The sequence below is a fragment of the Streptomyces sp. NPDC030838 genome (genome assembly GCF_055572035.1).
In genome coordinates this window covers 1-55,460 of the sequence record NZ_JBVIED010000001.1, presented here as the reverse complement: position 1 = coordinate 55,460, position 55,460 = coordinate 1, and the positions used below count along the sequence as shown (strand labels likewise).

At 72.5% G+C, this 55,460-nt stretch carries 55 protein-coding genes and 1 pseudogene (1 of these 56 running past the window's edge); 30 read left to right on the top strand and 26 right to left on the bottom strand.

The features are described from left to right. From rpsA to ACZ42A_RS00265, 4 genes are all read left to right on the top strand, one after another. On the top strand, positions 1–34 hold the end of the coding sequence (gene rpsA, locus ACZ42A_RS00280; protein ID WP_330340677.1) for a 30S ribosomal protein S1. The gene continues 1,457 nt to the left of window position 1, outside the view; the window shows 34 of its 1,491 coding nt (coding positions 1,458–1,491); its start codon lies off the left edge, out of view; it ends in the stop codon at positions 32–34. 224 nt (positions 35–258) lie between these two features. Continuing rightward, complete coding sequence (locus ACZ42A_RS00275) at positions 259–1,197, top strand: PAC2 family protein (RefSeq protein ID WP_468524863.1); 939 nt, start codon at positions 259–261, stop codon at positions 1,195–1,197. 78 nt (positions 1,198–1,275) lie between these two features. Continuing rightward, complete coding sequence (coaE, locus tag ACZ42A_RS00270; RefSeq protein ID WP_468524862.1) at positions 1,276–1,896, top strand: dephospho-CoA kinase; 621 nt, start codon at positions 1,276–1,278, stop codon at positions 1,894–1,896. 104 nt (positions 1,897–2,000) lie between these two features. Continuing rightward, positions 2,001–2,378 (top strand): tetratricopeptide repeat protein, encoded by a 378-nt coding sequence (locus tag ACZ42A_RS00265; protein WP_468524861.1) that lies wholly within the window; start codon positions 2,001–2,003, stop codon positions 2,376–2,378. Positions 2,379–2,390: 12 nt separating this feature from the next. On the opposite strand, the gene ACZ42A_RS00260 is transcribed toward ACZ42A_RS00265, so the two are convergent. Continuing rightward, on the bottom strand, positions 2,391–2,660 hold the full coding sequence (locus ACZ42A_RS00260) for a DUF6343 family protein (protein ID WP_468524860.1): 270 nt from the start codon (positions 2,658–2,660) through the stop codon (positions 2,391–2,393). A 174-nt stretch (positions 2,661–2,834) separates the two neighbouring features. On the opposite strand from ACZ42A_RS00260, the gene ACZ42A_RS00255 reads away from it, so the two are divergent. After that, positions 2,835–3,518, top strand: a complete 684-nt coding sequence (locus ACZ42A_RS00255) for a class I SAM-dependent methyltransferase (protein ID WP_468524859.1) — start codon at positions 2,835–2,837, stop codon at positions 3,516–3,518. A 108-nt stretch (positions 3,519–3,626) separates the two neighbouring features. Here ACZ42A_RS00255 and ACZ42A_RS00250 read toward each other — a convergent pair. After that, positions 3,627–4,094: pseudogene (locus ACZ42A_RS00250) on the bottom strand (RNA-binding S4 domain-containing protein); the annotation flags it as partial. Between the two features lie 450 nt (positions 4,095–4,544). On the opposite strand from ACZ42A_RS00250, the gene ACZ42A_RS00245 reads away from it, so the two are divergent. Next, a complete protein-coding gene (locus ACZ42A_RS00245) occupies positions 4,545–5,324 on the top strand; it encodes a uracil-DNA glycosylase (RefSeq protein ID WP_468524858.1) in 780 nt (259 codons plus the stop codon). 63 nt (positions 5,325–5,387) lie between these two features. Further along, a complete protein-coding gene (gene pip, locus ACZ42A_RS00240) occupies positions 5,388–6,350 on the top strand; it encodes a prolyl aminopeptidase (RefSeq protein ID WP_468524857.1) in 963 nt (320 codons plus the stop codon). 27 nt (positions 6,351–6,377) lie between these two features. Here the strand turns inward: pip and ACZ42A_RS00235 are convergent, their stop codons facing one another. Next, entirely contained in the window at positions 6,378–7,028 is a 651-nt protein-coding gene (locus tag ACZ42A_RS00235; protein ID WP_468524856.1) for a GntR family transcriptional regulator, read from the bottom strand. 176 nt (positions 7,029–7,204) lie between these two features. Between ACZ42A_RS00235 and ACZ42A_RS00230 the strand changes: the two genes are divergently transcribed. Together ACZ42A_RS00230 and ACZ42A_RS00225 are read left to right on the top strand one after the other, a co-directional pair. Further along, complete coding sequence (locus tag ACZ42A_RS00230; RefSeq protein ID WP_468524855.1) at positions 7,205–8,656, top strand: NCS1 family nucleobase:cation symporter-1; 1,452 nt, start codon at positions 7,205–7,207, stop codon at positions 8,654–8,656. Positions 8,657–8,661: 5 nt separating this feature from the next. Beyond that, entirely contained in the window at positions 8,662–9,384 is a 723-nt protein-coding gene (locus ACZ42A_RS00225; RefSeq protein ID WP_468524854.1) for an aspartate/glutamate racemase family protein, read from the top strand. On the opposite strand, the gene ACZ42A_RS00220 is transcribed toward ACZ42A_RS00225, so the two are convergent. The 4 genes from ACZ42A_RS00220 to ACZ42A_RS00205 form a co-directional block, all read right to left on the bottom strand. Then, positions 9,330–9,842: a GNAT family N-acetyltransferase gene (locus ACZ42A_RS00220; protein WP_468524853.1), complete on the bottom strand. Its 513-nt coding sequence runs from the start codon at positions 9,840–9,842 to the stop codon at positions 9,330–9,332. The two genes, ACZ42A_RS00225 and ACZ42A_RS00220, sit on opposite strands and share 55 nt — an antisense overlap. Then, positions 9,839–10,252 (bottom strand): RidA family protein, encoded by a 414-nt coding sequence (locus tag ACZ42A_RS00215; RefSeq protein WP_468524852.1) that lies wholly within the window; start codon positions 10,250–10,252, stop codon positions 9,839–9,841. The genes ACZ42A_RS00220 and ACZ42A_RS00215 overlap by 4 nt, the downstream gene beginning before the upstream one ends. A gap of 37 nt (positions 10,253–10,289) precedes the next feature. Then, a complete protein-coding gene (locus ACZ42A_RS00210; RefSeq protein ID WP_468524851.1) occupies positions 10,290–10,715 on the bottom strand; it encodes a hypothetical protein in 426 nt (141 codons plus the stop codon). A gap of 81 nt (positions 10,716–10,796) precedes the next feature. After that, positions 10,797–11,462 carry a hypothetical protein gene (locus tag ACZ42A_RS00205; RefSeq protein ID WP_468524850.1) on the bottom strand — a complete coding sequence of 222 codons (666 nt, stop codon included), beginning with the start codon at positions 11,460–11,462 and terminating at the stop codon, positions 10,797–10,799. 38 nt (positions 11,463–11,500) lie between these two features. Here ACZ42A_RS00205 and ACZ42A_RS00200 point away from each other — a divergent pair, with 38 nt between their 5' ends. From ACZ42A_RS00200 to ACZ42A_RS00190, 3 genes are all read left to right on the top strand, one after another. Continuing rightward, on the top strand, positions 11,501–13,411 hold the full coding sequence (locus tag ACZ42A_RS00200; protein WP_468524849.1) for a toll/interleukin-1 receptor domain-containing protein: 1,911 nt from the start codon (positions 11,501–11,503) through the stop codon (positions 13,409–13,411). 82 nt (positions 13,412–13,493) lie between these two features. Continuing rightward, entirely contained in the window at positions 13,494–14,282 is a 789-nt protein-coding gene (locus ACZ42A_RS00195; RefSeq protein ID WP_468524848.1) for a nucleotidyltransferase domain-containing protein, read from the top strand. A gap of 335 nt (positions 14,283–14,617) precedes the next feature. After that, a complete protein-coding gene (locus ACZ42A_RS00190) occupies positions 14,618–16,483 on the top strand; it encodes an FUSC family protein (RefSeq protein WP_468524847.1) in 1,866 nt (621 codons plus the stop codon). Between the two features lie 81 nt (positions 16,484–16,564). On the opposite strand, the gene ACZ42A_RS00185 is transcribed toward ACZ42A_RS00190, so the two are convergent. Further along, the gene (locus ACZ42A_RS00185) at positions 16,565–17,503 is read right to left on the bottom strand and encodes an endonuclease/exonuclease/phosphatase family protein (RefSeq protein WP_468524846.1); all 939 of its coding nucleotides are present in this window, start codon (positions 17,501–17,503) and stop codon (positions 16,565–16,567) included. 137 nt (positions 17,504–17,640) lie between these two features. Here ACZ42A_RS00185 and ACZ42A_RS00180 point away from each other — a divergent pair, with 137 nt between their 5' ends. From ACZ42A_RS00180 to ACZ42A_RS00170, 3 genes are all read left to right on the top strand, one after another. After that, positions 17,641–19,017, top strand: coding sequence for an amidohydrolase (locus ACZ42A_RS00180; protein ID WP_468524845.1), 1,377 nt, complete (start codon positions 17,641–17,643; stop codon positions 19,015–19,017). A 119-nt stretch (positions 19,018–19,136) separates the two neighbouring features. Then, entirely contained in the window at positions 19,137–19,826 is a 690-nt protein-coding gene (locus ACZ42A_RS00175) for a DUF899 domain-containing protein (protein WP_468524844.1), read from the top strand. 155 nt (positions 19,827–19,981) lie between these two features. Beyond that, entirely contained in the window at positions 19,982–20,161 is a 180-nt protein-coding gene (locus tag ACZ42A_RS00170; protein ID WP_468524843.1) for a hypothetical protein, read from the top strand. A gap of 80 nt (positions 20,162–20,241) precedes the next feature. Here the strand turns inward: ACZ42A_RS00170 and ACZ42A_RS00165 are convergent, their stop codons facing one another. Beyond that, the gene (locus ACZ42A_RS00165; protein WP_468524842.1) at positions 20,242–20,670 is read right to left on the bottom strand and encodes a hypothetical protein; all 429 of its coding nucleotides are present in this window, start codon (positions 20,668–20,670) and stop codon (positions 20,242–20,244) included. After that, on the bottom strand, positions 20,667–21,371 hold the full coding sequence (locus ACZ42A_RS00160) for an ATP-binding protein (RefSeq protein WP_468524841.1): 705 nt from the start codon (positions 21,369–21,371) through the stop codon (positions 20,667–20,669). Before ACZ42A_RS00160 ends, ACZ42A_RS00165 begins: the two co-directional genes overlap by 4 nt. Positions 21,372–21,639: 268 nt before the next feature. Here ACZ42A_RS00160 and ACZ42A_RS00155 point away from each other — a divergent pair, with 268 nt between their 5' ends. Together ACZ42A_RS00155 and ACZ42A_RS00150 are read left to right on the top strand one after the other, a co-directional pair. Beyond that, positions 21,640–22,500, top strand: a complete 861-nt coding sequence (locus ACZ42A_RS00155; protein ID WP_468524840.1) for a helix-turn-helix domain-containing protein — start codon at positions 21,640–21,642, stop codon at positions 22,498–22,500. After that, positions 22,501–22,776, top strand: coding sequence for a DUF397 domain-containing protein (locus ACZ42A_RS00150; RefSeq protein WP_468524839.1), 276 nt, complete (start codon positions 22,501–22,503; stop codon positions 22,774–22,776). A 114-nt stretch (positions 22,777–22,890) separates the two neighbouring features. Here ACZ42A_RS00150 and pdxR read toward each other — a convergent pair whose 3' ends face one another. Next, complete coding sequence (pdxR, locus tag ACZ42A_RS00145; RefSeq protein WP_468524838.1) at positions 22,891–24,327, bottom strand: MocR-like pyridoxine biosynthesis transcription factor PdxR; 1,437 nt, start codon at positions 24,325–24,327, stop codon at positions 22,891–22,893. A gap of 46 nt (positions 24,328–24,373) precedes the next feature. Between pdxR and ACZ42A_RS00140 the strand changes: the two genes are divergently transcribed. Continuing rightward, the gene (locus ACZ42A_RS00140; RefSeq protein ID WP_468524837.1) at positions 24,374–24,901 is read left to right on the top strand and encodes a carboxymuconolactone decarboxylase family protein; all 528 of its coding nucleotides are present in this window, start codon (positions 24,374–24,376) and stop codon (positions 24,899–24,901) included. Between the two features lie 324 nt (positions 24,902–25,225). Here ACZ42A_RS00140 and ACZ42A_RS00135 read toward each other — a convergent pair whose 3' ends face one another. From ACZ42A_RS00135 to ACZ42A_RS00125, 3 genes are all read right to left on the bottom strand, one after another. Continuing rightward, positions 25,226–26,713, bottom strand: coding sequence for a glutamate synthase subunit beta (locus ACZ42A_RS00135; RefSeq protein ID WP_468524836.1), 1,488 nt, complete (start codon positions 26,711–26,713; stop codon positions 25,226–25,228). Positions 26,714–26,898: 185 nt separating this feature from the next. After that, entirely contained in the window at positions 26,899–27,378 is a 480-nt protein-coding gene (locus ACZ42A_RS00130; RefSeq protein WP_468524835.1) for an anthrone oxygenase family protein, read from the bottom strand. A 248-nt stretch (positions 27,379–27,626) separates the two neighbouring features. Next, positions 27,627–28,328 (bottom strand): DUF2293 domain-containing protein, encoded by a 702-nt coding sequence (locus ACZ42A_RS00125; protein ID WP_468524834.1) that lies wholly within the window; start codon positions 28,326–28,328, stop codon positions 27,627–27,629. An 85-nt stretch (positions 28,329–28,413) separates the two neighbouring features. On the opposite strand from ACZ42A_RS00125, the gene ACZ42A_RS00120 reads away from it, so the two are divergent. Continuing rightward, positions 28,414–29,055 (top strand): nucleoside/nucleotide kinase family protein, encoded by a 642-nt coding sequence (locus ACZ42A_RS00120; protein ID WP_468524833.1) that lies wholly within the window; start codon positions 28,414–28,416, stop codon positions 29,053–29,055. Positions 29,056–29,223: 168 nt separating this feature from the next. Continuing rightward, the gene (locus ACZ42A_RS00115) at positions 29,224–29,643 is read left to right on the top strand and encodes a CBS domain-containing protein (protein ID WP_468524832.1); all 420 of its coding nucleotides are present in this window, start codon (positions 29,224–29,226) and stop codon (positions 29,641–29,643) included. A 44-nt stretch (positions 29,644–29,687) separates the two neighbouring features. Here the strand turns inward: ACZ42A_RS00115 and ACZ42A_RS00110 are convergent, their stop codons facing one another. Beyond that, entirely contained in the window at positions 29,688–30,815 is a 1,128-nt protein-coding gene (locus tag ACZ42A_RS00110) for a magnesium and cobalt transport protein CorA (RefSeq protein WP_468524831.1), read from the bottom strand. 194 nt (positions 30,816–31,009) lie between these two features. Between ACZ42A_RS00110 and ACZ42A_RS00105 the strand changes: the two genes are divergently transcribed. Beyond that, entirely contained in the window at positions 31,010–31,801 is a 792-nt protein-coding gene (locus ACZ42A_RS00105) for a methyltransferase domain-containing protein (protein ID WP_468524830.1), read from the top strand. A gap of 100 nt (positions 31,802–31,901) precedes the next feature. Here ACZ42A_RS00105 and ACZ42A_RS00100 read toward each other — a convergent pair whose 3' ends face one another. Together ACZ42A_RS00100 and ACZ42A_RS00095 are read right to left on the bottom strand one after the other, a co-directional pair. Continuing rightward, positions 31,902–32,831 carry a carbohydrate kinase family protein gene (locus ACZ42A_RS00100; protein ID WP_468524829.1) on the bottom strand — a complete coding sequence of 310 codons (930 nt, stop codon included), beginning with the start codon at positions 32,829–32,831 and terminating at the stop codon, positions 31,902–31,904. Beyond that, positions 32,828–33,736, bottom strand: a complete 909-nt coding sequence (locus ACZ42A_RS00095) for a pseudouridine-5'-phosphate glycosidase (protein ID WP_468524828.1) — start codon at positions 33,734–33,736, stop codon at positions 32,828–32,830. The genes ACZ42A_RS00100 and ACZ42A_RS00095 overlap by 4 nt, the downstream gene beginning before the upstream one ends. A gap of 99 nt (positions 33,737–33,835) precedes the next feature. Here ACZ42A_RS00095 and ACZ42A_RS00090 point away from each other — a divergent pair, with 99 nt between their 5' ends. Continuing rightward, on the top strand, positions 33,836–34,264 hold the full coding sequence (locus tag ACZ42A_RS00090; RefSeq protein ID WP_468524827.1) for a VOC family protein: 429 nt from the start codon (positions 33,836–33,838) through the stop codon (positions 34,262–34,264). A 35-nt stretch (positions 34,265–34,299) separates the two neighbouring features. Here ACZ42A_RS00090 and ACZ42A_RS00085 read toward each other — a convergent pair whose 3' ends face one another. Both ACZ42A_RS00085 and ACZ42A_RS00080 read right to left on the bottom strand, forming a co-directional pair. Next, the gene (locus tag ACZ42A_RS00085; RefSeq protein WP_468524826.1) at positions 34,300–34,863 is read right to left on the bottom strand and encodes a methylated-DNA--[protein]-cysteine S-methyltransferase; all 564 of its coding nucleotides are present in this window, start codon (positions 34,861–34,863) and stop codon (positions 34,300–34,302) included. 52 nt (positions 34,864–34,915) lie between these two features. Then, entirely contained in the window at positions 34,916–35,791 is an 876-nt protein-coding gene (locus tag ACZ42A_RS00080) for a glycerophosphodiester phosphodiesterase (protein ID WP_468524825.1), read from the bottom strand. Between the two features lie 278 nt (positions 35,792–36,069). Here ACZ42A_RS00080 and ACZ42A_RS00075 point away from each other — a divergent pair, with 278 nt between their 5' ends. The 6 genes from ACZ42A_RS00075 (at position 36,070) to ACZ42A_RS00050 (ending at position 44,689) form a co-directional block, all read left to right on the top strand. After that, positions 36,070–36,936: an MHYT domain-containing protein gene (locus ACZ42A_RS00075; RefSeq protein ID WP_468524824.1), complete on the top strand. Its 867-nt coding sequence runs from the start codon at positions 36,070–36,072 to the stop codon at positions 36,934–36,936. 95 nt (positions 36,937–37,031) lie between these two features. Further along, positions 37,032–39,185, top strand: a complete 2,154-nt coding sequence (gene uvrB, locus ACZ42A_RS00070) for an excinuclease ABC subunit UvrB (protein WP_468524823.1) — start codon at positions 37,032–37,034, stop codon at positions 39,183–39,185. Positions 39,186–39,412: 227 nt separating this feature from the next. Then, the gene (locus tag ACZ42A_RS00065; protein WP_086172259.1) at positions 39,413–39,991 is read left to right on the top strand and encodes a TerD family protein; all 579 of its coding nucleotides are present in this window, start codon (positions 39,413–39,415) and stop codon (positions 39,989–39,991) included. Positions 39,992–40,050: 59 nt separating this feature from the next. Further along, positions 40,051–42,063 (top strand): TerD family protein, encoded by a 2,013-nt coding sequence (locus ACZ42A_RS00060; RefSeq protein ID WP_468524822.1) that lies wholly within the window; start codon positions 40,051–40,053, stop codon positions 42,061–42,063. A gap of 273 nt (positions 42,064–42,336) precedes the next feature. Next, positions 42,337–43,329, top strand: a complete 993-nt coding sequence (locus tag ACZ42A_RS00055; RefSeq protein ID WP_468524821.1) for a TerC/Alx family metal homeostasis membrane protein — start codon at positions 42,337–42,339, stop codon at positions 43,327–43,329. Positions 43,330–43,588: 259 nt separating this feature from the next. Continuing rightward, a complete protein-coding gene (locus tag ACZ42A_RS00050) occupies positions 43,589–44,689 on the top strand; it encodes a calcium:cation antiporter (protein WP_468526097.1) in 1,101 nt (366 codons plus the stop codon). A 19-nt stretch (positions 44,690–44,708) separates the two neighbouring features. On the opposite strand, the gene ACZ42A_RS00045 is transcribed toward ACZ42A_RS00050, so the two are convergent. Both ACZ42A_RS00045 and ACZ42A_RS00040 read right to left on the bottom strand, forming a co-directional pair. Next, on the bottom strand, positions 44,709–45,986 hold the full coding sequence (locus tag ACZ42A_RS00045; RefSeq protein ID WP_468524820.1) for an MFS transporter: 1,278 nt from the start codon (positions 45,984–45,986) through the stop codon (positions 44,709–44,711). A 95-nt stretch (positions 45,987–46,081) separates the two neighbouring features. Then, positions 46,082–47,128 carry a S66 family peptidase gene (locus tag ACZ42A_RS00040; RefSeq protein WP_468524819.1) on the bottom strand — a complete coding sequence of 349 codons (1,047 nt, stop codon included), beginning with the start codon at positions 47,126–47,128 and terminating at the stop codon, positions 46,082–46,084. Between the two features lie 101 nt (positions 47,129–47,229). Here ACZ42A_RS00040 and aroQ point away from each other — a divergent pair, with 101 nt between their 5' ends. Then, the gene (gene aroQ, locus ACZ42A_RS00035) at positions 47,230–47,703 is read left to right on the top strand and encodes a type II 3-dehydroquinate dehydratase (RefSeq protein ID WP_468524818.1); all 474 of its coding nucleotides are present in this window, start codon (positions 47,230–47,232) and stop codon (positions 47,701–47,703) included. Positions 47,704–47,710: 7 nt separating this feature from the next. Here the strand turns inward: aroQ and ACZ42A_RS00030 are convergent, their stop codons facing one another. The 5 genes from ACZ42A_RS00030 to ACZ42A_RS00010 form a co-directional block, all read right to left on the bottom strand. Then, positions 47,711–48,490, bottom strand: coding sequence for an amino acid ABC transporter ATP-binding protein (locus ACZ42A_RS00030; protein WP_468524817.1), 780 nt, complete (start codon positions 48,488–48,490; stop codon positions 47,711–47,713). Continuing rightward, positions 48,487–49,371 carry an amino acid ABC transporter permease gene (locus ACZ42A_RS00025; RefSeq protein ID WP_468524816.1) on the bottom strand — a complete coding sequence of 295 codons (885 nt, stop codon included), beginning with the start codon at positions 49,369–49,371 and terminating at the stop codon, positions 48,487–48,489. The genes ACZ42A_RS00030 and ACZ42A_RS00025 overlap by 4 nt, the downstream gene beginning before the upstream one ends. Beyond that, on the bottom strand, positions 49,368–50,252 hold the full coding sequence (locus ACZ42A_RS00020; protein ID WP_468524815.1) for an ABC transporter substrate-binding protein: 885 nt from the start codon (positions 50,250–50,252) through the stop codon (positions 49,368–49,370). The genes ACZ42A_RS00025 and ACZ42A_RS00020 overlap by 4 nt, the downstream gene beginning before the upstream one ends. A 370-nt stretch (positions 50,253–50,622) precedes the next feature. Further along, the gene (locus ACZ42A_RS00015; RefSeq protein ID WP_468524814.1) at positions 50,623–51,279 is read right to left on the bottom strand and encodes an MBL fold metallo-hydrolase; all 657 of its coding nucleotides are present in this window, start codon (positions 51,277–51,279) and stop codon (positions 50,623–50,625) included. Positions 51,280–51,352: 73 nt separating this feature from the next. After that, positions 51,353–52,039, bottom strand: coding sequence for a maleylpyruvate isomerase family mycothiol-dependent enzyme (locus tag ACZ42A_RS00010; RefSeq protein ID WP_468524813.1), 687 nt, complete (start codon positions 52,037–52,039; stop codon positions 51,353–51,355). A 223-nt stretch (positions 52,040–52,262) separates the two neighbouring features. Between ACZ42A_RS00010 and uvrA the strand changes: the two genes are divergently transcribed. Further along, the gene (gene uvrA / locus ACZ42A_RS00005; RefSeq protein WP_468524812.1) at positions 52,263–55,289 is read left to right on the top strand and encodes an excinuclease ABC subunit UvrA; all 3,027 of its coding nucleotides are present in this window, start codon (positions 52,263–52,265) and stop codon (positions 55,287–55,289) included. Positions 55,290–55,460: the final 171 nt, after the last annotated feature.

Here is a 55,460-nt window from a genome sequence, read left to right as displayed (position 1 = left end):
GCTGCGCGAGAAGCTGGCCGGCGGCCAGAGCTGAGCGCAGCCCGCTGAGGGTTGGCCGATAACAGGCCGAGGGCCCGCATCCCATCCGGGGTGCGGGCCCTCGGTGTGTTCGGAAACCGTCGTGCGGCCGTCCCGAGGGCCTCAACGAGGCCACCGCGCGGGGCAGTTACCAGCCAGTTGCCGCCCGACTCGCCCGGATGGGAATGACCGTCTCCTACACCGTGTTGTCCCGTACGAACACGAGGAGGAGCGGTCACTGTGCTAGATCCGCAGGGTTTGTACACGTGGGAGCCGAAGGGCCTGGCCGTCGTCGACATGGCGCTCGCCCAGGAATCGGCCGGTCTTGTCATGCTCTATCACTTCGACGGATACATCGACGCGGGCGAGACCGGCGACCAGATCGTCGACCGGCTCCTCGACTCGCTGCCGCACCAGGTCGTCGCCCGCTTCGACCACGACTGGCTCGTGGACTACCGCGCCCGCCGTCCGCTGCTGACCTTCCGGCGCGACCGCTGGACCGGCTACGAGGAGCCCACGCTCGCCGTCCGGATCGTCCAGGACGCCACCGGCGCGCCCTTCCTGCTGCTGTCGGGCCCCGAGCCGGACGTCGAGTGGGAGCGCTTCGCGGCGGCCGTCGAGCAGATCGTGGAGCGTCTGGGCGTACGCCTGGCCGTGAACTTCCACGGCATCCCCATGGGCGTCCCGCACACCCGCCCGGTGGGCCTCACCCCGCACGGCAACCGGACCGAACTGGTTCCCGGCCACCGCAGCCCCTTCGACGAGGCGCAGGTGCCCGGCAGCGCCGAGTCGCTGGTCGAGTACCGCCTCATGGAGGCCGGGCACGACGTCCTGGGCGTCGCCGCGCACGTCCCGCACTACATCGCCCGCTCGCCGTACCCCGACGCCGCGCTGACCGTCCTGGAGGCCGTCACCGCGGCCACCGGGCTGGTCCTGCCGGGCATCGCGCACTCCCTGCGCACGGACGCGTACCGCACGCAGACCGAGATCGAGCGGCAGATCCGCGAGGGCGACGAGGAGCTGACGGCCCTCGTCCAGGGTCTCGAGCACCAGTACGACGCGGTGGCCGGCGCCGAGACGCGCGGAAACATGCTCGCCGAGCCGGTGGAGATCCCGTCGGCGGACGAGATCGGGCGGGAGTTCGAGCGGTTCCTGGCGGAGCGCGAGGGAGACGGCTGAGCACGGCCCGACGGGGGTGGGGCGGCCGGCGGCCCCCGTCGGCGCCCGCTGTCACCGGCAGGCTCTAAGCTTCCGCTCATGCTGACTGTGGGCCTGACCGGCGGGATCGGCGCCGGCAAGAGTGAGGTGTCGCGGCTGCTCGTGGAGTGCGGTGCCGTGCTGATCGACGCCGACCGCATCGCGCGCGAGGTCGTGGCGCCCGGGACTCCCGGACTCGCCGCGGTCGTCGAGGCCTTCGGCGAGCAGGTGCTGGCCCCGGACGGCAGCCTGGACCGGCCCAAGCTCGGTTCGATCGTCTTCGCGGACCCCGAGAAGCTCGCGGTCCTGAACTCGATCGTGCACCCCCTGGTCGGGGCCCGCTCCCGGGAGCTGGAGGCCGCGGCGGCCGAGGACGCCGTCGTGGTGCACGACGTACCGCTGCTCACGGAGAACGGCCTGGCCCCGCTGTACGACGTGGTGATCGTCGTCGACGCCGCCCCGGAGACCCAGCTCGACCGGCTCGTCCGGCTGCGCGGTATGACCGAGGAGGACGCTCGCGCGCGTATGGCGGCGCAGGCGACCCGGGAGAAGCGCCGGGAGATCGCGGACATCGTGATCGACAACGACGTACCGCTGGAGGAGCTGGAGCGCAGGGTGAAGGACGTGTGGGCCGAGCTGGTCCGCCGGGCCCGCGCGCCGAAGGGTCCGGCTCAGGCGTAGCAGGGCCCGGCTCAGGTGTAGCGGCGCCGCGGCAGGGCGTCGGACCGGGAATAGCCGCCCTGCGCCACGGCGTTGAACGGGTGCAGCAAGGGAAGGAATATGCCGTGCCCGAGACCAGCGGTTCGACCGGACGTACCCCGGAGACGCACGTCATCGACTTCCGTGCCGCCGAGCAGCTGCTCGCCGCACGGGATCCGCGGGGCGCGGTGAAGCTGCTCGACGGAGTCATCGCCGCGCACCCCGAGAACACCGCCGCACGGCTGCTGCGCGCCCGCGCCTTCTTCGCCGCCGCGCAACTGCGCCCGGCCGAGCTGGAGTTCACCATCGTGCTGGAGCGCGAACCGGACAACGCGTTCGCGCACTTCGCGCTCGCCCGCACCTATGAGCGCCAGGGTCGCCCCGACCAGGCCAAGCGCCACTTCCGGCTGGCGGCCGCGCTGGACCCGAACCCGCGGTATCTGAAGGCGGCTCGCTTCGACTAGGACGCGGGCGGACTACCGGCGCCTGTAGTTCTCCGGCGGCCGGTACGGCGGGACGTCGGGACCCGGCTGATAGTGCGGGCCCTGGCGGATGTGCCGGAGGATCACGATCATGTCGATCGTGGCCACCAGCCACAGCACGCCACAGGCGATGGCCCAGCCGATCCGCCCCACCAGGGCGAACGCCGCCGTGCCGAAGATCGCCCAGACCAGCCCCCACACGCTCAGCCAGAAGCGCGCCCGCAGTGCACTGCGCGCGGTCACCGGCTCACTGCCCGTACGCATCGGGATCACCACTCCTCCTTGAAACGTACTCCCGCGTGCCGTTCCGCTCCAGGGCGGCGCCGACCGTCACGGCCAGGGGAGGGCTCCTGTCCCGGCGTCACTCGAACGGGTGGTGTCGCGGCGCGGGGGAACGGGCGTGCGGGGGCGGGCCGTTGGCCGGTCATGGAGCTGAAAATGCGAGCGGGACATCAGGGGACGGGGCCCGGGGCGATCACCCCGGACGGCTGCGCGGTCGAGCTCTACTCACGGCTTCCGGCCGGGCCGGAGCCGGACATCATCACCTCCGCGGTGCCGGCGGGCGCGCGCCTGCTGGAGCTGGGCAGCGGGGTAGGACGGATGACGCACCCGCTGGTCGAGCGGGGGTACCGGGTGACGGCGGTCGACGAGTCCCCGGAGATGCTGGCGCGCGTCCGCGGGGCGCGTACGGTGCTCAGCCCCATCGAGGACCTGGACCTGGGCGAGACGTTCGACGCGGTGCTGCTCGCCTCGTTCCTCGTGCACACCGGGGACGAGGAGGTGCGGCGCGGGCTGCTGCGGACCTGCGTGCGGCACGTGGCGGAGGACGGCTGTGTGCTGATCCAGCGGGAGGGCGAGGACTACCACACCGACGTGCCGCGCGAGCGGGTCGACCCCAGCGGCTTCACCGTGCGGATCGTGTCGTCGGAACCGGTCGGGGAGGGCCTGCGGTCGGTGCGCGCGGAGTACGAGTTCCCGGACGCGACCTGGACCCAGACGTTCCGGGCGAGGCCCCTGACGAAGGAACAGTTCGAGGAGGCACTGGGGGAGGTGGGCCTCAGGGTGGACCGGTATCTGACGGAGGATCGGATATGGGTGAGGGCGGTGCCGGCGGGTCGGTAGGTTCCGCGGACCGCGCGCGGTCGCGCGGCACCTGACGGCCTGTGTGCCGTGCAGGTGCCGCTGGCGGCTGCGGTTGCGGCTGGTGCGGCGGTCGGCATGACCGACCGGTCACTGCCCTCCGGGGCGGCCGCCGAAGCCTCCGAACCCTCCGAGGCCGCGGAGGCGTTCCAGCTCGCGGCGGTCGCGCTTGGTGGGGCGGCCCGCGCCGCGGTCGCGGATGCCGGCGGGGGCCACGGCCTCGCGGGGCGGGGGCGGCGGGCTGTTGTCGATATAGCACTGGACGGCGACCGGGGCACCGACCCGCTTGCGGATCAGGCGTTTGACCACGACGACCCGCTCGCGGCCCTCATGCCGCAGGCGCACCTCGTCGCCGATCCGTACGGCGTGGGCGGGCTTGACCCGCTCGCCGTTCACCCGGACATGCCCGCCCTTGCAGGCGGCGGCGCCGAGCGAGCGGGTCTTGACCAGCCGTACCGACCAGATCCAGCTGTCGATCCGCACGGTCTCCCCGTTCGCCGGGCCGGCGGCCTCGGCGGCGGCGATCGCGGCGGCGACCTTGGGGTCCGGGGCGGCCGTGGGGTCTGGGGCCTCCGTGGGGTCTGGGGCGGCCTGGGGGTCCGGACCGGTCCTGGGCTCCGCACCGGCGTTCGGGTCCCCGGCGTCGGAGCCTTCGGCCCGGGCCTCACCGGAGCCGACGCCGTTCCCCCTCGCCCCGCCTCCGCCCTGGGACGACGTCACGGCGGGGTCCGGAGCGTCGGCCTGCGAGCGCGCCGGCTCCCGGTCGGCGACCGGCGAGCTGTCCGGTCCCTCCGCGTGGCCCGCCCCGGCGGTGCGCTCCGGCACGCCCTCAGGCGCCCCGACCTCGAGGGCACGGCGCTCTGACGCGTCCCACGGCCCGGCGGCCGCTGTGGTGCCGCGCCCGTCCGCGCTCCGTCGGCGGTTCCCGTGGCGGCCGTCGCCCCTGTTCCTGTCCGTACGCTCGGAAGCCATGCCCCGACCTTAACGCCGCGCCCGTACCGTTGAGGCATGGACAGCCTGGCCGACCTGGACGCGCGGATTGCGGGGTGTGCGGCGTGCCCACGGCTGGTCGACTGGCGGGAGGAGGTGGCCCGCACCAAGCGCGCCGCCTTCGCCGACTGGACGTACTGGGGCCGCCCCGTCCCGGGATTCGGGCCGGCGGACGCCCGGCTGCTGATCGTCGGCCTCGCCCCGGCCGCGCACGGAGGCAACCGCACCGGCCGGATGTTCACCGGCGACCGCTCGGGCGATGTGCTGTACCAGGCGCTGTACGACGTGGGGCTCGCCTCGCAGCCCACCTCCGTGCGCGCCGACGACGGCCTGGAGCTGTACGGCGTCCGCGTCACCGCGCCCGTGCACTGCGCTCCGCCCGCCAACAAACCGACCCCCGGCGAGCGGGACACCTGCCGCCCCTGGCTCGTCCAGGAGCTGCGGCTGCTGCGCCCGACCCTGCGGTCCGTGGTCGTCCTCGGCGCCTTCGGCTGGCAGGCCGCGCTGCCCGCCTTCGCGGAGGCGGGGTGGACGGTGCCGAGGCCGCGCCCCGCGTTCGCACACGGCACGCATGTCCGGCTCGCGGACTCCGGCGACCCCCGTGGAGCCGAGGGCTCCGGCGGCCTCGATCTCTTCGGCTGCTTCCACGTCAGCCAGCGCAACACCTTCACCGGCCGGCTCACCCCCGCGATGCTGCGCGAGGTGCTGCGCACGGCGGCGACCGCGGCCGGACTGCCGTACCGGAGTCGATCCGGACGGCCGTACCGCACTCCGCGCACACCGCCATACCGCACGTAGACCCGTACAGCCGTACCGGAAAAGGAGACGACACGACGACCTCTGCGGCGTTAGCTTCCTCGGATGCCTCTCTACCCGGAGATCGAACCGTACGACCACGGCATGCTCGACGTCGGCGACGGCAACCACGTCTACTGGGAGACCAGCGGAAACCCGCACGGCAAGCCCGCGCTCGTGCTGCACGGCGGGCCCGGTTCCGGCAGCCTGCCTTACTTCCGGCGCCTCTTCGACCCCGCCGCCTACCGCATCGTCCAGCTCGACCAGCGCGGCTGCGGGCGCTCGACGCCGCATGCGAGCGCGTACGAGACCGACATGAGCGTCAACACGACGGCTCATGTCCTGGCGGATCTGGAACTGCTGCGCCGGCACCTCGGGATCGAGCGGTGGCTGGTGTGGGGCGGGTCGTGGGGGTCGGTGCTCGGGCTGCGGTACGCGCAGACGCACCCCGGAGTGGTCTCGGAACTGGTGCTCACCGGGATCGCCACCGGCTCGACCCCCGAAGTGACCCTGCTGACCAGGGGGTTGGGGAAAATCTTCCCCGAGGCCTTCGAACGGTTCGTCTCCCTGGTGCCCGAGGACGAGCGGGACGGCAATCTCGCCGCCGCGTACAACCGGCTGCTGGAGTCCCCGGACCCGGAGGTGCGGGAGCGGGCGGCACGCGGCTGGACCGACTGGGAGACGGCGACCATCCCCGCTCCGCCGCGCTCGGTGGAGCGCTATGAGGACCCGGTGTTTCGCATGGGGTTCGCGCGGACCGTGACGCACTACTGGGGCAACGACCACTTCCTCGGCGAGGGCAACGACGAGGGGGTCGTGCTGCGCGACGCCCACCTGCTGAAGGGCATCCCCGGCACCCTCGTCCAGGGCGCCCTCGACTTCGGCAACCTCCTCGGCGTCTCCTGGCGCCTGCACCAGGCCTGGCCCGGCAGCGAACTGCGGATCGTGGACCAGGCCGGGCACAGCGCGGGCGCGCCCGGCATCGCGGATCTGCTGGTCGCGGCGACGGACGCGTACGCCCGGCGCTAGCGGGCCGGAGCCCGTCTCGGAGCTGCCTCAGGCGAGGTCCCCGAAGAGGTGCCGCACGGTCGACCGGTAGTTCGCCCGTACGTGGTCCAGGGCGTGGGCGCGGGCGCGGTCCGGGTCGCCTGAGGCGATCGCCTCGTACAGATCCCGGTGTTCGGTGAGGAGCTGCGGCCATTCCTCGTTCTGCCGGGTGAGCCAGCGCAGGCGGCCGTCGACCGGCTCCATGACCGAGATCAGCAGGCTGTTGCCGGCCATGGCGAGAACGCGGTCGTGGAAGCGGGTGTTGATGTCGGTGATCGTCTCCGCGTCCCCGGCCTCGGTCGCCCGTGCCGCGCTCTCCAGCAGCTCGCGCAGCTCGGCCAGCTCCTCCGGGGTGGCGCGTGACGCGGCGAGGCCGGCCGCGTAGACCTCCAGCGCCTCGCGGAGCTCGAAGAGTTCCTTGACGTCGTCCGGGGTGAGCCGCCGCACCACGGTGCGGCGTGGCGTCTCGAAGTGGACGAACCCCTCGGCGACCAGGGCGCGGATCGCCTCGCGGACCGGCACCCGGGAGACACCGAAGCGCTCGGCCAGCTCCCGTTCGACCAGCCGGTCGCCCGGGCGGAGGCGGCCCGCGATGATCTCCTGCCGCAGTCCGGCCAGGACCCGCTCGCGGACCGCGCCGAGGGGTTCGATCTTCGTCATGGAGCCATCTTCGCCGACTCCGGTGGCGTTTTACGGAGCGTTTACGGCCACGACATCGGTCCGAACGGTTGACGAGGGGACCATGAGCGCAGTTTGGTATACCAAACGGCCGCTCATCCGGTCGCGTACTCACCGTTCCGACCGCAGTCCTCCGCTCCCTCGTCCCTGGAGGCCCCGTGTCCCTGGCCGACCGTGCCGACGCCACCGGCACCGCCGCGTTCGTCCCCGACCCCCGGCTCACCAACGAAGACCTGGCCCCGGCCGGCAAGCGCAACTGGAAGGTCTTCGACCTCTTCGCGATGTGGATGTCCGACGTCCACAACCTCGGCAACTACACCTTCGCCGCGGGACTGCTCTTCCTCGGCATGAATGTCTGGCAGATCTTCACGTCCCTGCTGATCGGGTTCGTGATCATCTACATCGGCATGAACTGGATGGGGAAGATCGGCCAGCGCCACGGCGTGCCCTTCCCCGTCGTCAGCCGGATCTCCTTCGGCGTCTGGGGCGCCAACATCCCCGCGCTGATCAGGGCCGTCATCGCCATCATGTGGTACGGCATCCAGACCTATCTCGCCTCCGTCGCCGTGAACGTGATGCTGCTGGCGGCCTGGCCGGGGCTGGAGTCGTGGACGCACAGCTCGTTCCTCGGGCTGGACGCGCTCGGCTGGATCTCGTTCATCGCGCTCTGGCTGATCCAGGCGCTGATCATCAGTCAGGGCATGGAGTCCGTGCGGAAGTTCCAGGACTTCTGCGGCCCGGCGATCTGGCTGGTGATGATCGCGCTGGCCGTGTGGATTCTGGCCAAGGCCGACTGGACCATCTCCCTCACCACCACCCCGCACCCGGTGTCCGTCGGCGAACAGTGGCGCCAGTGGTTCGGCGCGGTCGGTCTGGTCCTCGCCACCTACGGCACCCTGATGCTCAACTTCTGTGACTTCTCCCGCTTCGCCCCCGACTACCGCACGGTCCGGCGCGGCAACTTCTGGGGCCTGCCGGTCAATTCGACCGCCTTTGTGATCGTCTCGGTCATCGTCACCGCCGGCGCCTACGAGGTGTTCGGCAAGGAGATCACCGACCCGGCGTATCTCGTCGCCGAGATCGGGAACACCTGGGTGCTGGTGCTCGGCGCGCTGACCTTCGCCATCGCCACCATGGGCGTCAACATCGTCGCCAACTTCGTCTCACCGGCGTACGACCTCGCCAACGTCTGGCCGCAGAAGATCACCTTCAAGGTCGGCGGCATGATCAGCACGGTCGCCGCGCTGGTGGTCACCCCCTGGAACCTCTTCTCCAACCCGACCGTCGTGAACTACTTCCTCGGCGGCCTCGGCGCCTTCCTCGGCCCGCTGTTCGGCGTGATCATGGTCGACTACTGCTGGGTCAAGCGCGGCCGTATCGAGGCGAACGACCTGTTCTCCGCCGCCCCCGGCTCCCGCTACTACTACCGCAAGGGCGTCAACCCCAAGGCGCTGTGGGCGTTCCTGCCGTCGGCGGCGGTCGCCGCGGTGCTCGCCCTGGTGAAGGCCTTCGGCCCGGTGGCCCCGTACTCCTGGTTCATCGGCACCGCCCTCGCGGCGGGGCTGTACGCGGCGCTGTGCCGGTCCGAGCGGCGTGGGGCGGAGGGCTGAGCGGCGTGCGGATCGTCGTCACCAACTGCAACACCACGCAGGAGATGACCGAGGAGATCGTACGAGGTGCCCGGGCCGCCGCAGGCCCGGGCACCACCGTGACCGGACTGACCCCCGGCTGGGGACCGGAGTCCGCGGAGGGCTGGCTCGACAGCTATCTGTCGGCCGCCGCCGTGCTCGACACCCTGCGGACGTACGACGGACCGCCCTACGACGCCGTCGTCATGGCCGGGTTCGGGGAGCACGGCCGCGAAGGCGTACGGGAACTGGTCGACGTCCCGGTCGTCGACATCACGGAGGCCGCCGCGCACCTGGCCTGTCTGCTCGGACGGCGCTACGGCGTGGTGACCACCCTGGAGCGGTCGCGCGGCCAGATCGAGGACAGCCTGGAGACGGCCGGCGTCGCCCGCAACTGCGTCGCCGTGATCGGCACCGGGCTCGGCGTGCTGGACCTCGGCGACGGCGAGCGCACCCGGGCGGCGTTCCTCGCCGCCGCCGAACGGGCGCGGGAGGCCGGGGCCGAGGTGCTGGTCCTCGGCTGCGCCGGCATGACCGGACTCCAGCGGACGGTCGCTCAGAAGCTGGGCCTCCCGGTCGTCGACGGGGTGGGAGCGGCGGTGAAGCTCGCCGAGTCGCTGGTGGCGCTGGGGCTGACGACCAGTCGCGCGGGCAGCTACGCGGCGCCGCTGCCCAAGCGCCGGGTCTGGGGACCGCCCGGCGGCGCCTGATCCGGCCGCCAGACATACCGCACGTCCGGCTCCCGCTCCTCGTTTGCCGCGCCGTCCGTCCACTCGACCGCGACGAAGCCATGACGCTCGTAGAAGCGGTGGGCGGGCGTGTTGACCTGGAAGGTCCACAGGTCGAGGCCCCGCGGCCGGCGTTCCTTGGCCAGGGTGACGAACCGGTCGCCGAGGCCGCGGCCGCGCCAGTCCGGGTCGAGGTACAGCTGCGACAGCTCCACCTCGTCGAGCACCATGACCCCGACGACCCCCGTCCCGTCCGCCGCCTCCGCCACCCAGGTCTCCTGCCGCGGCACCACGACGTGCCGGAACCAGCCGCGGACCTCGTCGTCGGAGTGGGCCCGTACGACACCCGGCAGGGCGGCGGCGAAGGAGCGGAGCCAGACGTCGGCGGCGGGACGGGCGTCGGGGGCGGCGGCGCGGCGCAGGGCGACTGACGGTGTCACGGCCGTATCTCCTCCGGAACGACGGCGGTGGCCGTGATCTCCACGAGCTGCCCGGTGTAGCCGAGGCACGCCACGCCGATCAGGGTCGACGAGTGGGGGCCGACGCTCAGCCCGGACGCCTCCACCACGTCCCAGACCTCGGAGAGCACCGCGGGCTCAGCGCTCACCACGTACACATCGGTCGCCACCACCCGCGTCAAGTCGCTGCCGACCGCGTGCAGTTGCCGTTCGAGATTTGCGATCACCTGCCGCGCCTGCCGCACGGGATCGCCCTCGCCGACCAGCTTCCCGTCGGCGTCCAGCGGAACGGCCCCGGCTAGAAACGCCAGCTTCGTGCCGGCCTCGACGACGGAGGCGTGGGAGTACCGCGGAGGCGGGAAGAGGTCGGAGACGGTGACGCGCTGGATCACGAGCGCTCCTGGGTCTGTGGGGTCGGACGGCGTGCCATCAGTCGATCATCCGCGCATCGGGCCGCGCCCGCACGCGAATTCGGCCGGGGTTGCCGCGCCGGCGCACCTCGTCCTGTCCGGCGCCGGGCGTGCCGGGGCGGCGATGGGCTCGTCGCCTGCGCAGGGCCGTGGTCCGCGCGGCGGCGGAACGCCGTGCGGCGGCGGCCGCGACCGCGCGGAACTCGTCGCCGCGCTCGGCTGCTTCGACGCGCTCGACGCGATAGAGGCGGATCTGCCAGGCGGTGCGGAGCAGCGGATGGGGGCGCAGCAGGTCGGGCTCGCCGAGGAGTTGGCGCACCAGCGCGGCGGTCCATCCGCGCGCCCGCAGCCCGGCCATGGACAGGTGCGTCCGGACCGGCTGCGGCCTTTGCGGCTCCTGCGGCCTCTGCGGCCGGCCGTCGCGAGGCATGTCCTGCGTCGTCATCACTCATCCCCCTGTCGTCATCACACTGCGTGATGACTCCATTGATAACGCGCCCCACTGACAATCGAGGCAGCCGGGCCCTCAGGCCGCCCTCAGGAACCGCTCCCGGCCGCCCGCGTCCTCAGCTCCCGGAGCCGTCAGGACCCCTCTGACCTGCGGGGGGGTGCCCAATCCGCCCCCCGCGCCCGGGGATCGGGGCGCCGGAAGGTCGATCAGATCGCTGACACCCGCGACCTCCTGCAGGGTGCGGGCCAGGGAGACCAGCGTCTGGCGGACCTCGCCGATGGCGGTGCGCAGGGCGTCGGCGTGCTCCCAGGAGCGTTCCCAGGCGACGGGGTCGTGGTCCTCGGGCCGCTGGGACTCGTACGCGGCCAGACGCGGATGCCAGGAGGCGAGCAGGGGCCGCAGCACGCGGTTGAGGACCGTGACCGAGAGGACGCCGAAGCTGACGTGGCCGGGGGCCAGGGGAGGGGCGACCTCAGGGCCGTAGCGGCGCAGTATCTCGCGGGTGGTGTTGAAGAAGGTGTAGAGCGAGGACAGGGCCTCGCGCAGGAAGCCCTCCTCGGGGTCGAGTTCCTCGACCGAGACCCGGGTGACCAGTTCCAGGTACAGCTCCCAGGCCGCGCTGCGCTCCGCGTCGGCCGGCTCCCAGGTGCCGGATATCTGGCCGACGAACGGGATCGTCAGCGTCGCCGTGATCTGCGACGGGCCGCCCGGCCCCCGCCGCCTGCGCTGCCTGTGTCTCATGATCGCCCTCCCGGGTACCCACAGTAGGGTAAGTCGCCGTGTGGGACGTCTTCCTCAGCTACAGCCGCGGTGATGTGGAGCGGGTCCGTCCGCTCGCGCGGGCGCTGCGTGACGGCGGGCTCCGGGTGTTCACGGACGAGACCGGTGTCGCGTCCTTCGCCGGCATCAGCGACACCATCCGGCGCGAACTCGCCCGTTCCAAGGCCCTGCTGGCCTACTACTCGGCCGGCTACCCGGAGCGCGAGGCCTGCCAGTGGGAGCTGACCACCGCGTATCTCGCGGGACTTGGGGAGGGCGACCCGCGGCGCCGGGTGATGGTCGTGAACCCCGAGCCGGGCACCGACCACATCCACCCCGTCGAACTCCGCGACGCCCGGCACGCCTCCGCCGACGACCCGGCCGCGCTCGTGGCCGACGTACGCGACCATGTCGCCCGCCTCGACGGTCCCCTGCCCCTGCCCGAGCACGGTGCGCGCCGCGGCCCGTCCGGCGTGCCCCAGCCGCGCCCCGAACTCCTCGGCCGGCTCTCCGAACTGTGGCAGGTGCACTCCGCCCTGCACGCGCACACGGCGCCCCTCGTCACCGGCCGGGCCGCCGCCCGCGCGGTGCAGCTGCGCGGCATGGCGGGCATCGGCAAGACCCTGCTCGCGCAGGAGTACGCCGTCCGCTTCGAGGCGGCGTATCCCGGCGGCGTCTACTGGCTGGACGGAGAGGCGTACGACGACTCGGTGCGCGCGCTGGGCCTGGACGACCCGTTCGCCGCCTTCGACGCGCTGGGCGAACCGTTCCTCTGGATCGTCGACTCCGTCCCCGCCGGCCGGCTCCCGATGCGTGCCCTCGCGCGCATGACGGCCCCGCACCCGCTCGGCCACACCCTCTTCACCCTGCGCAGCCGTGCCTACGACGGACTGGGCACCCCTGTGGACCTCGGCCCGCTCGACGCGTTCCACGCGCGCGTGCTGGCCGGCGACGACACGCTCGCCGAGGCGGTCGGCGGCCACCCGCTGGCGCTCGCCCTCCTGGGCCGGGCGGTCCGCGCCGGACACCCGCCCCGCGGCCTCTACGACCGCCTCCACGCGCGCGGCAGATCCCTCCTCGACGCGCTCGCCGACGAGGACGTCACCGCCTCCCTCGTCCAGGACGTGGACACCGAGGACGCCGCCGACGTGCTGCGCTGCGCCGCCGCCCTGCACCCGCTGCCGCTGACCGTCGCCGACGCCGAGCGCGTCCTCGCCGCCGCCGACCGGGTCCCCCGCGTGGTGGCCCGCCGGCACGCCGAGACCGGCGTCGCCGAGCTGCGTGTGCGCAGCCTGCTGAGCCCTGTCCCCGACGGCGGCTGGCAGCTGCACCCCGTGACGCTGCACGCCTGGCACCACCACGATCCGGCCCCCGCCCGCACCGAGGCCCTGCGGCACACCACCCTGCGCACCCTGTGCGGCCGGCGCGACCCGGTTACGCTGGGCTTCCCCGGCAGCCGGAGGGAGGCACCCATGGCAGCGCCCAGCGAGTCCGAGCGGATGGCCGCCTTCGACATCCAGGTCGAGCTGGTCACCCGCATCGGTGTGCAGGAACTGGCTCCCGGCACCGGCAGCCTGCGCGAGGCCCTGCACTCGCTGAAGTCCCTGATCGACTTCACCCGGGCCACCCTGCACACGTACAGCATCGCCCTGGAACGGGGCGCGGACACGGCCACGCCCACGGTCCAGAGCCTGGCCTACGCCCTGATCAACGACACCATCCGGCCCTTCACCGCCACCTGGCACCCCCGCCTCGCCGCCTACGAGGCCCGCTGTCCCGCCGGCACCGCCCCCCTCGACCACGAGGCGGCCTGGCCGGAGGCGGACGCGATGCGCACCGAACTGGCCGCCCTGCGCGAGCCGTTGCTGCGGATCGCCGAGGCGCTGGGCGGCATCTCAGGAGCGGACTTCGGCGTGGCGACGGCGGGCTGAGCAGGGAAATGAGCACGGGAAAAGGCATGGGAAAAGGCCCGGGAAAAGAGCAAGGCAAAGACACGACCGTCCGGAGCCGCTGATGCCCGCCCTCACCGACTCGGCCTTCCTCGACACCGTCGCCGACCGCCTCGCCGGCCTGCCCACGGTCGAAGCCGTCTCCCTCGGCGGCTCCCGCGCCCAGGGCACCCACCGCCCCGAGAGCGACTGGGACCTCGGCATCTACTACCGGGGCCCGTTCGACCCCGCCGACCTGCGCGCCCTCGGCTGGGAGGGCGAGATCTCCGAGGTCGGCGGATGGGGCGGCGGCGTGTTCAACGGGGGCGGCTGGCTCACCGTCGACGGGCGCCGCGTGGACGTGCACTACCGGGACCTGGACGTGGTGGAGCACGAGCTGGCGGAGGCCGAGGAGGGACGGTTCCGCGTCGAGCCGCTGCTCTTCCATCTCGCCGGGATCCCCAGCTACCTGGTCGTCGCCGAACTGGCCGTCAACCAGCCCCTGCGCGGCACCCCGCCGCGCCCCGAGCGCTACCCGGAGAAACTCCGCCACTCCGCCGCCGACCGCTGGCACGGCACCGCGCGCGCCACCCTCGCCTACGCCAAGGCCAACCACGCCACCGCCGCCCGCCGCACCGAACTCTGCGGCGCCCTCGCCGTCGCCGCGACCCAGGCGGGCCATGCCGTCCTGGCGGCCAGGGGGGAGTGGGTGACGAACGAGAAGCGGTTGCTGGACCGGGCGGGGCTGCGGGAGGTGGACGCGATCATCGCGTCGCTGGGGGCGGCGGACGCGGACGCCATGGTCGCGGCGGTCGAAAGGGCGGAATCGCTCTTCGACGCGCGCGTGGGGGAGGCGCGGACCACGCGCGTGTGAGGCGTCGCCCGCGGGGGCGGCCACGCGCTGGTGAGGCCGATTCCGGCGGACCCGCGCGCGTGAGGCGTAGTTCCGCGCGGACCGCGCGCGTGAGGCCCGATTCCGGCGGACCCCGCGCGCGTGAGGTCCAATCCTGGCGGACCCGCGCGCGTGAGGCGCAATTCCGCGTCCCCGCGCGCGTGAGGCGCAGATCCGTCCCGCCCCATCCGTCACACCCCTGAAACACGCCCGTCCCATCCCCTCCAACAACGCCCCTTACCGTGGGCGTTACACCCACCGCCCGGCCACCGTCGCCCGAAGGCACACCCCGCCCTCGTCCCGGCAGGAGCCGCCCTGTGTCTCGTCGCATCGTCCCCGTACCGCCCCTCTGGCTCGCGCATGCGCTGCGGGCGCAGCGGGGGCCGGTGCCGTGGAGTGCTGTGGTGCGAGGGGGACTGGCCGCGGGCCCCTTGGTGGCGGCGGCCGTGGTGGCCGGGCGGGCCTCGGTCGGCGTGGTCGCCGCGATCGCGGCCATGCTCGCGGGGATCAACGACCGGCCCGGCAGCCGGCGGGCCGCGGTGCGGCGGCTCGGGGTCCCGGCGGCGGCCGGTGCGGTCGGGATGGTCGTCGGGACGTATGCGGGGGAGTACGGCGGGGCTCTCGGCCTGACGGTGATGCTCGCCGGGCTCGGCCTGGTCGCCGGGTGTGTCAGTGCGGTCGGGCCCGTCGCCTCGGCGGCCGGGACGCAGTTGCTCGTCGCCTGTGCCGTGGGCGCCGGGATGCCGTTGCCCGAGCCCGGATGGCTGCGGGGGATCGTCTTCCTCGGCGGGGCCGGGTGGCTGCTGGTGCTGCGGCTGGTGCTGCCGACGCCCGGGGCGTTCGCGGGGGACTTCCGGTTCGACGGGGAGCGGCGCGCCATCGCGGGGGTCTACGACGCCGTCGCCGATCTGCTCGACGCCGCCGGAGGCCCGTACGCCACCGCCCGGCGGGCCGCGCTCACCGCCGCCCTCGACCACGCTCAGGACGCCCTCGCCGGGCCCCGGCTGCGGCGGTACGCCGGGTCCGGGGCCGAGCGGCGGCTGCACGCGCAGTACGCCGCGGCGCTGCCCCTCGCCGAGGCTGCCACCGCGCTGGCCTGGGCCGGGGAGCCGCTCTCCGCGCGGGCGGCCGAGGCACCCCGGCGCCTCGCCGCGGCCGTCCGCCGCAACACGCACACCGGGCCGCTGCCCGCGCCCTCGCGCTCCGCGCCCGCCCTGCGGGCCCTGGACGACGCGCTGCTGCGCGCCGCAGAGGCCTTCGACCGGGGCGAGGGCGGTGCGCTGCACACCCGTCGGCGGACGGCGCGGCAGCTGCTGCGCACCGCGTTCGGGCCCGGCGGGCGGGAGTACGGGATGCGGGTCGCCCTCTCGTTCGGGACGGCCGCCGCCGTCGCCCAGGCGCTCCACCACGCCCACTGGTACTGGCTGCCCGCCACGGCCGTCTTCCTGGTCAAGCCCGACCTGGGGCCGCTCGCCTCGCGGGTGCTGTGCCGGGCCGCGGGGACCGTCCTGGGGGCACTGGTGTTCGCCGGGCTCGCCGCCGTACTGCCGCGGCCCGCCGGGCTCGTGGCGGTCGTCGCGGTCAGCGGGGCGCTGATCCCGGTCGCCACCCGGCACTTCGCTGCGCAGACCGCCGTCGTGACGGTGCTCGTGCTGGCCCTGGTGATGGTCGGCGGGGAGCCGCAGGCCTCCGGGAGCCGGATCGCCGAGACCCTGCTGGCCTGCGCGATCGTGCTGATCGTCGGGCATCTGCCGATGCCGGGGGAGCGGGGCGGCGGGGTACGCGCCCGGGTGGCGGCGGCGGGCGGGGCCGCACAGGCCTATCTCGCCCATGTGATCGGCGGGTCCGGTGACCGGCCCGCCCGGTGGGTGCTGCGCCGCGAGGCCTACCGCACCCTGGCCGAGGCCCGTACGGCCGTCACCGTCGCCGCCGCGGAACTGCCCGCCCTGGCCCGGCACACCGAGGGCACGGACAAGGTGGTGGCCGTGCTGGAACGGCTCGTCGACACCGTCACCGCCTGTGCCGTCCACCTCGACGACACCGGGCGGCTCACCCCGCGGCACGCCCGCCGGCTCGACCGGCTCCTCACCGAGGCCGCGGAAGCCGACGTACTCGGCCTCCTCGACGCCCTCGCCGAGGAGCGCGGCAGGCTACGGGCCGCCGGTCTCCCGGTCGCCGGCTAGCCCTGGCGGCACCGCCGCCCGCGCCAGGGCCTGTCCTCCGGATCATGCCGTCGTCGCGGGGGCCTGGCACGCGCATCTGCCCTAGTCGATCCGCACCCACACCGGTGCGTGGTCCGAGCCCGGAGCGTCCCGCCGCGCGGCCGGATCCGTGCCGACCGAGGGCAGCCGGGGAGCCGTCTCGGCGGGCAGACCGGTGCCCGCGGCCGTGACCCGGCGGACCAGGCGGTGGCTGAGCAGGACGTGGTCTATCAGCTCGCGGCGCCCGGAGTTCACCCGGGAGAAGCGCTGCTCGGCCGGGATGAGCGGGGCCACGTTCCACAGCCGGGCCGCGTCACCCGCGTCGTCCCGGTCGAAACCGTCCGTGCCGATCTCCGACCCGGGCGGGCCGAGCAGGATCTGCGTGGTCGCCGCCTGCACCTCGTCGTTCAGATCCCCCAGCACCACCACGTCCTGCTCCCGCCCGTCGCCCGCCAGCAGCGTGTCGGCCAGCGCGCGCAGCGCCGTCGCCTCGGCGGCCCGGCGGTGCAGCGCGTAGGCGCCGTAGCGGGCCCGTTCGCCCTCGTCGTGCGGGTGGAAGCGCTTGACGGGATACGTCAGCAGCTTCGACTTCAGATGCGCGACCGCGGCGCGCACGCCCTCCGCCTCCACGGCCAGCAGGCCCCGCCCCGCCGCCTCCGTGGTCCGACCCTCGTCGTCCGTCTGCACCGGCCGCAGCTGCTCCGGGAAGGCCGTCGTGTCGGCCAGCAGGCGCAGCGGCGTACGGCTGAGGAAGCCGACGCGGATGCCCCGTTCGTCGGGATGCGTGGAGACCGCGGTGTGCCACTCGCCGTCCAGCATGCCGACCAGGTCGTCCAGCGCGACCGGCTCGCCGATCTCCTGCAGGCCGAGCAGGTCCGGATCCAGTTCGGTGATCACGGCGGCGAGGGAGGCGAGCTTGGTCTCGTACGCGGTCTGGTCCCGCGGGCCGAACAGCCCGCCGGGCCGGTAGAGATTCTCGAGGTTCCAGGTGCCTACGAGCATGCCGGGCCCCTTTCGCAGAGCCTGGTGGCGGGCTGTGGTGAGGCCAGGGTGCGGGCCCGGGCCGCCCTGCGACAGGGCCGGAACCGGATGCCCGGTTCGGGTCACGTCGCGGTACCACCCCGCCGTACGTTGGCGTGATGACGACTTCTCCCGCCGACCTCATCATCACGGGATGCACCGCACTTGTGCATGTCGAAGGACAGGCCGACCACGAGCAGGTCGCCTTCCGGGACGACGCCGCGATCGTCGTACGCGACGGCGTCATCGCCGCCGTCACCACCGCCGCGGAGGCCGCCGGGCTGCCCGCCGCCGAGCGCATCGACGCGCGCGGGCAGGTCGCCCTGCCCGGCCTGATCAACTGCCACACGCACGCGCCGATGGTCGCGCTGCGCGGCATCGCCGAGGATCTGCCCACCGAGGAGTGGTTCAACGACGTGGTCTGGCCCGTCGAGTCCAACCTCACCGCGCGGGACGTCGAACTGGGCGCGCGGCTGGCCTGTGCCGAGATGATCCGGGGCGGCGTGACCTGCTTCGCGGACCACTACTTCGTCATGGACGCGGTCGCCGCCGTCGTCGCGGAGTGCGGCCTGCGGGCCCACCTGGGCCAGGCCTTCTTCTCGTCCCAGGGACCGCAGGGGTGGGACGATTCCCTGGAGTTCGCGCTACGGCACCAGGGTGGCGCCGACGGCCGGATCACCACCGCCCTCGCCCCGCACGCCCCCTACACGGTCGACGACGCCGACCTCGCCGTCACCGCCCAGCTGGCCCGCGAGCACGGTCTGCCGGTGCATCTGCACGCCGCCGAGAACCGCGACCAGACCGAGGCCAGCCTCGCCCGGCACGGCGTCACCCCCATCGAGGTCCTGGAGCGCACCGGCCTCCTCGGCACCGAGATGCCGCCCCATGTGCTGATCGCGCACGGCACCGGCATCACCGAACGCGACCTGCTCGTCCTGGAGCGGGCCGGCGGCCGCGTCGCCGTCGCGAGCGCACCGCGCGGATACCTGAAGTTCGCCTGGCCCACCACCACGCCGGTACGGGCCCTCCGCGCGGTCGGCGTCCCCGTGGGGCTCGCCACGGACGGCGCCGCCTCCAACAACTCCCTCGACGTGTGGGAGTCGATGGCGCTCACCGCCCTCGTGCAGAAGTCCGCCGAGGGCGACCCCCGATGGCTGACCTCCCGTCAGGCCCTGCACCACGCCACGCTGCAGAGCGCCCGCGCGGTCGGACTCGACGGCGTCGTCGGCTCCCTCGCGCCGGGGCACCGCGCGGACATCGTCCTCGTCGACCTGACGGGTCCGCACACCCAGCCCGTCCACGACCTCGCCGCGACGCTGGTGCACAGCGCCCGCTCCTCCGACGTCCGCACCACGATCGTCGACGGCCGCGTCCTGATGCGGGACCGCGAGCTGCTGACGCTGGACGTGCCGTCGGTCGTCCGGGAGTTGGGGGAGCGGCTGCCCGCCCTCCTCGACCGCGGTCACGGGCGGCGCGTCCAGCGGTACGACACCTGACCGAAAAGGGCCGCGACAGCTGACCGCGACAGCTGACCGGAAATTTTTCGCGCCGGTGCGATGAGTTACGCCCCGGCCCCCGGTCATCCCTCGGAACGGACCGTTGCACAGGAGGGGTCATGGCGCTTCCGGAGATCGTCTCGCGGGAAGAGTGGCGCAGGGCGCGCGAGGAACTGCTGCTGAAGGAGAAGGCGGTCACACGCGCGCGGGACGCGCTCAACGCGGAGCGGCGCGGTCTGCCGATGGTGGAGGTCGACAAGGAGTACGTCTTCGAGGGCGGCGACGGCAAGGCCACTCTGTACGACCTCTTCGAGGGACGGCATCAGCTGGTCGTGTACCACTTCATGTTCGCGCCCGAATGGGACGCCGGCTGCCGCAGCTGCTCGGCCTTCCTCGACCAGGTCGGTCATCTGGCGCACCTCCACGCGCGCGGGACGTCGTTCGCGGCCGTCTCCCGGGCGCCGTACCCGAGGATCCTGCCGTTCAAGGCGCGGATGGGCTGGACGCTGCCCTGGTACTCCTCGTACGGCGACGACTTCAACCAGGACTTCGAGGTCACCCGGGAGCACGAGGGGGAGCTGGTGGAGCGGCCGGGCCTCAGCTGCTTCCTGCGCGACCGGGACCGGGTCTTCCACACCTACTCCACCTACGAGCGGGGCCTGGACGGCCTCGGTTCGACCACCAGTTTCCTGGACCTGACGGCCCTCGGACGGCAGGAGGACTGGGAGGAACCCAAGGGGCGCGCGTCGGCCTGTGGGGCCCCTGCGGGCAGTGAGGGGGTGCGCTATCACGACGAGTACGAGGAGTGACACGCCGGGTAGTCGAAACCGGGTGTTCGCTGAGAGGTGGCTCACATTTCGCGGTGAACGGGTGTCAACTACGTCTCAGTCGCGTCACTGAGCGAGGCGTTCGACCTCCGGGAGGCGTTAACTCGTACAGGTACGACGCTTTCTGGAGGTGCAGGGTGAACGGGCGAACGGTGCTCGAACGCTTTCCCGCCGGTGGTCCGCGCGGTTCGTGGCCTGCCGAGGAGTTCGCGCACGCGCGGCGTCTGGAGGGCCTGCCGGCGGAGGTCGTCATGGACCTCGCGACGGACACGTTCCTGGTGATCGTCCGCGAGACCGCCGCCGACGCCGCCGCGTGACCGCGGGGGAGCCGGCCGACGCCGCCGCCGCGTGACCGCGGGTGAGGAGCGGCTGCACGCAGACCGCGCGTGGGGAGCGGCTACGCGCTGACCGGGCGTGACCAGGCCGGAGTCGTCCCCGTGAGCCGGCACAGGGCCAGGTAGAGCGGAATGGGCGGGGTGTACGGAAGGTCGCCGTCCGGCCGGTGAATGAGGCGCGGGGCGTCGGAGACGACCGCGCCGATCGCGTACCGCGCCGGGGCGGGCCACTCCAGGGCGTAGTCGGACTCGGAGGGCACCAGCCACCACCAGTGCGCGTCGTCGGCGTACACGCATCCCACGCGGGGCAGCCGGGGCATGACCTGCGGTCCGAAGCGGGCGGGCGCCGCGACCGCGTCACAGCCCAGCGGGACCGTCATCCCGTCCGGGACGGACAGCCGGCGGGGCGTGCCGGGCGCGTGCGGCCCGCGCCCCAGGCGGACCAGCGTGTCCAGGCTGCGCACCCGCCCGCCGCCGGACGCGGGCGTCACACGCTCCCCCAGGCGCGGCCGCGCCCGAACGGGGGGACTCCCGGAGCCCCCGTTCGGTGGTGCGACTCGGGCCGCGCGGGCGGGTGCTGCGACGGGGTGTGGCGGTGTGGTGCGGCGGGCGTACGGCCGTGGCCCGCGTCCGTCGTCAGGTCCTGCGGCTCCGTCTCGTCCTCCTCGCCGGGGGCGCCGTCCGTGCGGCCCGGCTTGGGCGGGGCTCCCCAGCCCAGGTCGGCGCGGGGGGCCTCGGCCTGGCGGGGCAGCTCGGCCCAGACCAGCAGGCCCGGTCCGTGCTCCTGGGCACCCCAGGCATGGCTCAGGGCGTCGACGAGAAGCAGTCCCCTCCCGTGCTCCTCGTCGGGCCGCTGCGGGGAGGGGCACGGTTCGCCCGGTGCGCACCCCTGGTCGCGCACGGCTATGCGCACCAGGTCGTCACCGTCGTGCAGTTCGCAGACGACGACCTCGCTCGCGGTGTGCACGATGGCGTTGGTGACCAGCTCGGACACCACCAGGGCGGCCGAGTCGCAGGTGTCCTCGCAGACCGACCAGCCCGTCAGCCGGGCCCGGGTGAGGCGTCTGGCCTGCGCGGGAGAACCCGGGTGTGCGGCCAGTTCGAAGCGGAACCGGCGCTCGGCGGCGCCCCCCGAGGGGACGGCTGCGGCGGCGTCTGTTCCTAAGGGCGCGGACGGAATCACGCTTGCCACTATCTCCCCGGCGCGAACACTTGGCAAGCGTCACTCTGAAAATTGCAGAGTGCGGTGTGACTCTTTGAATGGCCATGGCACACTGCTCGCAACAGCACGACGCGCGGCGCCACTTGGGATCGCCGAAGGTCTGTCCCGCCCGGATCTGGCTGATTTCAGTCGGTTTCGAGGGGTTCGAACCGGCCAACTCCGGCCGGATTCCGGCCTTCGAATAGGTCTTCGAATGGCGCCGCCGGGCTGTCCGGAATCCCTTGACTGGAGGTGGAGCGTGAGCGAGCCGCGGTCCGCGCCGACGGTCGGCCAGGTCGTTCTCGGCCGGCGCCTGCTGGACCTGCGGGAACGCGCCGGTCTCAAGCGCGAGGAAGCCGCCCGGGTCCTCCATGTCGCACCCGCCACGGTCCGCCGTATGGAGACCGCCGAGGTCGCGCTCAAGATTCCGTACGTCCAACTGCTCCTGAAGGCCTACGGCGTGCCCGACGACGAGGCCGAGTCCTTTGTGCAGCTGGCGGAGGAGGCCAACCGGCCCGGCTGGTGGCAGCGCTTCCACGACATCCTGCCCGGCTGGTTCTCGATGTACGTCAGCCTGGAGGGCGCCGCCAGCCTCATCCGCAGCTACGAACCGCACTTCGTCCCCGGCCTGCTCCAGACCGAGGACTACGCGCGCGGGGTCCTGACCTCGGGGGCCGTCGGCCAGACGCGGCCGGAGGACATCGAGCGTCATGTCGCCCTGCGCATGCAACGCCAGGAACTGCTCACCCGTCCGGACGCCCCCCGGCTGTGGATGGTGATGGACGAGACGGCGCTGCGCCGCCCGGTCGGCGGCCCGGAGGTGATGCGCGGGCAGATCGACAAGCTGCTCGAGGCCACGAAGCTGCCCCATGTGACGCTGCAGGTCGTCCCGTTCTCCACGGGGCCGCACCCCGGCACCTACGGGCCCTTCGTGCTGTTCCGATTCGCCATGCCCGAACTGCCGGACATGGTCTACAGCGAGTACCTGACCGGCGCCGTCTACCTCGACGCGCGCGCCGAGGTGGCCACCCACCTGGAGGTCATGGACCGCATGGCGGCGCAGGCCGCTACGGCACAACGCACGAAGGAGATCCTGCGGGATCTCCGCAAGGAGCTGTGAATGGATCGCATCACGTCCCAGCCCCAGCCCAGAGTCCGCGCGGAGCGGATCTACAACGGCATGCCCGCGCGGGAGCTGGGCAGTGAGGGCTGGCACAAGCCGTGGAGCGGCGGCAACGGGGGCAACTGCCTGGAGGCGATGAAGCTCGCCGACGGCCGGATCGCCGTCCGGCAGTCCACCGACCCGGACGGGCCGGCGCTGATCTACACCACCGACGAGATGACGGCGTTCATCGAAGGGGCCAAGGCGGGAGAGGCGGACTTCCTGCTGTCATGAACCGGCCTGTTTGCTGCTTCTTCCCTGTGTGATGTCTCTGCTCAGCTTCCTTGTCTTGATGTCGAATCGATCGCTCAGAGCGCGGAGAACGGCGTACGGCAGCTCCGCGCGGTGTCACGGGGGCGGCGGCAGTACGCCGCACAGCGCTTCCAGCGCCGCCCCGTACGCGTGCTCCGAGGGCGTCGCGTATCCCACGACCAGCCCGTCCGCCGCCTCCGTGCCGGCCTCCGGGTGCCGGAACGCGCCCAGGCCGTCGACGGCGACGCCCTGCCACGCGGCCGCCTTGACGACGGACCGCTCGGTGCCCGGCGGCAGCCGCAGCACGGCGTGCAGCCCCGCCGCGACACCGGTGACCCCGATGTGCGGCGCCTGCTCGGCGAGCGCGGCCACGAGGCGGTCGCGGCGGCTCCGGTACCGCTGCCGCATGCGGCGCACATGACGGTCGTACGACCCACGGGCGACGAAGTCGGCGAGGCTCAGCTGGTCCAGCACGCTCGCCCAGGCCTCCCGCTCGCCCTTGGCCGCGAGGACGCCGTCGACGTACCGCTCCGGCAGCACCATCCAGCCCAGCCGTAGCGCCGGCGACAGGCTCTTGCTCACCGAGCCGAGGTAGATCACCCGCTCCGGATCGAGGCCCTGGACCGCGCCGACGGGCTTGCGGTCGTAGCGGAACTCCCCGTCGTAGTCGTCCTCCAGAATCACCCCGCCACGCGCGCGTGCCCAGTCGACGACGGCGGCCCGGCGGGCCGGATGCAGCGGGCCGCCGGTCGGGAACTGGTGCGCGGGGGTGAGCAGGACGGCCCGCTCGCGCGCCAGCAGGTCGACCCGGGCGCCGTCCTCGTCGAGGGGGAGCGGGACCGTACGGACGCCCGCGGCGGTCAGCAGGCCGCGGTGGAAGCCGAGTCCGTACGACTCGACGGCCAGGGGACCGCGGAGGACGGGCGCGTCCCCGCTGTGGCCGCTCGGATGGAAGAGCAGCCGCAGGGCGTGGGCGAAGCCGGAGCAGATGACGATCCGGTCCGGCTCGGTGCGCACCCCGCGCGCGCGTGCCAGGTATTCGGTCAGCGCCTCGCGCAGCTCCCGGCGGCCGGCCGGATCGCCGGGCCCGAACACCTCGTTGGGTGCCTGCTGGAGGGCCCGCCGATAGGAGGCGAGCCACGCCGTGCGGGGGAACGCCGACGCGTCCGGAGTGCCCTGGCGCAGGTTGTGCCGGGGTCCACGCGCGCGTGGAGGTGTCTTTTTGGGCACCCGCGCGGTGCGCTGGAGGGGTTCGGCGCGGTCGGCGACCCGCGTTCCGGAGCCCTGACGGGCGGTCAGCCAGCCCTCGGCGACGAGCTCCGCGTAGGCGTCGGCCACCGTGTTGCGGGCGACGCCGAGGTCGGCGGCGAGCGAACGGTAGGGCGGCAGTCGGGTGCCGGGCGCCAGCCGGCCGCTGCGCACCGCCTCGCGCAGCGCCCGGATGAGCGCGGCCCGGCGGCCGCCCGGTCCCGACAGCTCCAGGTGCAGGTCGGCACCGATCCGCTCCGCCTCATTGACCCACGAATCAGCCATGGAAATGCACCCTACAGCCGGTCTTTGGGCGCCGTAGGTTGAAGCCATGACGACGCACACGACGCAGACGAACCCCACTGGTACGGCGACTCTTCAGGCCACCGAGCCCCTGGCCGGGCTGCGACCCCGCCTCGACTTCGCCCGGTCCGCCCCGAAGGCCTTCCGCGCCCTCGTCGGCTTCGACGCCGCCGCCCGCGCGGGCCTGGACCCGGCCCTGGTCGAACTGATCCAGATCCGCGCCTCGCACCTCAACCACTGCGCGTACTGCCTCCATATGCACACGAGCGACGCCCGCCGGGCCGGCGAGAGCGAGGAGCGGCTGCACATGGTCGCCGTGTGGCGCGAGGCCCGGCACTTCTTCACCGCGCGGGAACAGGCCGCCCTCGCCCTGACGGAGGCGGTGACCCTGGTGGCCGACCAGGGTGTCCCGGACGAGGTCTACGCCGAGGCCGCCGCCCACTTCGACGAGGAGGAACTGGGCCAGGTCCTGGCGCTGATCCTCGCCATCAACACCTGGAACCGGGTCGCCCTGGCCACGGCGAAGCGCGCGGGCACGGACGAGCGCGGCCGCTGAGGCAGGCTGTCTTGCGCGCCGGCCGTGCGGCGCGCAGGGGAGCGCTCCGGTGACGCGGCCTGTCCTTCGGCCGGCCGTTCGGCTCGCCGGGGGCGCCCCGTTGACGCCGGGCCGCGTGCAACCGGCTGCTCGGCACGCTGGGAGGGCCCCCGTTGACGCGGCCCGCCCCTGCCGACCGCTCGTCCCCGGCCGGACGCTTGGATCGTCCCCGGCCGGCCGCCTGGGCCGTCGCGGCCGTTCGGCGTGCCGGGGCGTCCCGTTGACGCCGGTGGCTCCCCGGTCAGCCGCTTGGGCCGATCGGCCGGGCGCTGGGCTCGGCCCCGGCTAGACGTTCATCGGTCGGTCGTACGGCCCGATCGGTGCCGGCAGGCGGGAACTCCCCGTCAGATGGCGGTCGACCGCCGCGGCCACCGACCGCCCCTCCGCGATCGCCCACACGATCAGCGACTGGCCCCGGGCGGCGTCCCCGGCCGCGAACACTCCGGGCACGTTGGTCGCGAAGCCGCGGTCACGGGCGATCGTGCCGCGCGGATCCAGTTCCAGCCCCAGCTGGTCGACGATCCCGTCCTCCCGGTCCGGCCCGGAGAAGCCGAGGGCGAGCAGCACCAGGTCGGCGGGGAGCGCCCGGCCGGTCCCGGGCAGCGGGCGGCGCTCTGCGTCGACCTCGACGAGGTGCAGGGTGCGCACATGCCCGTCCGCGTCGCCCGTGAGGCGCAGCGTCGACGCCGCGAACAGCCGGGCGTCCGCGTCCGCCGCCGGTGCCGTCCGCAGCGCCCCGGCCTCCTCGTGCGCGGCGGACAGCCGGTAGATCCGCGGAAACGTCGGCCAGGGCTCGGTGTCCTCGTCGCGCTCCGTGGCCGGCCGGCCGTAGATGTCCAGCTGGGTCACGGACGCGGCGCCCTCCCGCACCGCCGTGCCCAGGCAGTCCGCCCCCGTGTCCCCGCCGCCGACGATCACCACGTGCTTCCCGGCGGCGGACAGCGGGGAGAGCTCCAGATCGCCCTCGCACACCCGGTTGGCCAGCGGCAGGTACTCCATCGCCTGATGCACCCCGGCCAGCTCCCGCCCCGGCACCGGCAGTTCGCGCCAGGCCGTGGCCCCGGTGGCGATCACCACGGCGTCGTAGCGGGCCCGCAGCTCGGCCGCGTCGACGTCCCGCCCGACCGCCGTCGAGGTGCGGAACTTCGTGCCCTCGGCCCGCATCTGATCCAGCCGCCGTTCCAGATGGTGCTTCTCCATCTTGAACTCGGGGATGCCGTACCGCATCAGGCCACCGAGCCGGTCGTCCTTCTCGTACACCGCCACCGTGTGCCCCGCCCGGGTGAGCTGCTGGGCGGCGGCCAGCCCGGTGGGGCCCGAGCCGATCACCGCCACCGTCCGCCCGGACAGCCGGTCCGGCGGGCGCGGCGGCGCGAATCCCTCCTCCCACGCGCGGTCGGCGATCGCGCACTCCACGTTCTTGATGGTCACGGCCGGCTGGTTGATGGCGAGCACACACCCCGCCTCGCACGGCGCCGGGCACAACCGGCCGGTGAACTCGGGGAAGTTGTTCGTGGCGTGCAGCCGGTCCGCCGCAGCCCGCCAGTCCTCCCGGGCGACCAGGTCGTTCCACTCGGGGATCAGATTGCCCAGCGGGCAGGCGTGGTGGCAGAACGGGATACCGCAGTCCATACAGCGGTCGGCCTGCTCGCTGATGATGGGCAGCAGGGCTCCCGGGACGTACACCTCGTTCCAGTCCCGCACCCGTTCCCCGACGGGACGGCGGGGCCACTCCTGGCGGGGCGTGGTCATGAATCCCTTGGGATCGGCCATGGCCGGCTCCCTACGCTTCCTGGCGTACGTTCCTCGCGCACGCGTGCGGCGGCCGTGCGTCCTCGGCGGCACTCTTTCGGACACGATACGTCCCGTTTGCCGCGTGTGCAGAGGGGGCGGAGAGCGCTTTCTCGCGGGGAGTCGTGTCGGACAGTGGGTGTGTCGGACACGGACGCGGGGCCATGTCAGACCAGCGCGAGCACGTAGGCCAGTGCGGCCGCGGCCGAGGCGACCGTGCGTATGTGGTTCCACGCCGTCCACTCGCGCACATACGACGTCCAGTACGCCGCGGCCTCCGCCGTACCCGGGTCCAGCCGCCCCAGCGCGTCGTTCCGCGGCACGTTGGCGGCCACCGTGACCCCGAACGAGCCGGCCAGGTACAGCGCGCTGCCCAGCAGCAGCTCCACCGCGCCCTCCTCCGGCCACAGCACGAACGTCACCACAGCGATCACCGCGCACACCACCGCGGAGCCGAGGAAGACGGCCATGAAGGCCGGCCGCACCGCCGCCACGTTGACCGCCTGCATCGCGGCGACGCCCTGCGCGGGCGGCAGCGCGGCCAGCCCGCGCATCACGAAGGTGGAGAAGGCGCAGAAGACGCCGGCCACCAGGCCGGTCCCGAGCACACCCAGCACCGTCAGCACGAAGTACGGTCCGTCGATCATGTCGCTCTCATCTCCCCGTAGTCTCCCCGTGCGGCCGCCGGGTCGGACTGGTGCCGCCACCTGCCCTCCAGTCAAGCCGGGGCCGGATCCCCGGGCCATGGCCGAGCGCCGCACACCCATAAGCGAGCGTCCAGCGTTCCGCCCTCGCCCTCGCCGCTGCCGACGCGGCTCGCCTCACCGGCCCGATTCGCCTCCGCCACACCCACCCGATTCGACCTCCGCCCCACCGGCCCGACGCAGCGTCCGCCTCACCCAGCCGATTCGATCTCCGCCTCCCGCCAGCCCCGCAGCACCGCCTCCACGGCCGCCGCGATCCGCCGGCGCGCCTCGTGGCGGGGCACCCCGCTCATGAGCAGCCGGTCGTACGGCGTGTCCACATGTCGTACGGAGGCCACGACCGCCGAGGTCACCGCCCCCTCGGACAGCGCCCGCCCCGCCGCGCTGCGGCCCACCCGCCCGCTGCCCCGCACCGAGGCGTGCGCGGCGATCTCCCACGCCCGCTCCGCCGGGCACCCGGGAAACAGCCGCCGTATCTCCGCCGCGAACGCCTCGGCGAACCGCGCGTCCTGCTCCGCCCGTCGCCGCGCGTCCCGCATCCGCCGCCGGCGGCGCACCTCCGCGTCCGCCAGACAGCGCGCCTCGGCCCGCGCGAGGCCCGCCGCCTCCACCAGCACGCCCTGCCGCTCGTAGCGGCCCCTGCGCCGGTTGAACCGTACGACCACCACCGACAGCCCGCTCTCCTCGCGCGCCCGGCGGGTCAGCGCCGTGTCGCCGCGCGGCAGGAACACCAGATGCCCGAGGTCGGCACAGTCCAGGCAGCGCGGCACCCCTTCCTCCAGGACGAGCAGCGACAGCGGCCCGCGTCGGCACGCGGCACACCGCTTGCGCTTGTGTGGCTGGACGGCGAGAAGTCCCCGAGGGATCGGGGGAGTCGAGGGTACGGCGGCCATACCCGGTTCATGCCCCCGGACCCACGGGATCCACGCCGCCGATCCGGCATCCCCAGGACACCTCCTGACCGGTCGCTGACGCATCATGGGCGGTGTGCGACTCGAACCGATCACCTGGGACCGGCTCGGCGATCTTCTGGCCGAGCGGCTGCTCGACCTGAAGCCGGGCGACGGCGGCGCCTGGCCGCGCATCGCCTTCGACGGCGCCCCGGCGGCCCGGCCCGGGGATCTCGCCGAGCGGGTCCACGAGGCGCTGCGCCTGCGCGGCCGGCCCTCCCTGGTCGTGGGCACCGAGGGCTTTCTGCGCCCGGCCTCGCTCCGGCTCGAGCACGGTCACCGGGACGTGGAGGCCTATTACGACGGCTGGTTCGACACCGGAGCCCTGTGGCGCGAGGTCTTCGGACCTCTCGAGCCCGGCGGCGACGGCCGTGTGCTGCCCGACCTCTGGGACCCGGTCACCGACCGGGCCACCCGCAGCCCGTACGTCCAACTCCCGACCGGCGGACTGCTGTTGCTGCACGGTCCGCTCCTCCTGCGGCACTGGTTCCCCTTCGATCTGACCGTCCATGTCCTCCTCTCGCCGGGCGCCCTGCGCCGCCGCACCCCCGAAGCCGACCGCTGGACCCTCCCCGCCTTCGAGCGCTACGACGAAGAGACCGATCCCGCGGGTACGGCCGACGTCCTGGTGCGCGCGGACGATCCGCGCCGCCCGGCGTGGCGCGGCTGAACGCCCCCGACCCACCCCGGCCCCGCCCTACCCCTGGCCCCGCCCTCACCCCCCGGCCTCGGTCCCCGCTCCAGGTGCGGGTGCCGGAAGGCGCGGCCAGAATGAAGGGCGCCGGGACTAGCGGTGCCCCCTGCGCCGCGCCGGCCGTCCGGCACCGGGAGGTACTTCATGACGACTGCCGGAGACATCATGCACCGCGGTGCACAGTGGATCCCCGCCCACGAGACCCTGGACCGCGCCGCTCAGCTGATGCGCGAACTGGGTGTCGGCGCCCTGCCCATCAGTGACCAGAACGAACGGCTCTGCGGCATCCTCACCGACCGCGACATCGTCGTGGGCTGTGTGGCGATGGGCCACGACCCGTCCAAGGTCACCGCGGGTGAGATGGCTCAGGGCACACCGCGCTGGATCGACGCGAACGCCGACATCAGCGAGGTGCTTCGGGAGATGGAGGACCACCAGATCCGCCGGCTCCCCGTCATCGAGAACAAGCGCCTCGTCGGCATGATCAGCGAGTCCGACCTGGTCCGGCACCTGTCGAGCAACCAGATCGCGGAGTGGGCCGAGCGGGTCTACGCGATGGGCTGACCACCCGCCGTCGGCGGCGCCGCCGCGGCGTCCGGCGCCTGGGCTCAGAGCCAGCCGTTGCGCCGGAAGCCGCGGTACAGCACCAGACAGGCCAGCGATATGACGCCGATGACCATGCCGTAGCCGTACCGCCAGTGCAGTTCCGGCATGTGGTCGAAGTTCATGCCGTACATCCCGCACACCATCGTCGGCACGGCGACGATCGCGGCCCACGCGGTGATCTTCCGCATGTCCTCGTTCTGCGCGACCGTGACCTGGGCGAGGTGGGCCTGAAGGATCGAGTTGAGCAGTTCGTCGAAGGCGGCGATCTGCTCGGCGGCGCGCAGCTGGTGGTCGGAGACATCGCGGAAGTACGCCTGTATCTCCGGGTCCACCACCCGTATCGGCCGGGCGGCGAGATCGAGCAGCGGGCGGCCGAGCGGCACCACGGCGCGCTTCAGCTCCAGCAGCTCCCGCTTGAGCTGGTAGATGCGGCCGGGATCGGCCCGGGCGCCGTTCTCCGCGAAGACGTCCGTCTCGACCTGGTCGATGTCCGCCTGGACCGCTTCGATGACGCTGAGATAGTCGTCGACGACGTTGTCCGCGATCGCGTGCAGCACCGCCGAGGGGCCCTTGGCGAGCTGGTCCGGCCGGGACTCCAGGTCCTCGCGGAGCGGGCCCAGCGAGCCGTGCCGGCCGTGGCGGACGGTGATCGCGAAGTCCTCGCCGACGAACACCATGATCTCGCCGGTGTCCACCACCTCGCTGGTGGCCGTCAGTTCCTCGTGGTCGACGTAGCAGACCGTCTTGAACACGGCGAACAGCGTCTCGCCGTACCGCTCCACCTTCGGGCGCTGATGGGCCTCGATGGCGTCCTCGACCGCGAGCGGATGCAGGTCGAACAGCTCGGCGATGCCCGCGAACTCCTGGTCCGTCGGCTCGTGCAGACCGAGCCAGACGAAGCCGCGGCCGCTCTTGCGGACCCGCTCCACGGCGTCGACCAGGTCGCCGCCGAGGGGGACCCGGCCGCCCTCCTCGTACGCCACGCAGTTCACGACCGAGGAGCCCAGCGGGGAGCGGGCGGGGTGACTCAGGTCGACGCGGCGGCGCCGCCGGGTCAGCCGTGCCACCGTGCGGAGGCCGCCGACCCTGCCGAGACTCGTCACCTTCCGCAGATTCCCTGCCATGGACATCTGGATCTCCTCGCGTGGATCCTCGCGTCGCGTTTCCGCGCCTGTCGCGCCAGTGTGCCAGGGCTGCGCGAAGGGCGCGGAAGCCTGTGGAAGGCATGGGTTCCGCTTTGTTCCCGCCTGTGGACAACGGGACTTCGTGCGTCGCCGGAGCGTCGCCCACTTCCGACAAGTGGGACAAGTGGGATGATCGCGGCATGACGCTAACCGACGGAAAACTCCTCGACCACCGACCGGCCGGGTCGGCAGAGCGCTCCGCCGCGCTCGCCGCCCTCTTCGACCCCACGACATTCCGGCACTTCGAAGGGTTCGGCGTCGGGCCCGGCTGGCGCTGCTGGGAGATCGGCACGGGCGGCACGACCGTCGTCTCCTGGCTGGCCAAGAGGGTCGGCCCGACCGGCAAGGTCCTCGCGACCGGCACCGACGCCTCCTGGGCCGCGATGCCCGCGCGCCCGCCGGTGGAAATGCGCCTCCACGACGTGAGCGCCGACGAGCCGCCGGGGGAGGGGTTCGACCTGGTCCACGCCCGGCTGGTGCTCGCCGAGGTGCCGGACTGCGCGCGGGCGTTGCGGACGATGGCCAGGGCCCTGAGGCCCGGCGGGCGACTCCTGGTGGAGGACGTCGACCTCGCCCTGCAACCGCTGGTCTGCCCCGACGAGCGCGGCCCCGACCAGCAGCTGGCCAACCGGCTGCGCCAGGCGCTGCGCCAGCTCCTGGCCGGCTGCGGTGCCGATCTCGCCTTCGGGCGGGCACTCCCGCGGCTGCTCCGCGCTGCCGGGCTGCGCCGGGTCGAGGCCGACGCGTACTTCCCCGTCGCCTCGCCGGCCTGCGCCGCGCTGGAGTCCTCGACGACCCGTCAGATCCGCGACGAGCTGATCTCCGCGGGCCTCGCCACGCCCCAGGACATCGACCGCCACCTGTTGAACATCGCCTCCGGCCGGCTGGACCTGGCCGGGCCACCGATGATCTCGGCGTGGGGGCGGGCCTAGGCCGTGTCCGCAAAGTCCCGCCTGCCCCGCTTTGTGGACACGACCCAGGGCCGGCTGCCGCCACCGCCCCGCGCCGACGGCACCCCTCCGCACGGGACCGTCAGCCCGGCACCGGCGGCCTGCCCCCCACCCGCTCGACCGCCCGCGCCCCCGCCGAACAGCCCGCCCGTGCCGCCTCCTCCGGCTCCCTACCTGCCAGCAGCGCCGCGAGGAACGCACCGGTGAAGGCGTCGCCGGCGCCCGTGGTGTCACGCGGTGCCGCAGGTACGGCGGGGACATGGGCGGTCACGGCTCCTGACCGCGCCACCACCGCACCCTCGGCGCCCTGCTTGACGACCACCAGCGGGACGCGCCGGCTCAGTGCCGCCGCGGCGGCGGCCGCATCGCGCAGCCCGGTCAGCAGACGAGCCTCGTCACGGCTGGGCAGCAGCACCTCCAGGCCGTCGACGAGCGCCAGGAAACGGTCGGCCCCCAGGTCCTTGAGGAAACCGGCCGACGCCGGGTCCAGGCTCACCGGCACCCCGCGCGCGCGTGCCGCCGCCAGGGCCACCGCCACCAGCGCCCGGCTCGGCTCGGAGAACAGCAGATAGCCCGACAGGTGCAGTCGTACGACACCGTCGAGCAGCGTGTCCGACCAGTCACCCGGATCGAGCCGCAGGGAGGCCCCGCTGTCGGTGAGGAAGGTCCGCTCGGCCGCCGCTCCCGTGTCGACGAGGCAGATCACCGTCCCCGTGGCCGCCTCCGGATCGACGACGAGCCGCGCGCTCACCCCGCAGTCCGCCAGCTCCCGCTGGTGCCACGCGACCGTGTCCGCCCCGACCCGGCCGAGCAACCGTACGTCCGCACACCCCGAATGAGCCGCCCAGCACGCCACGTTGGCGCCCGCCCCGCCGGGCACGGTGCGCACCGTGGCGGCCGTGTCCGTGCCCGGCGCCAGGGGACCGCTGTGCCGGGCGACGACATCCGTGATCACGTCCCCGACGACCAGCAGCGCGCCACCCCCGGGGGACCCCGCCCCCGCTCCGCTCACGCGCGGGCCCAGGCCGCCGCGATCCGCGCCGCCAGCCGTACATTGCCCCGCACCGCCGCCAGATTGGCGCGCAGCGAGGCACCGTCGGTGTGCCGCACCAGGTAGTCGAGCAGGAACGGTGTCACTGCCTGGCCGGTGACCCCCTCCTCCTCGCCGGCACGCAGCGCGTCGGCGAGCACGCGCGCGTGGAGCCCGGGATCCAACTGCTCGGCCTGCGGCACCGGATTGGCGACGATCAGCGCCGACTCCGGCAAGTCGAGCGTGTCCTGAGCCCGCATCACCTCCGCGACCTGCCCGGGGCTGTCCAGTGTCCAGTCCACCGGATGCCCCGAGTCGGACAGGTAGAAGCCGGGGAACCGGTCCGTGCCGTACCCGGCCACCGCCACGCCCAGCGTCTCCAGCCGCTGCAACGTCGCCGGCACGTCCAGGATCGACTTCACTCCCGCGCACACCACCGTGATCCGGGTGCGCGCCAGCAGGCCCAGGTCGGCCGACTCGTCCTGCGTCACCGTCCACTGCCGGTGCACCCCGCCGAGCCCGCCAGTGGCGAACACCCGGACCCCGGCGCGGGCCGCGAGCAGCGCGGTCGCGGACACCGTGGTCGCCCCACTCGCCCCGGAGGCCACGGCGAGCGCCAGGTCGCGGTGGCCCAGCTTGCGGATCCCCTCCTCGTTGGCGATCCGCTCCACCTGCTCCTTGTCCAGGCCGACGTGCGGCCGCCCGTCCAGGACGGCGACGGTCGCCGGAACGGCCCCCTCCTGCCGTACGGCCTCCTCCAGTTCCAGCGCCACCTGGAGATTGCGCGGGCGCGGCAGCCCGTGGGCGATGATCGTGGACTCCAGAGCCACCACGGGCCGGCGCGCGGCGACCGCCTCCCGCACCTCTTCCGACACCACCAGCGTCACGCGACTGCCTCCTGTCCGTCGGTCCTCCCTCATCTCTGGCGGGCGCCGCGCCCGCTCAAACGCTTGCGGCCTGTGGGGGACACCACCAGCCTGGGGCGCATGACCGAGAACTCGACACGTCTCGACCATGTCGTCCTCTGGGTGCGCGACCCGGTCGCCGCCGCGGACTTCTACGAGAAGGCGGTGGGCCTCACACCCCTCCGGGTCACGGACTACGCCGCGGGCGAGGTCTCCTTCCCCTCCGTCCGGGTGAACGAGGAGACGATCCTCGATCTCGCCCCGCTGACCATGGCGGAGCGCATGACCATGCTCCCCGGCTCTCCCGAGAGCGCGGGCCACCCCGTCAACCACGTCTGCCTGTCGCTGCCGTCCGACGCCTTCGACGCCCTCCGCGCGCGGCTGCGCGACCACGACGTCCCCGTGTCGGACATCTCCCACGACTCCTACGGCGCCCGCGGCATGGCCCGGCGCAGCTTCTACTTCCGCGACCCCGACGGCAACGTCTTCGAGGCACGCCACTACGCCTGAGGCACGCCGGCGGCCCTCCAGGAGGCGAACGGGCCTCAGAACAGCGGCTCGGGCAGCACGCCCTCCAGGGCCAGCAGCTTCCGCTTGGTCTCCAGACCTCCGCCGAAACCGCCGATCCCGCCGTCGCTCTCGACGACCCGGTGGCAGGGCACGACGACCGGCAGCGGATTGGCGCCCATCGCGGCCCCCACCGCCTGCGCCGCGCCGGGCTGGCCGACCCGGCCGGCCAGATCGCCGTAGCCCACGACCGTGCCGTACGGCACGCCGGAGGCCAGTTCGCGCAGCACCTCGCGGTTGAAACCCGAGATCAGCGACCAGTCCAGCGGCAGGTCGAAGTCCTGGCGGGCGCCCGTGAAGTAGGCCTCGAGCTGGCGTATCGCCTCGGCCAGCAGCGGGGAGCCGGGCGCCTGGACGGGCTCGGTCCCCAGCCGGGACGCGAGCCGCTCCAGCGCCTTGTCACGTACGGCGTCCGTGGCGTGGAAGACCACGTTCACCAGGCCGTCGCTGGTCGCGGCCAGCAGCAGCGGGCCGATGTCGGTGCCGACCACCGTCCACACGACGCGCTCGTCCCGCCGCTCGTCCTGTCCCTGGCTGTTCATGCGATCCACCGTACGGCCCGCCACTGACAACGCCCGGCCACCAGCCCTGACGTCACTCCCCGTCCAGCGCCTCCCGCACCACGTCGGGCCGGTTGGTGATGATGCCGTCCACCCCGTACCCGGCGACCGTCCGCGCGGTGCCGGCGGAGTCGACGGTCCAGGTGGACACCCGCAGCTTCCGGCCGTGCGCCCCGGTGAAGGCGTGCACGGAGGCGACGTAACCGGCCGAGAGGGTGCTGTACGGGGGGTTGATCTGGTCCACGAACAGCGCGTACTCGGGAAGCGCCGCGACGGGCGGCGTCCCGAGGAAGCCCGTCCGGACGGCGGGGCGCAGCTCGTGGACGGTCCGCATGCTGTCCGCGCTGAAGCTCTGCACGACCAGGCGGGCCGTCACATGCCCCTGGTCGAGCCAGCCCTCGTTGGCGAGGACCTTGAGCGTGTCCCGCTCGATGCCCGGGTACAGCTCCGGCTTCTTGATCTCCAGGAGCAGCTTCTGGTGGTGGGACTCCACGCGGTTCAGATACTGCTTCAGCGTCGGCACGCGCGCGCCCGCGTACGCGGGGCCGAACCAGCTCCCGGCGTCCAGGCGGGCGATCTCGGCGGCGGTGAAGTCCTTCACCTTCCAGGGCGCCCGGCCGGGGAAGACCGTCTCGACGTCCGTGGTGCGCTGCAGGCTGTCGTCGTGGATCACCACGAGCTTCCCGTCCTTGGTGCGCTGGACGTCGTTCTCGACCCACTCGATGCCCAGGTCGGCGGCCTTGTCGACGGCGGCCAGGGTGTTCTCCGGCGCGTAGGCGGAGGCTCCCCGGTGGGCGATGACGGCGGGCCGCTCCACGGCGGCCTCGGCCCGGGCGTGGGGGACCGGGAAGAGCAGGGTGGCGGTTCCCAGGAGGGCGGTGGTCGAGGCGGCGGCTGCGCGCGGGTGCATGCGTACTCCTCGCGTCGGTGATCACGGACAGCTCAACTGTGACAGCAGAGGGTCAACGCGAGGCGGGTGCAGCATGGCCACAGATTGAATGGCGGCGGCAAAGGCCCCTCACCGGGGCCGCACAAGTGGGGCGGGGGCGTGTTTCTTTGCCGGAAAGTCGTTCGACCATTCCGGTGGGAGTCATACTCTCTGCCTCAACCCTGACCGCTCGGGCGGTCCTGGGAGGGGGCGCATTTCAGGGAATTCCGGGACGGAAGAGGGCGGAAGGGCAGCCGCGCATGCAAGGCACGGTCGACGGATTCAGCTACGGCCTCGTCACCCCGCTGGTGGCCTATCTCATGGCCTGCCTCGGCGGTGCCCTCGGCCTGCGCTGCACCACCAGGTCCATGCTCGTGGCCGGATCCTGGCGCCCCGGCTGGCTCGCCCTCGGCTCGGCGGCCATCGGCTCCGGCATCTGGACCATGCACTTCATCGCGATGATGGGGTTCACGGTCAAGGAGGCGCCGATCCACTACGACAAACCGACGACGTACGCCAGTCTGGGCGTCGCCATCGTCATGGTGGGCATCGGGATCTTCATCGTCGGCTACCGGGGCGCCACCGGGACGGCCCTGTTCACCGGCGGCACCATCACGGGCCTGGGCATCGCCTCGATGCACTACCTGGGCATGGCCGGAATGCGCCTGAACGGGCAGCTGGAGTACAACACCCTCACCGTCGCCGCCTCGGTCGTCATAGCGATGGCAGCCGCCACCGCCGCCCTCTGGGCGGCCGGACAGGTCAGAGGGTTCCTGTGGAGCATCGGCGCGAGCCTCGTCATGGGCCTCGCGGTCAGCGGCATGCACTACACCGGCATGGCCGCGCTCAGCGTCCACCTGCACGGCACCGCCGACCCCGCCGCCGGCGACTCGCCCGCCGCCCTGCTCGCCCCCATGCTGATCGGCCCGCTGGCCTTCCTCTGCCTCGCGGGCGTCGTTGTGCTGTTCGATCCGCTGATGGTCATGGGGAAGCCCGACTGGCCCCGGCCCGAGAACAAGCCCGGCGTCCCGGCCCACCTCGCCGTCCACCACCAGGGCGTCCGCTTCCCGCTCAGCGCCCGCCGCCGGCCCGTCGGCCGCCGTGCCCGCACCCCGCAGAACCGCTGACAGCAGCCGGGTCCCGTCGGTCGGCCGCCGTGTCCGCAGCCCGCGAAACCGCTGATCCGGGCCCGTTGTCAGTGGCGGGTCGTACGGTGGAAGACATGCGGCCCGTTTCCCAGATCGAACGTACGGTGGCGCCCTTCGAGGTCGTCAGCCCCTACCAGCCGAGCGGCGACCAGCCGGCGGCCATCGCCGACCTCGCCCGACGCATCGAAGCCGGTGAGAGGGCCGTCGTCCTGCTCGGCGCGACCGGCACCGGCAAGTCCGCCACCACCGCGTGGATGATCGAGAAGCTCCAGCGCCCGACCCTGGTGATGGCGCCGAACAAGACGCTGGCCGCCCAGCTGGCGAACGAGTTCCGCGAGCTGCTGCCGAACAACGCCGTCGAGTACTTCGTCTCGTACTACGACTACTACCAGCCCGAGGCCTACGTCCCGCAGTCGGACACCTACATCGAGAAGGACTCCTCGATCAACGAGGAGGTCGAACGCCTGCGCCACTCCGCGACCAACTCGCTGCTCACCCGCCGTGACGTCGTCGTGGTCGCCTCGGTGTCCTGCATCTACGGCCTCGGCACGCCCCAGGAGTACGTGGACCGCATGGTCCCCCTGCGGGTCGGCGAGGAGATCGACCGGGACGAGCTGCTGCGCCGCTTCGTGGACATCCAGTACACGCGCAACGACATGGCCTTCACCCGGGGCACCTTCCGGGTCCGCGGCGACACCATCGAGATCTTCCCGGTCTACGAAGAGCTGGCCGTCCGCATCGAGATGTTCGGCGACGAGATCGAGGCCCTGTCCACCCTCCACCCGATCACCGGCGAGATCGTCAGCGACGACCAGCAGCTGTACGTCTTCCCGGCCTCCCACTACGTCGCCGGCCCCGAGCGCATGGAGCGGGCGATCAACGACATCGAGAAGGAGCTGGCCGAGCGCCTGACCGAGCTGGAGAAGCAGGGCAAGCTCCTCGAGGCCCAGCGGCTGCGCATGCGCACCACCTACGACCTGGAGATGCTGCGCCAGATCGGCACCTGCTCCGGCGTCGAGAACTACTCGATGCACTTCGACGGCCGCTCGCCCGGCTCCCCGCCCAACACCCTGCTGGACTACTTCCCCGAGGACTTCCTCCTCGTCATCGACGAGTCGCATGTCACCGTGCCGCAGATCGGCGCCATGTACGAGGGCGACGCCTCCCGCAAGCGCACCCTCGTCGAGCACGGCTTCCGGCTGCCCTCCGCCCTGGACAACCGCCCCCTGAAGTGGGAGGAGTTCCAGGAGCGCATCGGACAGACCGTCTACCTGTCCGCGACCCCGGGCACCTACGAGCTGTCCCGCGCGGACGGCGTCGTGGAGCAGATCATCCGCCCGACCGGCCTCGTCGACCCCGAGGTCGTCGTCAAGCCCACCGAGGGCCAGATCGACGACCTGGTGCACGAGATCCGCACCCGCGTGGAGCGCGACGAACGCGTCCTGGTCACCACCCTGACCAAGAAGATGGCCGAGGACCTGACCGAGTACTTCCTGGAACTCGGCATCCACGTCCGCTACCTGCACAGCGACGTCGACACCCTGCGCCGCGTCGAGCTGCTGCGCGAACTGCGCGCCGGTGAGTACGACGTGCTGGTCGGCATCAACCTGCTGCGTGAGGGCCTGGACCTGCCCGAGGTGTCCCTGGTGGCGATCCTCGACGCCGACAAGGAGGGCTTCCTGCGCTCCGGCACCTCCCTGATCCAGACCATCGGCCGCGCGGCGCGCAACGTCTCCGGCCAGGTCCACATGTACGCCGACAAGATCACCCCGGCGATGGAGAAGGCCATCGACGAGACCAACCGCCGCCGGGAGAAGCAGATCGCGTACAACAAGGCGAACGGCATCGACCCGCAGCCGCTGCGCAAGAAGATCAACGACATCGTCGCGCAGATCGCCCGCGAGGAGGTCGACACCGAGCAGCTGCTCGGCACCGGCTACCGGGCAAAGAAGGACGGCCGCGGCACCAAGGCCCCGGTGCCCTCGCTCGCCGAGCACGCGGTCAAGGGCGGGAAGGCCGGCAAGGCCAAGGGCGCCAAGGGCAAGGCCAAGGAGACCGTGCCGACCGACCGTCCGGCGGCCGAACTCGCCGAGCAGATCGAGGAGCTGACCGCCCGGATGCGGGCCGCCGCCGCGGACCTCCAGTTCGAGATCGCGGCCCGGCTGCGCGACGAGGTCTCCGAGATGAAGAAGGAACTGCGCCAGATGAAGGAGGCGGGCCTGTCCTGACGGCCCGCCCCGTCCTGGCAGCCCCCTTTCCTGACGGCCCGTGGGCGCCGGTGCCCACCCGGAACCGGCGCCCCGGCAGTCCCGTCGGCCCCGCCACCGGCTGCGCTGTGTTGCAAGACCGACACAAAGTCCGGGCCGGGGTACGGCACTGTCAGTGCGCCTGCGTAGGGTTCTGGTCAACCGCGGCATCGCGGCAACAGGGGACTGTTCGAGAGGGGAAACAGCGCGTGACCGTCAACATGACCAAGGGTCAGGCCATCAGTCTGCAGAAGAACGACGGCGGCAGCCTGACCGCGGTGCGCATGGGTCTCGGCTGGCAGGCGGCCCCGCGGCGCGGCCTGTTCGGCTCGCGCACCCGCGAGATCGACCTCGACGCCTCCGCCGTCCTGTTCGCGGACAAGCAGCCGGTCGACGTCGTCTTCTTCCGCCACCTGGTGAGCGACGACGGCTCCGTGCGCCACACCGGCGACAACCTCGTCGGCGGTGTCGGCCAGGGCGGTGACGACGAGGCGATCCTCGTCGACCTGCAGCGCCTTCCGGTCCACATCGACCAGATCGTCTTCACCGTGAACTCCTTCACGGGCCAGACCTTCCAGGAGGTGCAGAACGCGTTCTGCCGCCTGGTCGACGAGACCAACGGCCAGGAGCTGGCCCGCTACACGCTCGCGGGCGGCGGCGCCTACACGGCCCAGATCATGGCGAAGGTGCACCGCGTGGGCACGGGCTGGTCGATGACCGCCCTCGGCACGCCGGCCAACGGCCGCACCTTCCAGGACCTGATGCCGTCCATCCTGCCGCTGCTCTGACGCGGCCCGGCGAGCGGCACACCACACACCTACACAGCGACAGCAGGGGGACGAAGGCGATGACGGCCGAGCTGGTGCGGGGGCAGAACCACCCGCTCTCCCAGGCCCGTCTGGAGATCAGGGTCTCGGCCGGCACGCCGATCGTGGCCGCGGCCACACTCGGCGACGAGGACGGAAAGGTCCACGGCGTGGAGGGGGTGGCCCACCCGGGCGCCCCCACCCTGCCCGGCCTGGAGGTCTCCCGGCAGGCAGCCGCCGACCACCGCCTCGCGGTGGACCTGGACGCCATGCCGGACGCCGTGCACCGGGTCAACGTGCTGCTCGCCCTGCCCGTCGGCACCGCGGGCGGCCCCGCCCGCTTCGGTGCCGTCGCCGCCCCCTTCGTCGCCGTCACCGGCCTCGACGGCGGCGAGATCGCCACCTTCACCCTCACCGGCCTGGAGGCCGAGACGGCCGTCGTCGCCCTGGAGCTCTACCGCCGGCAGGGCGCCTGGAAGGTGCGCGCGGTCGGTCAGGGCTACGCGGGCGGCCTCGCCGCACTCTTCGCCGACCAGAGCCTGCCCGAGGCCCACCAACTCGCCACCGCCATCAACGACGCGGTGGCGCGCGGCATGGCCCGCTCGGTGGCCGCACCCCCGCCGCGTACGGCGGACGGCGACCGCACCCGGCAGACCGCCGCCCCCGCCCTCGGCCCGGAACCGAGCGGATCGCCCTACGGCGCGCCGAGCCCCCAGGGCTCCACCGGCCCCCTGCCCGGCACCCCCGCGGACCCCGCCCCGCCGGACCCGTCCGCCCTCGCCCAGCCGACCGGACCCACCACCGGGCCCGCCACCGGGTCCACCCCGGGCGGCCCCATCGACTACCACCACCCGCGCCGGCAGCACGCCGCCCCGCCTCCGCCCCCGCCGGCCGCACCCCCGGCGGCACCCGGGCAGCCCACGCAGCCCGTCGCGGGCGACGCGACCGGCTGGTCGATGGACGAGCGGCTGTACAACCAGGTCTGGGGCATGTTCGAGGACCTGGCCCGCACCACGGCCGCCTACCGCAGCGCCGTCGACTTCGCCGACTCGCGCATGGAGAAGGAGCTGGAAGCGGTCCTCTCCGACCCGCGCAGCCGGATCGGCGGACAGGCCGACGCCGCCCGGGAGGCAGCCCGCGCCAAGCACGCCCAGCTCGTCGACCAGGCCCGCCAGGCCCTCGACCGGGACGTCGCCCAGCTCGCCGCCGAGGCGGGCGTCGTGGAACCCGCGCTGCCGCCGGCGTACGCCCGCTGGGACAACCCCGTCTGGCACGGCTACCGGGTGCCGATGGAACTGCCGATGGCCCTGCGCCTCGGCGACCTGCATCTGTCCGAGTGCGCCCAGCTGCGCATACCCATGCTGGTCCGGCTGCCGCTGGAGCGCGGCCTGTGGATCGACAGCGGGCGGACGGGCTCGCTCGACGGCTCGTTCGCCGACGCGCACGAGATGCGCCGCCTGGGCATGGAGTCGGCGGTCGCGTACGTGGCCCGGCTGCTCGCCGTGCACCCGGCGGGCGAGTTCACGGTGTACGTCATCGACCCGGCCGGGACCGGCGCCCAGGCGCTGGCCCCGCTGGTGCAGACCGGTGTGCTCGCGGCCCCGCCCGCCCTGGGTCCCGCCGGGGTCGCGGAGGTCCTGGCCACGCTGACCCAGCGCGTCGACCTGGTGCAGATGGCGGTCCGCGGCGGTGCCGCCGACGCGCTCCCGCCGGGCCTCGACACCGCCCAGCACCTGCTGGTGGTCAACGACTTCCCGCACGGCTTCGACGACCGGGCCGTCACCCAGCTGCGCTACCTCGCGGACGAGGGCCCCGCCGTCGGCGTCCATCTGATGATGGTCGCGGACCGCGAGGACGCCGCGGGCTACGGCCCGCTGCTCGACCCGCTGTGGCGTTCGCTGCTGCGGCTGACACCGGTGCCGGACGACCACCTCGCCGACCCGTGGGTCGGGCACGCCTGGACGTACGAGCCGTCGCTCGTGCCCCCCGACAGCCAGGTGCTCCAGCAGGTGCTCACCCAGGTCGCGGCGGCCCGCCGCGCCTGGCGGCGATGACCGCACCCACCACCGGGCCAAGCTCTGGTAAAGCCCTCTGACCTGGCAGTTTGGCCCTTCTTTTACTAACCGCTTTACCTTTCCTTGGTGATTCGGTAGTCTTATCGGCACGGAGGGGAGTACTCCCTGTCTGCTGCGGCGTACCCGTCAATACGGATCCGGCCGGATCCCGGGGCGTCGGCCCTTTATGGGTGGAAGAGACCTCCGGCAGCGCGACGACGCTGACTGTTCTGTTCGCCGTTACGTACTGCCGGAGGCGCAGTGGATGTTTCCATGACCCTGTGGGTCCTGACGGTCGTGGGCCTCGCCGCCCTGATCGCGGTCGATTTCTTCATCGGCCGAAAGCCCCATGACGTATCCATCAAGGAAGCCGGGATCTGGACCGTCGTCTGGATCGTCCTGGCCGGTCTCTTCGGCCTCGGCCTGCTCGTCTTCGGCGGCGGCCAGCCGGCCGGCGAGTTCTTCGCGGGCTTCATCACCGAGAAGTCGCTGAGCGTCGACAACCTCTTCGTCTTCGTCCTGATCATGGCAAAGTTCGCGGTCCCGTCGCAGTACCAGCAGCGGGTCCTGCTCGTCGGCGTCCTCATAGCCCTGGTGCTGCGCGCGATCTTCATCGCCGCCGGTGCCGCGATCATCGCCAGCTTCTCGTGGGTGTTCTACCTCTTCGGCGCCTTCCTGATCTGGACCGCCTGGAAGCTCATCCAGGAGGCCCGGGCCGAGGAGGAGGAAGAGGAGTTCGAGGAGAACAAGCTCCTCAAGGCCGCCGAGCGCCGCTTCGGTGTCGCGGACCGGTACCACGGCACCAAGCTGTGGATCCAGCAGAACGGCAAGCGTGTCATGACGCCGATGCTGGTCGTGATGCTCGCCATCGGCTCCACCGACGTGCTGTTCGCCCTGGACTCCATCCCCGCGATCTTCGGCCTCACGCAGGACCCGTACATCGTGTTCACGGCCAACGCCTTCGCCCTGATGGGTCTCCGGCAGCTGTACTTCCTCATCGGCGGCCTGCTGAAGAAGCTGGTCCACCTGTCGTACGGCCTGTCGATCATCCTGGGCTTCATCGGCGTCAAGCTGGTGCTGCACGCCCTGCACGAGTCGGGCGTCCACGTCCCGGAGATCAGCATCCCGGTCTCCCTCGGCGTGATCTGCACCGTCCTGATCGTCACCACGATCACCAGCCTGATGGCCTCCAAGAAGCAGGCCGCCGCGGAGGCGGCGCAGCCGGAGGCCACGCAGGACGCCCCGAAGGACAGCATCGACGCCTGACGCGTCGTATCCCTCGAGCGCACCCAGCACCGGGAGCGGCCGCGGCGCCCAGCCGATCGCCGCTCCCGGTGCCGTGTTTTGCCCACGGGATGAGCAGGCACCCAACGACCGGACCGACCCCCGACACCCGCGAGGAGGAGATGTGGCAGCCGGCCGGAAGGATCACCTGACCAAGGACCACCTGACCAGCGGGAGCGGCACCGTCGAGCGGCCCGCCGACCGGAATGCGAAGCCCCGGGCCGTCTGCGACGATCGCCCCATGATCGCTCGGCTCAGGTCGCTCACGAACCGGTGGACGTCCCTCGTGCCGGTGCTCGCGGTGGTCCTGCTGATCTTCACCTGGGGACGTGATCTGCCCGGCCCGGTCGTGGCGCTGGTGACCGTGGTGCTGGCCGGCGCGGTGCTCGCCGCGGTGCACCACGCCGAGGTGGTCGCCCACCGGGTCGGCGAGCCGTTCGGCTCCCTCGTCCTCGCCGTCGCCGTCACCATCATCGAGGTCGCGCTGATCGTCACCCTCATGGCCGACGGCGGCGACAAGGGCTCCACGCTGGCCCGGGACACCGTCTTCGCCGCCGTGATGATCACCTGCAACGGCATCGTCGGCCTCAGTCTGCTGGTCGCCTCCCTGCGCCACCGCACGGCGGTCTTCAACCCCGAGGGCACCGGCGCCGCCCTCGCCACGGTCGCCACCCTGGCCACGCTCAGCCTGGTGCTGCCGACGTTCACCACGAGCAAGCCCGGCCCGGAGTTCTCCGGAGTGCAGCTCACCTTCGCCGCACTCTCCTCACTCGTGCTGTACGGCCTGTTCGTGGCGACCCAGACGGTCAGACACCGCGACTACTTCCTGCCCATCACCCGCCAGGGCGAGGTGATAAGCGGCGACGACCACGCCGACGCGCCGTCCGCGCGCGCCGCCTGGATCAGCCTGGGTCTGCTCGGTCTCGCGCTGGTCGGCGTGGTCGGACTGGCCAAGGGCGTGTCGCCGACCATCGAGTCCGGCGTGGCGGCCGCGGGGCTGCCGCACGCCGTGGTCGGTGTCATCATCGCCCTGCTGGTGCTGCTCCCCGAGACCATCGCCGCCCTGCGCTCCGCCCGCCGCGACCGGGTGCAGACCAGCCTCAACCTGGCACTCGGCTCCGCCATGGCCAGCATCGGCCTGACCATCCCCGCCGTCGCCCTGGCCTCCATCTGGCTGTCCGGACCACTCGTCCTCGGCCTCGGCGCCACCCACATGGTCCTGCTCGCCCTGACGGTGGTCGTGGCCTCGCTGACGGTGGTACCGGGCCGCGCCACCCCGCTCCAGGGCGGCGTCCACCTGGTGCTGTTCGCGGCGTACCTGGAGCTGGCGATCAATCCATGACCGGCCCGGGCGTGCTCCGTCAGTCGAGGACCGGTTCCGGCTTCGCCACCGCCCCGGGCATGGGCCGGGTCTCCGGCAGCAACGCGAAGCACACCAGGCTGAGCAGCGCGACGCCGGTCAGATACGCGCCCACGCCCCACGGCACCCGGCCGCCCTGCTCGGCCAGCGCGGTCGCCGCGATCGGGGTGAGCGCACCGCCGACCACCCCGCCGAGGTTGTAGCCGACGGCGGCACCGGTGCAGCGCACCCGCGGCTCGTACAGCTCGGGCAGATAGGCGGCGATCACCGCGAACATCGTGATGAACGCGAGCATCGCCCCGAGGAATCCGAGGAACATCAGCAGCGGCTCTCCGGTGGCGAGCAGCGCGACCATCGGGAACATCCACAGCGCGCCCGCCGTGCAGCCGATCAGACACATCGGCCGCCGCCCGTACCGGTCGCCGAGGACCGCCGCCACCGGGGTGAGCGCGCCCTTCACCACCACCGCGGCCATGACGCAGGCCAGCATGACGCTCCGGCTCACCTCCAGCCGCTCCGTCGCGTAGGCGAGGGACCAGGTGGTGACCGCGTAGAAGATCGCGTAGCCGACGGCGAGCGCGCCGGCGGTCAGCAGGACCAGCCGCCAGTGGTCCCGCACCACCTCGGCGAGCGGCACGCGCGCGGGCTCCTCGATCTCCAGGAAGCGGGGGCTCTCGGCGAGTGACGAGCGCAGCCACAGCCCCACCGCGGCCAGCACCCCGGCCGCCCAGAACGGCACCCGCCAGCCCCACTGGGCGAACTGCGCCTCGGAGAGCGTCGCCGACAGCGTCAGCATCGAGCCGTTGGCGAGCAGAAAGCCCACCGAGGGCCCGACCTGCGGGAAGCTCGACCACAGGGCGCGCCGCTCGGCGGGCGCGTGCTCGACGGTCAGCAGCACGGCCCCGCCCCACTCCCCGCCGAGCCCCAGCCCCTGCAGGAAGCGCAGGGTGACGAGCAGCACGGGAGCGGCCACCCCGATCGCGCCGTACGTCGGCAGACAGCCGACCGCGACCGTCGAGGCGCCCGTCAGCAGCAGCGAGGCGATGAGGACCGGCCGGCGTCCGTGCCGGTCCCCGATGTGCCCGAACAGCACCGAGCCCAGCGGTCGCGCCACGAATCCCACGCCGAACGTCGCGAACGCGGCCAGGGTGCCCGCCAGCGGTGAGACGGTCGGGAAGAACAGCGGTCCCAGGACCAGCGCCGCCGCAGTGCCGTAGACGAAGAAGTCGTAGAACTCGATGGCGGTCCCGGCCAGGGCGGCGGTCGCGAGCCGCAGCATGGAGGGCGTTCTTACGGTGCGTACATCGTGCATGCCGCGTCAACTACCCACAGTGATAGCGGGTTACGGGGGCGTGTGGAGGTGTCCGTTCCCCGTCAGTACGTGACCGTAATGCGCCGGGCTGGTCCGTCGACGCGCACCGTGCCGCCGTACGGGATCACCACCTGGGGATCGGTGTGCCCGCAGTCCACGTCGAAGACGATGGGGGTGTCGGGGGCATACATACGCATGGCGCGCAGGACGGCCTCCCGCTGGTCGGCGGCGTAACGGGCGCCCTCCTCCGGGCTGTTGGGCTGCTCGAAGGACCAGGTCTTCGCGCGGGCCATCAGCAGGGCGGAGAACTGCCGCAGCAGCCCGCGCTCGCCCATGTTGCGCAGCGTGCGGAAGACCTCCGCGGCGCTCGGCAGCTCCTCCGAGGTCTCCAGGAACAGCACGTCGCCGGCGTACTCCGCCGGGTCGCGGGCGATCTCGCGGTCGGCCATCAGCAGCCAGCCGAGGATCTCCAGATTGCCGCCCCAACCGCGGCCCTCCACCACGCGGTCGGCGTTCACCCAGGCCCAGCCGTCGGAGGGGCGGCTCTGCGGCTCCGCGTCGAAGGTCGCCGGGTCCGCCCAGTCGCGGTCCACGTCGTTCCAGCGCTCGGCCGGGCGCAGCTCGTACGGACCGGACGTGAACAGCGCCGCCCGCAGTGAGTCGGCCGTCTGCGGGTGCATGGCGCCGGGACGGCCCAGCTCCACCATCACGCTCGCGCCGTGGTAACCGACGATGCCGGTGTTGCGCAGGTAGGCCAGCAGATTGGTGTTGTCGCTCGTTCCGAAGAACGGCTTCGGGTTCGCCCGGATCAACTCCCGGTCCAGGAACGGCAGCACGGTGATCTGGTCGTCGCCGCCGATGGAGGCGAACACCGCCTTGACGTCCGGGTCGGTGAAGGCGGCGTGGATGTCGTCGGCCCGTTCCTGCGGCGTCGAGCCCATCTTCCGGGTCGCCGGGTACTCGACCGGTTCGAGGCCGTACTCCGTGCGCAGCCGCTCGAGACCCAGCTCGTAGGGGCGCGGGAAGAGGCCGGGCAGGCCGCTGGCCGGCGAGATGACGGCTATGCGGTCGCCGGGGGACGGTTTGGGAGGGTAGACGGGTGTGATCATGCCGGGAGGGTACGGCCGCCCGGGCCGTCCGCGCACCGTGATAAACCGGGTGCGAGCAGCGGTCCCGCCGGACCGCCACCCCCGAACGGACCGGAGGAACAGTGCCCCGCACCCTGGCCAACGCCCCGATCATGATTCTCAACGGCCCCAACCTGAACCTCCTCGGGCAGCGCCAGCCGGAGATCTACGGCTCCGAGACGCTCGCCGACGTCGAGGCGCTGTGCGCCAAGGCGGCGGCCGCGCACGGCGGCACGGTCGACCTGCGCCAGTCCAACCACGAGGGTCAGTTGGTCGACTGGATCCACGAGGCACGCGAGAGCCACTGCGCGATCGTCATCAACCCCGGCGCCTACACGCACACCTCGGTAGCGCTGTTCGACGCGCTGAGCACCTGCGACGGCATGCCGGTGGTGGAGGTCCACATCTCCAACATCCACAAGCGGGAGTCGTTCCGGCACATCTCCTACGTCTCCCTGCGCGCCGACGGCGTCATCGCCGGATGCGGCATCCAGGGATACGTCTTCGGTGTGGAGCGCGTCGCCGCGCTGCTCGGGGCGGCGCGCGCGGAGGCGTAGGCGTTTCCTAGAGGCGCCCGGCCTCCACAATGCGCCGCAGGAAGCGCCGGGTGCGCTCCTGCTGCGGATCGCCGAAGACCTGCTCGGCGGTGCCGCGCTCCAGCACGACCCCTCCGTCCAGAAAACAAACCTGGTCGGCGACCTCCCGCGCGAAGCCCATCTCGTGTGTCGCCAGCACCATGGTCATGCCGTCGTCCTTGAGGTCGCGGACGACGGCCAGGACCTCGCCGACCAGCTCCGGATCGAGCGCGGCGGTGATCTCGTCGAGCAGCAGCAGCCGGGGCCGTACGGCCAGGGCGCGCACGATGGCCACACGCTGCTGCTGACCGCCGCTGAGCCGGTCCGGGTACGCGCCGGCCCTGTCGCCCAGTCCGAGCCGCTCCAGCAGCTCCCCGGCCCGTTCCTCGGCCTCCGCGCGGGGCACGCCGTGCACCCGGCGCGGGGCGAGCGTGATGTTCTCCAGGACGGTCATGTGCGGAAACAGGTTGTACGCCTGGAAGACCACGCCGATCCGGCGCCGTACGGCGTCCTGGTCCACGCGCGGATCGGTGATCTCTTCGCCGTCCAGCCAGATCGCCCCGTCGTCGATCTCCTCCAGCAGATTGGCGCACCGGAGCAGGGTCGACTTCCCCGAGCCGGAGGCGCCGATCAGCGCGGTCACCGTGTGCGGCGCGACCTCCAGGTCGACGTCCCGCAGCACGACGGAGCCGCCGAAGGTCTTGCGGACGGACTCCATCCGCAGCACGGGGGCGGCGGAGACGTCGTGCGCGTCGGGGGCGTCGCTCATGTGGTCCCTCCCTGGGCCCGCCGGCGGTCCATCCGGGCCGTCACCCAGTCCGTGAGGCGGGTCATCGGAATGGTCAGCGCCACGAAGACCAGCCCCGCGACGATGTACGGCGTGTAGTTCAGGCTGCGGCCCACGATGATGTCCGCCGCCCGTACGGCGTCCACCGCGCCGCCGATCGACACCAGACCGGTGTCCTTCTGGAGCGACACCAGGTCGTTCAGCAGGGGCGGCACCTGACGGCGTACCGCCTGCGGCAGCACCACGTGCCGCAGCGCCTGCCGGTTGGTGAGACCGAGCGAGCGGGCCGCGGCGCGCTGCGAGGGGTGCACGGACTCGATGCCCGCGCGGAACACCTCCGCGACGTACGCCGAGTACGTCAGCGTCAGCGCCGTACCGCCCAGCAGCACCGGATCGACGGTCACCCCCTGGAGCCGCAGGGCGGGAACGCCCAGGACCACGATCATCAGGTTGATGATGAGCGGCAGCCCCCGGAAGAAGTCCGTGTACGCGGCGGCCAGCACCCGCAGCGGGAAGAAGACCGGGCCGCGCAGGGTCCGCGCGACGGCGATGAGCATGCCGAGGACCAGCACGGCGGCCCCGCACACCAGCAGCAGCCGGACGTTGAGCCACAGCCCTTCCAGGACCTTCGGGAACGCCTCGCGCGCGTAGCCCCAGTCGAAGAACGTCTCCTTGGTGCGCGGCCAGCCGGGCGCGTTGACCACGACCAGGTACAGCACCACGCCGGTCACCAGCGTCGACAGCGCCCCGATCGCGGTGGCGCGGCGCGCGCGGGCCCGCTTGTACCGCTCGCGGTCCAGACGCCGCCGCGAGGGGACGTACGGGCCCTCCTGAGCGTCCTTCGTGTCCTTGGTGACGGTCACTTCAGCACCGGGGCGTCGACGGCGTCGGACAGCCACTGCTGCTCCAGCTTCGCCAGGGTGCCGTTCTCGCGCAGGGCGTCCACGGCGTCCGTGACGCACGCGGTGAGCGCGCTGCCCTTGTCGAGCACCAGCCCGAACTGCTCCTGTGTGGTGCCCTGGTGATCGAACTGCCCGACGATCTCGGCGTCCGTCACCTCCGCGGCGGTGATGTAGAAGGCGGTGGGCAGATCGGTGACAATGGCGTCGACCTGACCGTTCTTCAGGGCGGACTTCGCCTGGTCGTTCTTGGCGTAGACGGCCGCGGCCTGCTCGGGCCGCACCACGTCGTTGATGTAGTCGAGGCTGGTGGTGCCGACCTGGGCGCCCAGCTTGACGCCCTTGAGGTCCGCGAGGCTCTTCGCCTGTGCCGCCTTGGAGCCCTTCAGCGCGATGACGGCCTGGCGCACGTCGTAGTAGCCGGAGGAGAAGTCCACGGCCTTCCTGCGCTCGTCGCTGACGGACACCTGGTTGATGTCGAAGTCGAAGGTCTTCTCGCCGGGCGCGAACGCCTTGTTGAAGGGCACGCGCTGCCAGACCACGGCGCTCTTGTCGTAGCCGAGCCGTTCGGCGACGGCGTAAGCCACCGCGGACTCGAAGCCCTTGCCGTTGGCGGGGTCGTCGTCCTTGAACCACGGCTCGTACGCGGGCTCGTCGGTGGCGATCGTCAGCTTGCCGGCGGTCTTCGTGGCCAACGCGCCCTTGGCGCAGCCGCTTCCGGACGACCCGGACGGCTTGGCGGCCGTGTTCCCCTCCGGCTGCGGAGCACAGCCGACGGCGGCGGCGAGCAGGGCTACGGTGGCGGCGACGACGGCGCGGCGCGGCGCGCGAAGGACAGATCGCATGGCGGGAGAGTGGCAGCGCGGGCGACGTTTGTCGAGGTCACGCCAGCCAATGTCCGCATAGTGGGAACGGGCGTTGCGTTCTTGTGAACTCTCCCTGCGCACTCGGCCTTGGGCCGCCGGCCGAGGGCGGGGGTGAAGGACCGGCGGCCCATGCCGCGCGGGAGCCGTCGTCCCGCGCGGGGCTGGCTCCAGTGGACCGCGCGACCTCGTGCGCCGGGAGCGTGCGTGGGGCGCCGGTGTGTGCGGAGAATTCACACGGGGCGCGAGTCGAGTTCCGCGCGCCCCTGTGCGGGGCGTGCACGCCCCGCGGGGCGCACCGTCCCGCGGTTCACCACCCTGCGTTCACCACCCCGCGCTCACCACCCCGCGTTCACCACCCCCGCTTGTGCCACTCCGGCAGATGCGGACGCTCCGCGCCCAGCGTGGTGTCGTCCCCGTGCCCCGGGTAGACCCAGGTCTCGTCCGGGAGGACGTCGAAGATCTTGGTCTCCACGTCATGGATCAGGCTGGCGAACGCCTTGGGGTTCTGGTGGGTGTTGCCCACACCGCCCGGGAAGAGGCAGTCACCCGTGAACACATGGGGGTGGCCGTGCGGGTCGTCGTAGACGAGGGCGATCGACCCGGGTGTGTGGCCCACGAGGTGGCGCGCGGTGAGCTCCACGCGCCCCACCCGGATGACATCGCCGTCGTCGACCAGGACGTCGGTCGGCACGGGGATGCCCTCGGCGTCGTCGCGGCCCGCGTACGTACGGGCGCCGGTGGCCGCGACGACCTCGGCGAGGGCCTGCCAGTGGTCCCGGTGCCGGTGCGTGGTGACCACGGACGCGATGCCGTCGTCGCCGATCATGCCGAGCAGCGTCCGCGCGTCGTTGGCCGCGTCGATCAGCAACTGCTCGTCAGTGGCCCGGCAGCGCAGCAGATAGGCGTTGTTGTCCATCGGGCCGACCGCGATCTTCGTGATCATCAGGTCCTTGAGCTCGTGCACGTCCGCCGGGCCGCCGACCGTCACCTGTCCGCTGTACGTCATGGCCGCCAGTCTAGGTCGGTACCCCTGCGGCGGGCAGGTCGTCACGACGCGGAGACAGCGGGGGCTGACGCGGCTACAGCGGGGGCAGGGAAGGCAGCGGCCCGCCCTCCACGGCCAGCTCCGAGCCGTCGCGGCGCCCGGCCAGCCAGCCCAGCAGGCCGGCCCGGGTGCCCCGCACGGTGACCTCGGGGGCGTCCGCCTCGCGGCCGGTGCTCCACGCGCGCGTGCCGTCCGTCAGCCGGGTCGGCGGCACATCGGGGTGCCCGGTGAAACGGTCGGCGAGGAAGTCGATCTCCCGCTCCGTGAACTCGGCCGGCAGATCCTCCAGCTCGTACCCGATGCCGAGATCCACATGGTGCAGCTCGACCTCGACCCACCGCCGGAAGGGCACCCGGGACGCCGAGTCGGTGACCCCGTTGCGCAGCTCCACGGTCCGCGACCAGTCGGCGGGCGCCGCCCCCGCCTCCTGGAAGCGCTCGGCGCTCGCGCGCACGTCGGCGAGCTGGACGTCGAGGGGGCGCGGGGCGTCCCGCTCGATGTCGGCGTCCCGGGCCTCGGCCGAGACGTACATCGGGCGCCCCTCCAGGACGTTCACGAGGGCGTCCGCGTTGCGGGCGAGATGGGCGAGGACGTGGCCGCGGCTCCAGCCGGGCAGCCGTGACGGTTGCGTCACGGACGCGTTGTCCAGCTTGGCGGCTGCGCTGAGCAGCCGCTCGGTCGCCTCGCGTACAGACACCAGGTCACGCGCGTGATCAATCATGGGGCCGACCCTAGCCCCGCCACTCCTTCGGGTGAAGGCGGCGGACCGGGACCGTAAATCGAATGCACGTGCTATATGGTCGGTGATGGCGTCGGGCATGCTGGATGGTCGGGGATTGTTATGCAACCGGGAAATCCGACCGGCGCTGTCAGTGGCTCCCCCTAGTCTGAGAACGACGGGGGCCCCGCCCCTGTCACTTCTCTCAAGAAAGGTGCGGACCGGCGTGGCCGACCGTCTCATCGTCCGTGGCGCGCGCGAGCACAATCTGAAGAACGTCTCGCTCGATCTGCCTCGGGACGCGCTCATCGTCTTCACGGGCCTGTCCGGCTCGGGCAAGTCCTCCCTGGCCTTCGACACGATCTTCGCCGAGGGTCAGCGGCGCTACGTGGAATCGCTGTCCTCGTACGCCCGCCAGTTCCTCGGCCAGATGGACAAGCCGGACGTCGACTTCATCGAGGGCCTGTCCCCGGCGGTCTCCATCGACCAGAAGTCGACCTCGCGCAACCCGCGCTCGACGGTCGGCACCATCACTGAGGTCTACGACTACCTGAGGCTGCTCTTCGCCCGTATCGGCAAGCCGCACTGTCCCGAGTGCGGCCGCCCGATCTCGCGCCAGTCGCCGCAGGCCATCGTGGACAAGGTCCTGGAGCTGCCGGAGGGGAGCCGCTTCCAGGTGCTCTCGCCGCTGGTGCGCGAGCGCAAGGGCGAGTTCGTCGACCTCTTCGCCGACCTCCAGACCAAGGGCTACTCCCGGGCGCGGGTGGACGGCGAGACGATCCAGCTCTCCAACCCGCCGACCCTGAAGAAGCAGGAGAAGCACACCATCGAGGTGGTCGTCGACCGCCTCACGGTGAAGGACTCCGCCAAGCGCCGCCTCACCGACTCCGTGGAGACCGCCCTCGGTCTGTCCGGCGGCATGGTCGTGCTCGACTTCGTCGACCTCCCCGAGGACGACCCCGAGCGCGAGCGGATGTACTCGGAGCACCTGTACTGCCCGTACGACGACCTGTCCTTCGAGGAGCTGGAGCCCCGCTCCTTCTCCTTCAACTCGCCCTTCGGCGCCTGCCCCGAGTGCACCGGCATCGGCACGCGCATGGAGGTCGACCCCGAGCTGATCGTCCCGGACCCGGACAGGACCCTCGACGAGGGCGCCATCCACCCCTGGTCGCACGGGCACACCAAGGACTACTTCGGCCGGCTGATCGGTGCCCTCGCGGACGCGCTCGGGTTCCGCACGGACATCCCGTTCGCGGGCCTGCCGCAGCGCGCCAAGAAGGCCCTGCTGTACGGCCACAAGACGCAGATCGAGGTCCGCTACCGGAACAGGTACGGCCGCGAGCGGGTGTACACCACGCCCTTCGAGGGCGCCGTGCCCTTCGTCAAGCGCCGGCATAGCGAGGCCGAGTCCGACGCCAGCCGTGAGCGCTTCGAGGGCTATATGCGCGAGGTGCCCTGCCCCACCTGTGAGGGCACCCGCCTCAAGCCGATCGTCCTCGCGGTCACGATCATGGAGAAGTCGATCGCCGAGGTCTCCGCGATGTCCATCAGCGACTGCGCGGACTTCCTGGGCGAGCTGAAGCTCAACGCCCGCGACAAGAAGATCGCCGAGCGCGTCCTGAAGGAGGTCAACGAGCGGCTGCGGTTCCTGGTCGACGTCGGCCTGGACTACCTCTCGCTCAACCGCGCGGCCGGCACGCTCTCCGGCGGCGAGGCCCAGCGCATCCGCCTGGCCACCCAGATCGGCTCCGGCCTCGTCGGCGTCCTCTACGTCCTCGACGAGCCGTCCATCGGCCTGCACCAGCGCGACAACCACCGGCTCATCGAGACCCTGGTCCGGCTGCGCGACATGGGCAACACGCTCATCGTCGTCGAGCACGACGAGGACACCATCAAGACCGCCGACTGGATCGTCGACATCGGCCCCGGCGCCGGTGAGCACGGCGGCAAGGTGGTGCACAGCGGCTCCCTGAAGGAGCTGCTCGCCAACGCGGAGTCGCAGACCGGTCAGTACCTGGCGGGCAAGAAGTCCATCCCCCTGCCGGACATCCGGCGCCCGATCGATCCGACCCGGCAGCTCACGGTGCACGGCGCCCGCGAGAACAACCTCCAGGACATCGACGTCTCGTTCCCGCTGGGCGTCTTCACCGCGGTCACCGGCGTCTCGGGCTCCGGCAAGTCGACGCTGGTCAACGACATCCTCTACACCCACCTGGCCCGCGAGCTGAACGGCGCGCGGAACGTCCCCGGGCGGCACACGCGCGTGGACGGCGACGACCTCGTCGACAAGGTGGTGCACGTCGACCAGTCGCCCATCGGCCGCACCCCGCGGTCCAACCCGGCGACGTACACGGGCGTCTTCGACCACATCCGCAAGCTGTTCGCGGAGACCACCGAGGCGAAGGTCCGCGGTTACCTGCCGGGCCGCTTCTCCTTCAACGTCAAGGGCGGCCGCTGCGAGAACTGCGCGGGCGACGGCACCATCAAGATCGAGATGAACTTCCTCCCGGACGTCTACGTCCCGTGCGAGGTCTGCCACGGCGCCCGGTACAACCGGGAGACCCTGGAGGTCCACTACAAGGGCAAGTCCATCTCCGAGGTCCTGAACATGCCGATCGAAGAGGCCATGCACTTCTTCGAGGCGGTCCCGGCGATCAACCGCCACCTGAAGACACTCCACGACGTCGGTCTCGGCTACGTCCGGCTCGGCCAGTCCGCGACCACCCTGTCCGGCGGCGAGGCGCAGCGCGTGAAGCTCGCCAGCGAGCTGCAGAAGCGCTCCACCGGCCGTACGGTCTACGTCCTGGACGAGCCGACCACCGGTCTGCACTTCGAGGACATCAGCAAGCTGCTGAAGGTCCTGTCCGGCCTGGTCGACAAGGGCAACACGGTCATCGTCATCGAGCACAACCTCGACGTGATCAAGACCGCCGACTGGATCGTCGACATGGGCCCCGAGGGCGGCGCGGGCGGCGGCCTGGTGGTCGCCGAGGGCACGCCCGAGCAGGTCGCCGCGGTTCCGGCCAGCCACACCGGCAAGTTCCTGCGGGAGATCCTCGGCGACCGGATCAGCGACGCCGAGCCGGTGCGGGCCTCCGCGCGGACCACGGCCAAGAGGACGGTCGCGGCCAGGTCGGCGGCGAAGAAGACGGTCACCGTCAACAGCGCCAACAACACGGCGACCAAGAAGGCGGCCGGGGTGGCCAAGAAGGCGGCGCCCGCGAAGAAGACCACGCGGGCCCGCAAGGCCTGAGCGCGCACATAGACGCGGGGGGGGGGGGGGGGGGGGGGGGGGGGCCGGGGGGAGGGGGGGGGGGGGGGGGGGGGGGGGGGGGGGGGGGTTGGGGGCGGGGGAGGGGGGGGGGGGGAAAAGAGCCCCCAGCGTCTCTCGTATCACCGGGGCCTCTGTATCCGGAGTTCCCCT

What these genes read in the sequence shown, in the direction of transcription:
- ACZ42A_RS00105 (WP_468524830.1), top strand. Translation starts at nt 31,010, where the DNA reads ATGACGCTAACCGACGGAAAACTCCTCGACCACCGACCGGCCGGGTCG.
- ACZ42A_RS00150 (WP_468524839.1), top strand. Translation starts at nt 22,501, where the DNA reads ATGGATCGCATCACGTCCCAGCCCCAGCCCAGAGTCCGCGCGGAGCGG.
- ACZ42A_RS00055 (WP_468524821.1), top strand. Translation starts at nt 42,337, where the DNA reads ATGACCCTGTGGGTCCTGACGGTCGTGGGCCTCGCCGCCCTGATCGCG.
- ACZ42A_RS00115 (WP_468524832.1), top strand. Translation starts at nt 29,224, where the DNA reads ATGACGACTGCCGGAGACATCATGCACCGCGGTGCACAGTGGATCCCC.
- ACZ42A_RS00125 (WP_468524834.1), bottom strand. Translation starts at nt 28,328, where the DNA reads ATGGCCGCCGTACCCTCGACTCCCCCGATCCCTCGGGGACTTCTCGCC.
- pip (WP_468524857.1), top strand. Translation starts at nt 5,388, where the DNA reads ATGCCTCTCTACCCGGAGATCGAACCGTACGACCACGGCATGCTCGAC.
- ACZ42A_RS00140 (WP_468524837.1), top strand. Translation starts at nt 24,374, where the DNA reads ATGACGACGCACACGACGCAGACGAACCCCACTGGTACGGCGACTCTT.
- ACZ42A_RS00235 (WP_468524856.1), bottom strand. Translation starts at nt 7,028, where the DNA reads ATGACGAAGATCGAACCCCTCGGCGCGGTCCGCGAGCGGGTCCTGGCC.
- ACZ42A_RS00045 (WP_468524820.1), bottom strand. Translation starts at nt 45,986, where the DNA reads ATGCTGCGGCTCGCGACCGCCGCCCTGGCCGGGACCGCCATCGAGTTC.
- ACZ42A_RS00120 (WP_468524833.1), top strand. Translation starts at nt 28,414, where the DNA reads ATGGGCGGTGTGCGACTCGAACCGATCACCTGGGACCGGCTCGGCGAT.
- ACZ42A_RS00090 (WP_468524827.1), top strand. Translation starts at nt 33,836, where the DNA reads ATGACCGAGAACTCGACACGTCTCGACCATGTCGTCCTCTGGGTGCGC.
- ACZ42A_RS00080 (WP_468524825.1), bottom strand. Translation starts at nt 35,791, where the DNA reads ATGCACCCGCGCGCAGCCGCCGCCTCGACCACCGCCCTCCTGGGAACC.
- ACZ42A_RS00015 (WP_468524814.1), bottom strand. Translation starts at nt 51,279, where the DNA reads ATGACGTACAGCGGACAGGTGACGGTCGGCGGCCCGGCGGACGTGCAC.
- ACZ42A_RS00245 (WP_468524858.1), top strand. Translation starts at nt 4,545, where the DNA reads ATGGACAGCCTGGCCGACCTGGACGCGCGGATTGCGGGGTGTGCGGCG.
- ACZ42A_RS00135 (WP_468524836.1), bottom strand. Translation starts at nt 26,713, where the DNA reads ATGGCCGATCCCAAGGGATTCATGACCACGCCCCGCCAGGAGTGGCCC.
- ACZ42A_RS00085 (WP_468524826.1), bottom strand. Translation starts at nt 34,863, where the DNA reads ATGAACAGCCAGGGACAGGACGAGCGGCGGGACGAGCGCGTCGTGTGG.
- ACZ42A_RS00110 (WP_468524831.1), bottom strand. Translation starts at nt 30,815, where the DNA reads ATGTCCATGGCAGGGAATCTGCGGAAGGTGACGAGTCTCGGCAGGGTC.
- ACZ42A_RS00185 (WP_468524846.1), bottom strand. Translation starts at nt 17,503, where the DNA reads ATGCTCGTAGGCACCTGGAACCTCGAGAATCTCTACCGGCCCGGCGGG.
- coaE (WP_468524862.1), top strand. Translation starts at nt 1,276, where the DNA reads ATGCTGACTGTGGGCCTGACCGGCGGGATCGGCGCCGGCAAGAGTGAG.
- ACZ42A_RS00130 (WP_468524835.1), bottom strand. Translation starts at nt 27,378, where the DNA reads ATGATCGACGGACCGTACTTCGTGCTGACGGTGCTGGGTGTGCTCGGG.
- ACZ42A_RS00050 (WP_468526097.1), top strand. Translation starts at nt 43,589, where the DNA reads ATGATCGCTCGGCTCAGGTCGCTCACGAACCGGTGGACGTCCCTCGTG.
- ACZ42A_RS00010 (WP_468524813.1), bottom strand. Translation starts at nt 52,039, where the DNA reads ATGATTGATCACGCGCGTGACCTGGTGTCTGTACGCGAGGCGACCGAG.
- pdxR (WP_468524838.1), bottom strand. Translation starts at nt 24,327, where the DNA reads ATGGCTGATTCGTGGGTCAATGAGGCGGAGCGGATCGGTGCCGACCTG.
- ACZ42A_RS00060 (WP_468524822.1), top strand. Translation starts at nt 40,051, where the DNA reads ATGACGGCCGAGCTGGTGCGGGGGCAGAACCACCCGCTCTCCCAGGCC.
- ACZ42A_RS00040 (WP_468524819.1), bottom strand. Translation starts at nt 47,128, where the DNA reads ATGATCACACCCGTCTACCCTCCCAAACCGTCCCCCGGCGACCGCATA.
- ACZ42A_RS00030 (WP_468524817.1), bottom strand. Translation starts at nt 48,490, where the DNA reads ATGAGCGACGCCCCCGACGCGCACGACGTCTCCGCCGCCCCCGTGCTG.
- ACZ42A_RS00210 (WP_468524851.1), bottom strand. Translation starts at nt 10,715, where the DNA reads ATGACGACGCAGGACATGCCTCGCGACGGCCGGCCGCAGAGGCCGCAG.
- ACZ42A_RS00205 (WP_468524850.1), bottom strand. Translation starts at nt 11,462, where the DNA reads ATGAGACACAGGCAGCGCAGGCGGCGGGGGCCGGGCGGCCCGTCGCAG.
- ACZ42A_RS00195 (WP_468524848.1), top strand. Translation starts at nt 13,494, where the DNA reads ATGCCCGCCCTCACCGACTCGGCCTTCCTCGACACCGTCGCCGACCGC.
- ACZ42A_RS00180 (WP_468524845.1), top strand. Translation starts at nt 17,641, where the DNA reads ATGACGACTTCTCCCGCCGACCTCATCATCACGGGATGCACCGCACTT.
- ACZ42A_RS00075 (WP_468524824.1), top strand. Translation starts at nt 36,070, where the DNA reads ATGCAAGGCACGGTCGACGGATTCAGCTACGGCCTCGTCACCCCGCTG.
- ACZ42A_RS00175 (WP_468524844.1), top strand. Translation starts at nt 19,137, where the DNA reads ATGGCGCTTCCGGAGATCGTCTCGCGGGAAGAGTGGCGCAGGGCGCGC.
- uvrB (WP_468524823.1), top strand. Translation starts at nt 37,032, where the DNA reads ATGCGGCCCGTTTCCCAGATCGAACGTACGGTGGCGCCCTTCGAGGTC.
- ACZ42A_RS00255 (WP_468524859.1), top strand. Translation starts at nt 2,835, where the DNA reads ATGCGAGCGGGACATCAGGGGACGGGGCCCGGGGCGATCACCCCGGAC.
- ACZ42A_RS00020 (WP_468524815.1), bottom strand. Translation starts at nt 50,252, where the DNA reads ATGCGATCTGTCCTTCGCGCGCCGCGCCGCGCCGTCGTCGCCGCCACC.
- ACZ42A_RS00260 (WP_468524860.1), bottom strand. Translation starts at nt 2,660, where the DNA reads ATGCGTACGGGCAGTGAGCCGGTGACCGCGCGCAGTGCACTGCGGGCG.